55 protein-coding genes, 1 pseudogene and 2 riboswitches are annotated in these 50,806 nt (G+C 44.1%); of the genes and pseudogenes, 31 read left to right on the top strand and 25 right to left on the bottom strand.

The window, feature by feature from the left end:
* The 5 genes from HMPREF0083_RS25565 to HMPREF0083_RS25550 all read left to right on the top strand — a co-directional run.
* Positions 1 to 206, top strand: a 206-nt coding sequence (locus tag HMPREF0083_RS25565) for a hypothetical protein (protein ID WP_021624894.1), incomplete at its 5' end; no start/stop codon positions are given.
* 137 nt (positions 207 to 343) lie between these two features.
* Positions 344 to 517, top strand: a complete 174-nt coding sequence (locus HMPREF0083_RS28570) for a hypothetical protein (protein ID WP_021624893.1) — start codon at positions 344 to 346, stop codon at positions 515 to 517.
* Between the two features lie 216 nt (positions 518 to 733).
* The gene (locus tag HMPREF0083_RS25560; protein WP_021624892.1) at positions 734 to 913 is read left to right on the top strand and encodes a hypothetical protein; all 180 of its coding nucleotides are present in this window, start codon (positions 734 to 736) and stop codon (positions 911 to 913) included.
* Between the two features lie 190 nt (positions 914 to 1,103).
* On the top strand, positions 1,104 to 1,307 hold the full coding sequence (locus tag HMPREF0083_RS25555) for a hypothetical protein (RefSeq protein WP_040305123.1): 204 nt from the start codon (positions 1,104 to 1,106) through the stop codon (positions 1,305 to 1,307).
* An 18-nt stretch (positions 1,308 to 1,325) separates the two neighbouring features.
* Positions 1,326 to 1,871 (top strand): hypothetical protein, encoded by a 546-nt coding sequence (locus tag HMPREF0083_RS25550; RefSeq protein WP_021624890.1) that lies wholly within the window; start codon positions 1,326 to 1,328, stop codon positions 1,869 to 1,871.
* A gap of 73 nt (positions 1,872 to 1,944) precedes the next feature.
* Here the strand turns inward: HMPREF0083_RS25550 and HMPREF0083_RS25545 are convergent, their stop codons facing one another.
* The 5 genes from HMPREF0083_RS25545 to gabT all read right to left on the bottom strand — a co-directional run bounded on the left by HMPREF0083_RS25545 (position 1,945) and on the right by gabT (position 7,597).
* Positions 1,945 to 2,613, bottom strand: a complete 669-nt coding sequence (locus HMPREF0083_RS25545) for a hypothetical protein (protein WP_040305120.1) — start codon at positions 2,611 to 2,613, stop codon at positions 1,945 to 1,947.
* Positions 2,614 to 2,828: 215 nt separating this feature from the next.
* A complete protein-coding gene (locus HMPREF0083_RS25540) occupies positions 2,829 to 3,086 on the bottom strand; it encodes a hypothetical protein (protein WP_021624887.1) in 258 nt (85 codons plus the stop codon).
* Between the two features lies 1 nt (position 3,087).
* Entirely contained in the window at positions 3,088 to 4,743 is a 1,656-nt protein-coding gene (locus HMPREF0083_RS25535; protein WP_021624886.1) for a sigma-54 interaction domain-containing protein, read from the bottom strand.
* Positions 4,744 to 4,781: 38 nt separating this feature from the next.
* The gene (locus HMPREF0083_RS25530) at positions 4,782 to 6,218 is read right to left on the bottom strand and encodes an aldehyde dehydrogenase family protein (RefSeq protein ID WP_021624885.1); all 1,437 of its coding nucleotides are present in this window, start codon (positions 6,216 to 6,218) and stop codon (positions 4,782 to 4,784) included.
* 23 nt (positions 6,219 to 6,241) lie between these two features.
* Positions 6,242 to 7,597, bottom strand: a complete 1,356-nt coding sequence (gene gabT / locus HMPREF0083_RS25525) for a 4-aminobutyrate--2-oxoglutarate transaminase (protein WP_021624884.1) — start codon at positions 7,595 to 7,597, stop codon at positions 6,242 to 6,244.
* Between the two features lie 300 nt (positions 7,598 to 7,897).
* Positions 7,898 to 7,995: riboswitch (SAM riboswitch) on the top strand.
* Positions 7,996 to 8,123: 128 nt separating this feature from the next.
* Between gabT and cobA the strand changes: the two genes are divergently transcribed.
* The 7 genes from cobA to cysC all read left to right on the top strand — a co-directional run bounded on the left by cobA (position 8,124) and on the right by cysC (position 14,443).
* Positions 8,124 to 8,894, top strand: a complete 771-nt coding sequence (gene cobA, locus HMPREF0083_RS25520) for a uroporphyrinogen-III C-methyltransferase (RefSeq protein ID WP_021624883.1) — start codon at positions 8,124 to 8,126, stop codon at positions 8,892 to 8,894.
* Positions 8,895 to 8,925: 31 nt separating this feature from the next.
* Positions 8,926 to 10,539, top strand: a complete 1,614-nt coding sequence (locus HMPREF0083_RS25515; RefSeq protein WP_021624882.1) for a nitrite/sulfite reductase — start codon at positions 8,926 to 8,928, stop codon at positions 10,537 to 10,539.
* A gap of 21 nt (positions 10,540 to 10,560) precedes the next feature.
* A complete protein-coding gene (locus tag HMPREF0083_RS25510) occupies positions 10,561 to 10,764 on the top strand; it encodes a DUF3906 family protein (protein WP_021624881.1) in 204 nt (67 codons plus the stop codon).
* Positions 10,761 to 11,843 (top strand): inorganic phosphate transporter, encoded by a 1,083-nt coding sequence (locus HMPREF0083_RS25505; RefSeq protein WP_021624880.1) that lies wholly within the window; start codon positions 10,761 to 10,763, stop codon positions 11,841 to 11,843. Before HMPREF0083_RS25510 ends, HMPREF0083_RS25505 begins: the two co-directional genes overlap by 4 nt.
* A gap of 12 nt (positions 11,844 to 11,855) precedes the next feature.
* Positions 11,856 to 12,560, top strand: coding sequence for a phosphoadenylyl-sulfate reductase (locus HMPREF0083_RS25500; RefSeq protein ID WP_378431931.1), 705 nt, complete (start codon positions 11,856 to 11,858; stop codon positions 12,558 to 12,560).
* 56 nt (positions 12,561 to 12,616) lie between these two features.
* Complete coding sequence (gene sat / locus HMPREF0083_RS25495; RefSeq protein ID WP_021624878.1) at positions 12,617 to 13,765, top strand: sulfate adenylyltransferase; 1,149 nt, start codon at positions 12,617 to 12,619, stop codon at positions 13,763 to 13,765.
* A gap of 72 nt (positions 13,766 to 13,837) precedes the next feature.
* Positions 13,838 to 14,443: an adenylyl-sulfate kinase gene (gene cysC, locus HMPREF0083_RS25490; protein ID WP_021624877.1), complete on the top strand. Its 606-nt coding sequence runs from the start codon at positions 13,838 to 13,840 to the stop codon at positions 14,441 to 14,443.
* 243 nt (positions 14,444 to 14,686) lie between these two features.
* Here cysC and HMPREF0083_RS25485 read toward each other — a convergent pair whose 3' ends face one another.
* From HMPREF0083_RS25485 to HMPREF0083_RS25470, 4 genes are all read right to left on the bottom strand, one after another.
* A complete protein-coding gene (locus tag HMPREF0083_RS25485; RefSeq protein ID WP_021624875.1) occupies positions 14,687 to 15,001 on the bottom strand; it encodes a DMT family transporter in 315 nt (104 codons plus the stop codon).
* Complete coding sequence (locus tag HMPREF0083_RS25480) at positions 15,001 to 15,339, bottom strand: DMT family transporter (protein WP_021624874.1); 339 nt, start codon at positions 15,337 to 15,339, stop codon at positions 15,001 to 15,003. The genes HMPREF0083_RS25485 and HMPREF0083_RS25480 overlap by 1 nt, the downstream gene beginning before the upstream one ends.
* A gap of 52 nt (positions 15,340 to 15,391) precedes the next feature.
* On the bottom strand, positions 15,392 to 15,976 hold the full coding sequence (locus HMPREF0083_RS25475; protein ID WP_021624873.1) for a TetR/AcrR family transcriptional regulator: 585 nt from the start codon (positions 15,974 to 15,976) through the stop codon (positions 15,392 to 15,394).
* Between the two features lie 143 nt (positions 15,977 to 16,119).
* Positions 16,120 to 16,887 (bottom strand): LamB/YcsF family protein, encoded by a 768-nt coding sequence (locus tag HMPREF0083_RS25470; RefSeq protein WP_021624872.1) that lies wholly within the window; start codon positions 16,885 to 16,887, stop codon positions 16,120 to 16,122.
* A 301-nt stretch (positions 16,888 to 17,188) separates the two neighbouring features.
* Between HMPREF0083_RS25470 and HMPREF0083_RS25465 the strand changes: the two genes are divergently transcribed.
* Complete coding sequence (locus HMPREF0083_RS25465; RefSeq protein WP_021624871.1) at positions 17,189 to 17,854, top strand: protease complex subunit PrcB family protein; 666 nt, start codon at positions 17,189 to 17,191, stop codon at positions 17,852 to 17,854.
* A 104-nt stretch (positions 17,855 to 17,958) separates the two neighbouring features.
* Here the strand turns inward: HMPREF0083_RS25465 and HMPREF0083_RS25460 are convergent, their stop codons facing one another.
* From HMPREF0083_RS25460 to HMPREF0083_RS25445, 4 genes are all read right to left on the bottom strand, one after another.
* Positions 17,959 to 18,831, bottom strand: coding sequence for an ABC transporter permease (locus HMPREF0083_RS25460; RefSeq protein ID WP_021624870.1), 873 nt, complete (start codon positions 18,829 to 18,831; stop codon positions 17,959 to 17,961).
* The gene (locus HMPREF0083_RS25455) at positions 18,815 to 19,768 is read right to left on the bottom strand and encodes an ABC transporter ATP-binding protein (RefSeq protein ID WP_040305118.1); all 954 of its coding nucleotides are present in this window, start codon (positions 19,766 to 19,768) and stop codon (positions 18,815 to 18,817) included. The genes HMPREF0083_RS25460 and HMPREF0083_RS25455 overlap by 17 nt, the downstream gene beginning before the upstream one ends.
* Before the next feature lie 67 nt (positions 19,769 to 19,835).
* Positions 19,836 to 21,008 carry an anti-sigma factor family protein gene (locus HMPREF0083_RS25450; protein ID WP_021624868.1) on the bottom strand — a complete coding sequence of 391 codons (1,173 nt, stop codon included), beginning with the start codon at positions 21,006 to 21,008 and terminating at the stop codon, positions 19,836 to 19,838.
* A complete protein-coding gene (locus tag HMPREF0083_RS25445; protein WP_051354804.1) occupies positions 21,005 to 21,553 on the bottom strand; it encodes an RNA polymerase sigma factor SigX in 549 nt (182 codons plus the stop codon). Before HMPREF0083_RS25445 ends, HMPREF0083_RS25450 begins: the two co-directional genes overlap by 4 nt.
* Positions 21,554 to 21,788: 235 nt before the next feature.
* Between HMPREF0083_RS25445 and HMPREF0083_RS25440 the strand changes: the two genes are divergently transcribed.
* The 4 genes from HMPREF0083_RS25440 (at position 21,789) to HMPREF0083_RS25425 (ending at position 25,614) form a co-directional block, all read left to right on the top strand.
* On the top strand, positions 21,789 to 23,132 hold the full coding sequence (locus HMPREF0083_RS25440; RefSeq protein ID WP_021624866.1) for an MATE family efflux transporter: 1,344 nt from the start codon (positions 21,789 to 21,791) through the stop codon (positions 23,130 to 23,132).
* Positions 23,133 to 23,290: 158 nt separating this feature from the next.
* Positions 23,291 to 23,938, top strand: a complete 648-nt coding sequence (locus tag HMPREF0083_RS25435; protein WP_021624865.1) for an FMN-dependent NADH-azoreductase — start codon at positions 23,291 to 23,293, stop codon at positions 23,936 to 23,938.
* Positions 23,939 to 24,080: 142 nt separating this feature from the next.
* Positions 24,081 to 25,304 (top strand): CAP domain-containing protein, encoded by a 1,224-nt coding sequence (locus HMPREF0083_RS25430; protein ID WP_021624864.1) that lies wholly within the window; start codon positions 24,081 to 24,083, stop codon positions 25,302 to 25,304.
* Between the two features lie 88 nt (positions 25,305 to 25,392).
* Positions 25,393 to 25,614, top strand: coding sequence for a YneF family protein (locus HMPREF0083_RS25425; RefSeq protein ID WP_021624863.1), 222 nt, complete (start codon positions 25,393 to 25,395; stop codon positions 25,612 to 25,614).
* A 119-nt stretch (positions 25,615 to 25,733) separates the two neighbouring features.
* On the opposite strand, the gene HMPREF0083_RS25420 is transcribed toward HMPREF0083_RS25425, so the two are convergent.
* Positions 25,734 to 26,723, bottom strand: a complete 990-nt coding sequence (locus tag HMPREF0083_RS25420; RefSeq protein ID WP_040305116.1) for a metal-dependent hydrolase — start codon at positions 26,721 to 26,723, stop codon at positions 25,734 to 25,736.
* Positions 26,724 to 26,934: 211 nt separating this feature from the next.
* Here HMPREF0083_RS25420 and HMPREF0083_RS26805 point away from each other — a divergent pair, with 211 nt between their 5' ends.
* The 3 genes from HMPREF0083_RS26805 to HMPREF0083_RS26800 all read left to right on the top strand — a co-directional run bounded on the left by HMPREF0083_RS26805 (position 26,935) and on the right by HMPREF0083_RS26800 (position 28,921).
* Positions 26,935 to 27,267, top strand: coding sequence for an MFS transporter (locus HMPREF0083_RS26805; RefSeq protein ID WP_021624861.1), 333 nt, complete (start codon positions 26,935 to 26,937; stop codon positions 27,265 to 27,267).
* Between the two features lie 3 nt (positions 27,268 to 27,270).
* Entirely contained in the window at positions 27,271 to 28,425 is a 1,155-nt protein-coding gene (gene mutY, locus HMPREF0083_RS25410) for an A/G-specific adenine glycosylase (RefSeq protein ID WP_021624860.1), read from the top strand.
* A 115-nt stretch (positions 28,426 to 28,540) separates the two neighbouring features.
* Positions 28,541 to 28,921 carry a PilZ domain-containing protein gene (locus tag HMPREF0083_RS26800; RefSeq protein ID WP_021624859.1) on the top strand — a complete coding sequence of 127 codons (381 nt, stop codon included), beginning with the start codon at positions 28,541 to 28,543 and terminating at the stop codon, positions 28,919 to 28,921.
* 53 nt (positions 28,922 to 28,974) lie between these two features.
* On the opposite strand, the gene HMPREF0083_RS25400 is transcribed toward HMPREF0083_RS26800, so the two are convergent.
* The 3 genes from HMPREF0083_RS25400 to HMPREF0083_RS25390 form a co-directional block, all read right to left on the bottom strand.
* The gene (locus tag HMPREF0083_RS25400; protein WP_040305114.1) at positions 28,975 to 29,655 is read right to left on the bottom strand and encodes a Bax inhibitor-1/YccA family protein; all 681 of its coding nucleotides are present in this window, start codon (positions 29,653 to 29,655) and stop codon (positions 28,975 to 28,977) included.
* A 95-nt stretch (positions 29,656 to 29,750) separates the two neighbouring features.
* Entirely contained in the window at positions 29,751 to 30,362 is a 612-nt protein-coding gene (locus tag HMPREF0083_RS25395; protein WP_021624857.1) for a superoxide dismutase, read from the bottom strand.
* 135 nt (positions 30,363 to 30,497) lie between these two features.
* Complete coding sequence (locus tag HMPREF0083_RS25390; RefSeq protein ID WP_021624856.1) at positions 30,498 to 30,722, bottom strand: hypothetical protein; 225 nt, start codon at positions 30,720 to 30,722, stop codon at positions 30,498 to 30,500.
* A 291-nt stretch (positions 30,723 to 31,013) separates the two neighbouring features.
* Here HMPREF0083_RS25390 and HMPREF0083_RS25385 point away from each other — a divergent pair, with 291 nt between their 5' ends.
* The 5 genes from HMPREF0083_RS25385 (at position 31,014) to HMPREF0083_RS25370 (ending at position 34,320) form a co-directional block, all read left to right on the top strand.
* Entirely contained in the window at positions 31,014 to 31,298 is a 285-nt protein-coding gene (locus HMPREF0083_RS25385; RefSeq protein ID WP_021624855.1) for a hypothetical protein, read from the top strand.
* A gap of 132 nt (positions 31,299 to 31,430) precedes the next feature.
* Entirely contained in the window at positions 31,431 to 31,640 is a 210-nt protein-coding gene (locus HMPREF0083_RS29595; protein ID WP_245191379.1) for a GNAT family N-acetyltransferase, read from the top strand.
* Positions 31,641 to 31,643: 3 nt separating this feature from the next.
* Positions 31,644 to 31,859, top strand: coding sequence for a GNAT family N-acetyltransferase (locus tag HMPREF0083_RS29590; RefSeq protein WP_021624853.1), 216 nt, complete (start codon positions 31,644 to 31,646; stop codon positions 31,857 to 31,859).
* 84 nt (positions 31,860 to 31,943) lie between these two features.
* On the top strand, positions 31,944 to 32,474 hold the full coding sequence (locus HMPREF0083_RS25375; RefSeq protein WP_148316070.1) for a DUF402 domain-containing protein: 531 nt from the start codon (positions 31,944 to 31,946) through the stop codon (positions 32,472 to 32,474).
* Between the two features lie 67 nt (positions 32,475 to 32,541).
* Positions 32,542 to 34,320 (top strand): ABC transporter ATP-binding protein, encoded by a 1,779-nt coding sequence (locus HMPREF0083_RS25370; RefSeq protein WP_021624851.1) that lies wholly within the window; start codon positions 32,542 to 32,544, stop codon positions 34,318 to 34,320.
* 96 nt (positions 34,321 to 34,416) lie between these two features.
* Here the strand turns inward: HMPREF0083_RS25370 and HMPREF0083_RS25365 are convergent, their stop codons facing one another.
* The 7 genes from HMPREF0083_RS25365 to HMPREF0083_RS25335 all read right to left on the bottom strand — a co-directional run bounded on the left by HMPREF0083_RS25365 (position 34,417) and on the right by HMPREF0083_RS25335 (position 45,328).
* On the bottom strand, positions 34,417 to 34,953 hold the full coding sequence (locus HMPREF0083_RS25365; RefSeq protein ID WP_021624850.1) for a 1,2-dihydroxy-3-keto-5-methylthiopentene dioxygenase: 537 nt from the start codon (positions 34,951 to 34,953) through the stop codon (positions 34,417 to 34,419).
* Positions 34,954 to 34,997: 44 nt separating this feature from the next.
* The gene (locus tag HMPREF0083_RS25360; protein ID WP_021624849.1) at positions 34,998 to 35,690 is read right to left on the bottom strand and encodes a methylthioribulose 1-phosphate dehydratase; all 693 of its coding nucleotides are present in this window, start codon (positions 35,688 to 35,690) and stop codon (positions 34,998 to 35,000) included.
* Positions 35,687 to 36,367 (bottom strand): MtnX-like HAD-IB family phosphatase, encoded by a 681-nt coding sequence (locus tag HMPREF0083_RS25355; protein ID WP_021624848.1) that lies wholly within the window; start codon positions 36,365 to 36,367, stop codon positions 35,687 to 35,689. Before HMPREF0083_RS25355 ends, HMPREF0083_RS25360 begins: the two co-directional genes overlap by 4 nt.
* Before the next feature lies 1 nt (position 36,368).
* A complete protein-coding gene (locus tag HMPREF0083_RS25350) occupies positions 36,369 to 37,562 on the bottom strand; it encodes a 2,3-diketo-5-methylthiopentyl-1-phosphate enolase (RefSeq protein WP_021624847.1) in 1,194 nt (397 codons plus the stop codon).
* Between the two features lie 83 nt (positions 37,563 to 37,645).
* A riboswitch (SAM riboswitch) is annotated at positions 37,646 to 37,768 on the bottom strand.
* A gap of 57 nt (positions 37,769 to 37,825) precedes the next feature.
* On the bottom strand, positions 37,826 to 38,893 hold the full coding sequence (locus tag HMPREF0083_RS25345) for an FUSC family protein (protein WP_021624846.1): 1,068 nt from the start codon (positions 38,891 to 38,893) through the stop codon (positions 37,826 to 37,828).
* 160 nt (positions 38,894 to 39,053) lie between these two features.
* The gene (locus HMPREF0083_RS25340) at positions 39,054 to 43,538 is read right to left on the bottom strand and encodes a glutamate synthase-related protein (RefSeq protein ID WP_021624844.1); all 4,485 of its coding nucleotides are present in this window, start codon (positions 43,536 to 43,538) and stop codon (positions 39,054 to 39,056) included.
* Positions 43,539 to 44,032: 494 nt separating this feature from the next.
* Entirely contained in the window at positions 44,033 to 45,328 is a 1,296-nt protein-coding gene (locus tag HMPREF0083_RS25335; RefSeq protein WP_021624843.1) for a glutamate-1-semialdehyde 2,1-aminomutase, read from the bottom strand.
* A gap of 229 nt (positions 45,329 to 45,557) precedes the next feature.
* Between HMPREF0083_RS25335 and HMPREF0083_RS25330 the strand changes: the two genes are divergently transcribed.
* A complete protein-coding gene (locus tag HMPREF0083_RS25330) occupies positions 45,558 to 46,565 on the top strand; it encodes an ABC transporter ATP-binding protein (RefSeq protein ID WP_040305110.1) in 1,008 nt (335 codons plus the stop codon).
* Positions 46,558 to 47,352: an ABC transporter permease gene (locus tag HMPREF0083_RS25325; protein ID WP_021624841.1), complete on the top strand. Its 795-nt coding sequence runs from the start codon at positions 46,558 to 46,560 to the stop codon at positions 47,350 to 47,352. Before HMPREF0083_RS25330 ends, HMPREF0083_RS25325 begins: the two co-directional genes overlap by 8 nt.
* A gap of 475 nt (positions 47,353 to 47,827) precedes the next feature.
* Here HMPREF0083_RS25325 and HMPREF0083_RS29985 read toward each other — a convergent pair.
* A pseudogene (locus tag HMPREF0083_RS29985) lies at positions 47,828 to 47,950 on the bottom strand (Arm DNA-binding domain-containing protein); the annotation flags it as partial.
* Between the two features lie 446 nt (positions 47,951 to 48,396).
* Between HMPREF0083_RS29985 and HMPREF0083_RS25315 the strand changes: the two are divergent.
* The 4 genes from HMPREF0083_RS25315 to HMPREF0083_RS25305 form a co-directional block, all read left to right on the top strand.
* A complete protein-coding gene (locus tag HMPREF0083_RS25315; protein ID WP_021624839.1) occupies positions 48,397 to 48,837 on the top strand; it encodes a GIY-YIG nuclease family protein in 441 nt (146 codons plus the stop codon).
* A gap of 51 nt (positions 48,838 to 48,888) precedes the next feature.
* Positions 48,889 to 49,128, top strand: coding sequence for an HNH endonuclease (locus HMPREF0083_RS28565; protein ID WP_021624838.1), 240 nt, complete (start codon positions 48,889 to 48,891; stop codon positions 49,126 to 49,128).
* A gap of 59 nt (positions 49,129 to 49,187) precedes the next feature.
* Positions 49,188 to 50,270, top strand: a complete 1,083-nt coding sequence (locus HMPREF0083_RS25310; protein WP_021624837.1) for an endonuclease NucS domain-containing protein — start codon at positions 49,188 to 49,190, stop codon at positions 50,268 to 50,270.
* 157 nt (positions 50,271 to 50,427) lie between these two features.
* The coding region (locus HMPREF0083_RS25305; protein ID WP_021624836.1) for a hypothetical protein at positions 50,428 to 50,806 on the top strand (379 nt) is incomplete at its 3' end.

Here is a 50,806-nt window from a genome sequence, read left to right as displayed (position 1 = left end):
ATGAAGAAGGTGAACAGCTAATGAAAGAGCGATTGAAAGACCCGTTCCTATGGGCTGGCTTTGGTGGATTGCTGTATCAGGTTTTGAATGTAAGAGGAATTATTGTTCCCCAAGGTTTATGGGATTTAGGATTAGACCTCATTAGTTATGCTTGCATTGGAGTCGGTGTAGTATCCGGGTATACAGGAAAAACAAAAGAAAGATAATCAGACTTCCCACCGTCCATTTGGATAGTGGGATTTTTTTTCTTGAATCTATATTTCTATATTTACAAAAATACATAATTATGTTATATTATATGTAGGGGATGAAATAAGCCCTGCCCCGGAAAGGGGGTATACAGTTGGATAAGGAAGAGCTTGCTTTATGGACGGGCGTTGCATCACTCGCCCTAACAGCGGCAAACATCGTTATTGCACTTCTTGTTTTGGAAGAGAAAATCGACCAAAGAAAAGAACGTCGCAAGAAGAAAAAAGCCGCTAAACGTAAAAAGGCTCCTAAGCGCCGGACACGCTAGAAGCCAGTAGCAAGGCAGGCCGAGTGCAATACTCGGTCTGTACTTCCCTATTCATCTTATACGCTTATTTTACATCCCCTATACCTAAAAGTAAAGCGAGGTATCCCTATGGACGTGTATTGGTTCGCTTTCATCTCAGCTATACTCGCTCTTGGTTCTTCACTTGTTGTTTTGTTTCTTCTTCTCAGTAAGCGCAAAAGAAAGGAACGTAAATAAATGGCGAAGAAAACACGCACATACAGACTTCATGAGGAAACTATCGAACTTTTAAAAGCTTGGTCATTCATTACCGAGAAAGATCAACAGGATATTTTGGAAGAAGCGTTTTTGGAGTATGCAAAACAACGCCCAGACCTTCATGAAAAAGCAAAGAAGGTTATTGAGGCCGTGAAGTAGTAGTGTTTTTTTCTGAGAAAGGGATTGAGCCGTTTTTCTTTTGCTACTAGAACATATGGATAATAAACGAAAAACGAGTGAGGCCCGGTAATTATGCCGGGTTTTTGTCTGGCAATGAAAAACACTCTGAGTGATAAGAGAAATCGGGTATAATAATAAAAAATGAATCATAGAAGAGGAGAGGTTACTTTTGGTCATGTTCTCTAGTCCCGGAATGATTATGCTTTTCATTACCGGAGTCATTATTCTAATTGTTTTCTTCGGCGGGATTATTACTGCCATTGTACAGACGGTGCGCGGTAATTTGAAGGTTGATTATGATGCTATTGCAGCACGTAATGCAGTAGAGGATGAAGAACGGCGCAGAATGAAAAAACTAAGTAAACAGCGATAAAGAATAGGAGAAACATTCGTGTTCGATCCGACTATTTTCGATAATATTAAAGTGGCGCTTGAAGGTGCGGTATATGACCTGGACTTTGCTGGCGAAGTTACAGTTACGTCCCGCAGCGATCAGATTGAGCTTGCGGCCATGGCCCGTGAATATATGATCGGATGTAGAAATGCCGCCAGGAAGGATGGCAATCCGCGAGTCACTGCTCTGTTTATATTATCCGCAGGGGCAGCTGATTTAGCAGGAGAAATTCTGGATCTTGCAGAGAGTGAGGAGCGGACATTCGGCTGTACACTACACGTAAATTTCCTGTTGAATATCGAGCGTCCGGAACGCTGTGCAGAGATAGAGAGGATACTTAATACGATTTGGTCATATCGGCCCCGTATTATTCAAGAATTATCGTTTGTTTATAGTGGACTTACCTTGGAGCGTCCGGTAACATACCGTAATACGGTAACGCTTGATTTTGGAAGAAAAATCAATGAAGACAATATTGAAGATTTGTTTACGATTGTTGAGCATGCTGTACAGTCATTGCGTCAACTGGAAAAGAACATATAAAAAACTCTTCGCACCAATTATCGGGCGAAGAGCTTTTTTGTTTAGGAAGTGATTGCGCCAGACGGCGTACGTGTCAGCCTGCCTGTGGCGTATTCACAGGAAGCGCAGTAGGCTTGGCTGCAAGCGAGTATCCATAGAAAATGAGTGTAATACCAACGCTGTTGGCAATAGGCAAAATATCTGTTAGGCCAAAACGGGTGAGTGTGCCCCCCATAGCGATAATAAGCGATCCGATACCAATCCAGAGTCCGGCTTTGGAATGACGTCGAAAGAAGGTATAAAAAGAACCAATAATAAGTGCAAAGCTTCCCGGAATGGTCAGTATTGGAGAATACAGGCGTGCATCGCGCGGCAATGCAGTTCCTCCGATTTCTTCGCCATTTAGTGCTAATTGTTCTGGATTTAGCGGTGAATTGAATACTTTTACAAACATGGCCACTGTAATGATAGCTACGAGAACGAGAAATACATGTGCCACCTTTGGTTTTACCGTAAAGTACAGTTGACCTGCGCCGAGAAATGCTACCAGTGAAGCGGCTGCCACATACCAGATGCGATATATGGAGGGCTCCCAGCCGATAAAATAGGACACCGTACTGCCGAGTGCGCTGAAGAAATAAAAGAAGAAGCCAATAAACCAGGCCAGATGGCTAGGCTTGCGTTTGGTCAGCCATTGGCGAAGAATGCTGTATGCAAAGTACCCCGACAATGCAGTAGCAAAACCCCAGAGAATAATATTCATGTTCATCCCCCGTTATCTAAAAATTTTCCACAGAGAAATACCCCTGTCTCTTGCAAAACAGGGGATGCCTACCGTTTCACTGTATGCGAAATACCGACGCCCGCCAATATGATACGGAAGAACAGTATTCTGGTCAAGGTGTTATACACTGTTTGAGCGGAATACCTATACCAGGAAAGTTCCAACATATCCATTCACTTCCTTTTGAGACTTTCTTATATCATATCATGAAAGTGAATTTCAAGGTTCGTCTCATTTGTGACAGTATCGTCGATGGCAAGAGGGGTATTGGCAGTCGTACGGATTGACAATACTGTCTCGAGTGTAGATTGGTCCCGTTCAGGCGGCAGCGCTTGAAAGAACCAGGGATGAATGGTTAGCAAAATCTCAAGAATGGCGCCAACGGTATGCGGGCGGTCGAGATGAACATCCATTGTCTCTGCGGCTTGCGTCCCGTATATCGTTATCTGCATATTACAATTCCTTTACATATTTATTGACTTTACGCATGGCACTGGATTGACTGATACCAAGCATCTCTGCAAGTTTGTACGTGCTACCGCACTCTTCGTATGCCTGGCGAATGATTTGACCCTCGTATCGGTCCAATTGCTCCTTCAATCCAAGACCTGTCTGAGGTATCAGTGGTGCGGTTTTTTCTTCATCGTACAGTGCGCTTGTTACGTGCTTTGCGGTAATTATGTCTTCATCGGCTGTTACGACAATCCGTTCCAGAAAGTTACGCAGCTCCCGAATGTTGCCTGGCCATTCCGCACGCCGCAATTCTTCTGCGGCAGTATAGCTGAGTTTTTTCTCGATGCCGTATGTTTCCTGGAATTCTTCCAGAAAGCGGATGGCCAACGGTACGATATCTTCCCGTCTTTCTCTGAGTGAAGGAACCGTAATTGGAATGACGTTCAACCGGTAATACAAATCATTGCGAAATGATTTTTCTTCAACTTTCTTTTTTAAATCCTGGTTAGTGGCTGCAATAATGCGTACATCCACATGAATCGGAGTCGTACTACCAATACGAAAAAATTGTTTCTCCTGTAGGACATTCAGCAGTTTGGCTTGCATAGACAACGGTAGTTCTCCAATTTCATCGAGGAATAATGTGCCTCCGTTCGCAGCTTCAAACAATCCTTTTTTCCCTTTTTCGTGTGCGCCGGAGAACGCGCCCCGTTCATACCCGAATAATTCCGACTCAATAAGTGACTCGGGAAAGGCGCTACAGTTGACGGAGAGAAAAGGAGCCTGCTTGCGTGGGCTTGTGTTGTGCAGATAGCGTGCCAGGTATGTTTTTCCTACGCCCGATTCTCCAAGCAGCAGTACCGTGCTATCTACCTTCGCTACTTTTTCGATTTTCGAAAGTACCTGAAGCATTATCGGACTGCGTACGGTCAGCTTCATACCGGATTGCTCTTCTCGAAGCTGCAAGGTTTCTTCATACGTCTCCACTCGCTCCTGCAACTGGTCAAGCTGCTCGCGCAGGTTTAAAAGTTCCGTAATGTCACGTGAGTTACTAACGACACGAATAAGGCGTCCATCCTGCGTGAAGACAGGAGTAGCTGTCACTAATAGTCTGCGCCCATTTTGGGTCTGCTGGACGAGGTTAATCTGTTTGTGGTGCGCGATAACATCAAGTGTAGCGGAAGGGGAGAAAATACCCGCTGAGACGAGTTCATTTACATGTTTTCCCACCATCTGCTCGGCCTTTAGGCCATAATTGCGCTCGCAGGCCCCGTTTACTCTAACCGTATAGCCTTCTCCATCCGTAACGAAAATTTCATCGTATGCCGCAGCAAACACACTCTTTAATTCTGCATATAAATGCTCGTATTCGGTAGCAACGTGACTCTCCCTCGTCTCCCAGGGGAAAATCAACCAGACGAATCCGTGCGGCTCGGCTAATAGCCTTCCCTCCCAGAGAAAGCGATCCGCCCGCTGAAAAAAATCGCCGTCCGCCGCCCACTTGCGTAGGCGATCGGACAGCTCGGCAGGAGTCCAACCCTGCTCGAAGAACCATTTCTCGATCAGGCTATTGTATTCGAATGTGTCCTGGTTAAGGTAGCAAAAACCGATCGAGAAGGTATCCAAAAGTGATGCAATATGGATATCCGCTTGCATGAGGCGCCTCCTTATGGTAAGGCGCGGTTTAACGGCCGTTACTTGTTACGGTTGAAGCAGACAAGCTTCATTTCCGTCATTTCTTCAGTTGCATACTTGATACCCTCGCGTCCAACACCGCTTTCTTTTACACCACCATACGGCATTTGGTCGACGCGGAATGTCGGGAAGTCGTTAATCATGACCCCCCCTACATCCAGACGCTCAGCTGCATGGAGTGCGCGCTCAATATTTTCAGTGTATATGCCCGCTTGCAAGCCGTAACGTGAATCGTTCACTGCATCGATCGCTTCATCCAATGTATCGAACGGACTGATAACAACGACGGGTGCGAACGTTTCTTGGCAGCTTACTTTCGCATGTGACGGTACATTGACAATAACTGTCGGTTTGACAACATTGTTGTCTGTACCGCCTGTCAGCACGCTAGCACCGAGCGACTCGGCCTCTTTTACCCAGGAAGCGATACGTTCCACGTCTTTTTGCGAGATAAGAGCTGCAATATCGGTCGTTTCATCCAGTGGATCGCCAATGCGCAGGTTTTTCGTTTCCGCCACGAATTTCTCTACAAACTTATCGTACATCGATTGGTGTACGTAAATGCGTTGCAGGGAAATACATACCTGACCCATGAACGTAAATGCACCTGTTACCGTGCGCTTGATGATCCGGTCAATATCGAAGCCTTCGTCGATGATAAGTCCAGAGTTAGAACCTAATTCCAGAACTACACGTTTCAGGCCTGCTTTTGAACGAATCGTTTTACCTACTTCCGGGCTACCGGTGAACGTAATCATCTTCACACGGTCATCGATAACCATTTCATCTCCTACTTCACTTCCAGGACCAGGGATGACTTGCAAGGCACCCGCTGGCAGGCCCGCTTCCGCGAACAAATCAGCGATAAAGTAAGAGGATAATGGAGTTTGGTCCGCAGGTTTCAGTATGACCGCATTACCGGCTGCAAATGCAGGACCGAGCTTATGGGCCACCAGATTGAATGGAAAGTTGAACGGCGTAATGGCTCCAACAATGCCGAGTGGCTGACGTACCGTATAGGCGATACGATTCTCCCCCATAGCAGATGCATCCATCGGAATGGTTTCACCATGCAGACGGCGTGCTTCATCAGCCGCAAATTGATAAGTCTCAACTGTACGAGCTATCTCTCCACGGGCAACCGTAATTGGTTTGGCTGCTTCAAGTGCCAGAATGCGTGCAGCCTCTTCCTTGCGTTCATTCAAAAGAAGAGAAACTTTCTGCAGAATAGCCGCCCGCTTGTGGGCAGGTAGCTTGGCCATCGTTCTTGCCGCTTCCTCTGCATGATCAATCGCAGCTTTTACATCTTCTCGTGTGCCGATAGCGACTTCTGCAATCACTTCTCCGGAATGAGGGGAGCGAAGCTCCTTATATGAAGCTGCTTCTTTTGTGCTGCCAGCAATATAGAGTGGCTTTTTTGGTATTGTTTGGTTCATAGCTGAAACCCCTTTCTTCCTAATTAGTGTACTTGCAGAGCCGAAGTTGCGGCTTCCATAGCTTCCTCGATAATGTCGAGACCTTCTTCGAGTTGTTCGTCAGTAATTACGAGAGGCATCAGTACGCGAAGCACGTTTCCGAATAAACCAGCGCTTAATGTAATTAAGCCGCGTTTATTAGCTTCATTTACAATTGTGCCCACAATTTCTTTATTTGGTTCTTTTGTTTGTCTGTCTTTAACAAACTCAATGGCACACATAGCACCTAAACCGCGTACATCTCCAATTATATCGTATTTATCTGCAAGACGGTTGAATCGGTCCATGACTTTCTCGCCGATGATACGTCCTTTTTCATTCAAGTCATGTTTCTCAATCATGTCAAGGACTGCAAGTGCAGCACGGCATCCAAGCGGACTTCCTGCATACGTACCACCCAGTTCGCCAGGGTTGGCGGCTTCCATAATTTCTTTGCGTCCGATAACACCGCTAATCGGAAGACCTGCGCCCATGGATTTGGAAACGGTCATTAAATCAGGAACAACATCGAAATGCTCGATAGCGAAAAGCTTACCAGTACGGCTGAAACCGGTTTGAATTTCATCGGCAACGAATACGATACCGTGTTGTTTACAAATCTCTGCTACGCCTTGTACGAATGTTTTGGATGGAACGACGAATCCGCCTTCGCCCTGTACAGGCTCCATTACTACCGCAGCAACATTTTCTGGAGCCACATCGCCTTGCAGGAATGTTTTGAATTCATTCAGAATATATTGATCATATTGTTCCGCAGACATGCCTTCTGGACGGCGATATTCATAATGATAAGGTGCTTTATATACTTCCGGTGCGAATGGACCGAATTCGAATTTGTATGGTTTTACTTTACTTGTCATTGTCATGGTGAGCAGTGTACGTCCATGGAAGCCGCGTGAGAAAACTACAACACCTTGACGTTTTGTATATTTGCGTGCGATTTTAACCGCATTTTCTACAGCCTCTGCACCGCTGTTGAGGAACAGAACCTGTTTTTCGTGATCGCCAGGCGCAAGCTTAGCCAGACGCTCAGCCAGTTCAATGTACGGTTCGTACATCATAACGTTGAAGCCGGTATGAATGTATTTGTCCACTTGATCATGCAAAGCCTCGACGACTTCTGGTGCGCAGTGCCCAGCGTTAATCGTACCGATAGCACCGGCAAAGTCGATGAATGTATTGCCGTCTACATCTGTTAAAATAGCGCCTTGCGCTTTTTCCACGAATGTCGGAATGCCATTGCTAACGCCTTTTGGTACATATTGTTTGCGGCGTTCAAGAAGTTCTTTAGCTTTCGGTCCTGGTAGTTCAGTTTTAACATTAGCGAATTTATAGCTCATAGGGCTACCTCCTTAATAATGGAACAAAGTTTATGATATACAAAAGTAAGGTGTTTCACTTTACTTTTTAATCCAAGCAATAAGTATGCCAATCTTAAAAAATATAAAAATAAGTAGGAAATAAGCATATACAAAGTAAATAGAGTATAAAACAAGTCTTATTTGACTTGGTTTTAAGTCTTATTTGGTTTGGTGAAAATGCGAAAAAATTTGCTGAAAGTTATTGCCATTAAGAAAAAAGCAAGTTATAATCAAAACCAACAAAAATAATAAATACAATAAGTTTAATAAGAATACTCTTTCTTATCTAGAGAGATGGAGGGGCTGGCCCAATGAAGTCTCGGCAACCTAATTCGGTTAGGTGCCAATTCCAGAGAGCAGAGGCTCGAAGATGAGTAGGAGGGGTCGATAAACATACACTACGCCCTTCTTCTTCGAAGACAGGGCGTTTTTTGTATCATTAAACCAACTAAATAAATTAGATATATATATTTAATTAAAAAAGTAGAGGAAAGGAGAGAGTAGAATGGTACAAGGCAAGGTGTTCCTTGTAGGCGCGGGTCCTGGCGACCCGAAGTTGATTACGGTACGTGGCATGGAGCTAATACAACAGGCAGATGTCATCGTATACGATCGGCTTGCCAGCCCTAAGCTGTTGAATTACACAAGGAAGGGGACAGAGCGCATCTACTGTGGAAAGCAGGCGGACCATCATTCGCTTCCCCAGCAGGAAATCAATCGTGTAATTGTTGAGAGGGCATTGGAGGGCAAGAAGGTTGTGCGTTTAAAAGGAGGCGATCCTTTTATGTTTGGACGTGGCGGGGAGGAGGCAGAAGCCTGTATTGCTGCTGGTCTTTCCTATGAAATTGTGCCCGGCATTACTTCCGGCATTGCTGCCCCCGCCTATGCGGGAATTCCGGTGACGCATCGCGATTATTCTTCTTCTGTCGCATTTGTGACAGGGCACAAGGCGTCTGGCAAAGAGAGCGAAATTGATTGGGAACGACTGTCATCCGCTGTGGATACATTAGTGTTTTATATGGGTGTCAGCAATCTTCCTGATATCGTAAAGCGTTTGTGCCAGTATGGTCGTGCGAAGGAGACGCCAGTGGCGCTTGTACGCTGGGGAACATGTGAGAATCAGGAAACGCTCACAGGAACATTAGAGACAATCGTTGAGCAGGTGCAGCAAGCACGTTTCCAGGCTCCGGCGATTATTGTCGTCGGCGAGGTAGTGCGCTTGCGGGAGCAGCTGGCCTGGTATGAGCAGCGGCTTCCGCATGTAGTTACTGCGTAATTCCCATACAAAATGAGAGGAGCGAGACTGAATGGGGTATACAGCAATTTGGGCAAATAACAAGGAAAAGCTAAACAAAAACGAATTGGCAAAGCTTGAAAAAGATGGACTTGATGTTATCGAGGATATTTATGATTACGCGAAAACAGGATTTGATTCCATCACACCGGATGATATGGATCGTTTCAAATGGGCAGGTGTTTATCAGCAGCGGCCGAAAGACGGTCACTTCATGATGCGGGTACGAATTCCGTCTGGCAATCTGTCGACAGATCAGGCACGGGTGCTGGCAGGCATTGCAAATGATTATGGGAGGGACCTAGTCGATATTACAACCCGTCAAGCTATACAATTTCACTGGCTGCGTGTCGAGCAGTTACCGGATATTTTTGAACGGTTAGCTTCTGTCGGGTTATCGTCATTTGAGGCATGCGGCGATTGTCCTCGTACAATTGTTGGCAACCCATTGGCAGGGCTGGATCGGGATGAGTTAATGGATACAACACCGCTTGTCCAAGCTTTGTCCGATACATTTTTGATGAATCGAGACTTCTCTAATCTGCCGAGGAAATATAAGATTTCAATTTCCTCCAACATTTATAACGCCGGGCATGCAGAGATTAATGATCTTGCATTTACACCAGCGACAAAAGTAATTAATGGAGAAGAAGTCATCGGGTTTCACGTATGGGTAGGTGGTGGTTTATCAGCCCGTCCATTTCTTGCCCAGCAATTGGACGCATTTGTCCGACCGGAGGAAGTTGTGAAGGTAGCGATAGGCGTCACAACTATTTTCCGGGATTATGGATACCGTCAGAAACGAAATCATGCACGGCTTAAGTTCCTTGTTGCTGACTGGGGTGCAGAGAAGTTTCTTGGGAAGCTGAAGGAGCAAATTGGGGAGCTTGAAACGCGTGGCCAGGATAGAACGATAGGTTGGAACGCAGGTTATTTCACTGGTGTGCACAAACAGCGTCAAGAAGGGCTTAATTATATCGGTCTTTCTGTTCCTGTCGGGAGAATGTCGGCCCAGGAGCTGGAAGAGCTGGCGCGACTCGCGGATGAATACGGCAATGGCTCACTTCGCACGTGCAACTCACAGAATATTGTGATTACTAGCGTGTCGGATGAGAAGGTCGAAGCGCTGCTACAGGAAAATGTATTGAAGCGTCTAACACCATTCCCGCAGCATTTTAGCGCATTTGCTGTATCCTGTACCGGAATCGAGTTTTGCAACCTGGCGATCGTAGAGACGAAAGAAAGAATGCGTCAACTGGCGGGATACCTGGATGAGCATGTGGAGTTGGATGAACCGATTCGAATGCATATGGTCGGCTGTCCAAACGCATGTGGACAGCGTCAAATCGCTGATATCGGTTTCCAGGGGGCGCTTATTAAAACAGAAACCGGGATGAAGGACGCATTTGACATTTATATTGGCGGAACGCTAGGTGAGAATGCACAGTTCAATCAAAAACTGAAAGGACGAGTGTTAGGCGATCAATTGCATCGCGTTTTGCTCCCGCTGCTGGCTTATTATAAGGAAGAAAAGCAAACCGGAGAGAGCTTTTTCCAATTTGTACAGCGCGTTGGCACGGAACCGTTCCAGGAACGTATAAATGCGGCGTTGGAACAATTGGCGTAAAAGAAAGAAGGGATAAAGGCTATGTTTATTTACCGACTTGAAGTAACTTTCGAAGATGAATCGGCAGCAGCCGTTGTTGTTATCCATGACAGCGAGGAGAAAGCGTTCCGTAGCGCACAGAACCAGATCGAGAGGCATTTTATTCCGGTTAAGCCCATCAAGGAATTAGCCATTGTAGAAAAAAAGCCGGCTGAAGCAGGCCGGAGCTATGTGATTGAGTCATGATGCTAAGTTATGTAGCTATTGCCGTGGCGCTGTTTTTTGCTATGAATATTGGAGCAAGCGGAACGGCAGCTTCAATGGGTGCGGCATATGGCGCCGGCGCTATTCATAAAAAACGGGCGGCTATGCTAATTGTTGCCATCGCAGCTTTACTAGGTGCGGTGTTGGGTGGCGGCGAAGTGGTGAAAACAATCGGTAATGGAATTATTCCTTCCTCCGTGTTGAATGTGGAAACAGTCATTGTAATCTTATTTTCTGCCACGTTCACTTTATTTCTTGCCAATCTGATGGGAATTCCTTTATCGACGAGTGAAGTAACGGTTGGAGCGATTGTCGGAGTTGGTCTTGCGTATAAATCGTTATTTGCTAATAAATTGATGGTTATACTTTCCTTCTGGATTATCGTGCCGCTCGTATCGTTTGGCGTAGCCTATGCGCTTGGTTTGGTCATTAAGCGGGCGGAAAAGAAGTGGGTATTCTTGACCGGAGATGGGAAATGGAGACGCTGGCTGGGTCTCTTGCTTGTGGCAGGAGGTACGTTCGAAGCCTTTTCGGCTGGGATGAATAATGTGGCCAATGCAGTAGGTCCTCTCGTAGGAGCGGGCATTATGTCCGCTTCCTCCGGTGTTTGGATTGGAGGGACATTTGTAGCGCTTGGTGCGGTCTTTTTGGGTGGCAAAGTGCTTGAGACAAATGGAAAGAAAATCACCAGATTATCGTTATTGCAAGGAAGCGCGGTTTCATTTACAGGAGGTACCTTGGTAGTTATAGCTTCACTGCTAGGTATTCCCGTGCCGCTAGTTCAAGCCACTACCTGTGCCATTGTAGGTGTTGGAACCGCAGAGACCGGATTCCGGCTTTGGCAAAAGGGTGTAATCCGTCAAATTGCCCAGGTATGGATTGTATCCCCTGTATCTTCTCTTGTTGTAGCGTATGCTGTGATGAATTTTTGGCTTATGCCGAATCCGTATGTTCTTATCGTCATCCTAAGCGTATTTGTTGCCACAGTCGGATCGATTAGCTTATCCCGTACTATTCGTAAAGAGAAAAGCACCATTCATGATCAGGGAGGAGGCATTTAGATGCCTGATATTATGTTTTCTTATGAAACGCTCACCATTGAGCGTTTGGATGCGATAAATAAAGAACTGGAAAACAAAGATGCACTGGATATTTTGAAATGGGCATACGGCCAGTTCGGGGAAAGCCTGATATATGCTTGTAGCTTCGGTGCTGAAGGTATAGTGCTGGTTGATTTAATCAGCAAAGTATGTCCTGATGCACGCATTGTGTTTCTGGATACACATGTTCACTTTAAAGAAACGTATGAGTTAATCAAACGTGTTAAAGCGAAATATCCTAAGCTGCGCATCGAATTGAAGGAACCGCATTTATCTTTGGAACAGCAAGCGGAGCAGTATGGTATTGAGCTATGGAAGAGCAATCCCGATTTGTGTTGTAAATTGCGGAAGCTTAATCCCCTCGGGGAGGCATTGCAGGGGGCTGTGGCCTGGTTATCTGGACTGCGGCGCGAACAGTCTCCAACAAGATCAAGTACCCAATTCGTTAATATTGATCGGCGTTTTCAGTCCATTAAAGTGTGTCCGCTTATTCATTGGACATGGGATGACGTATGGACATATATCAAGCTATACCGACTTCCATACAATGAGCTGCATGATAAAGGATATCCGAGCATTGGCTGTGAGCATTGTACCGTGCCGGTGGAAGAAGATGGGGACTCCCGTGCCGGACGCTGGAGCGGCATAGGCAAGACTGAATGCGGTCTGCATCAGTAATGGACAGTCATAATTGCATGTAAATACCATAAAGTGAAGAAACGGAGTGATTTTGCATGGGCACAAGCCAGCCACATGGTGGTACATTGGTAAACCGTATCAATTTTTCGTATGATGTAACCGGAACTGATAAAGTAATTGAACTTGATGCATTTGCGCTTTCTGATTTGGAGTTGTTGGCGATTGGTGCTTTCAGTCCGTTAACCGGATTTCTTAGCCAGCGGGATTACAATAGCGTTGTTCACTCCATGCGGTTAGCCGACGGAACAGTCTGGAGTATTCCCATTACGTTGCCAGTAACAGAGGAAGCGGCTTTACAGCTTGTACCTGGCGATACAGCCAAGCTCATGTATGAAGGAGACATATATGGCATTATCGAGGTTAGGGAACTGTACGTGCCAGATAAAGAAGTAGAAGCCCAGAACGTATATGGTACAACGGAGTTAGCTCATCCAGGCGTGAAAAAGCTATGGGAGCGTCCCGAGGTTTATGTAGCAGGACCGATTACGCTCATAAAACGTCCTGAAAAAAATCGCTTTAAAGAGTTTTACCTTGACCCGGCACAGACACGTGCCGAGTTTGAAAACCGGGATTGGAAAACGGTAGTTGGTTTTCAAACGCGCAACCCGGTCCATCGCGCGCATGAATACATTCAGAAAACAGCGCTCGAAATCGTAGATGGTCTGTTTCTTAATCCATTGGTCGGCGAGACGAAAGCAGATGACATTCCGGCCGATATCCGAATGGAGAGCTATCAAGTACTGCTCAAAAATTATTATCCGCCTGAGCGTGTATTTCTAGCCGTGTTCCCGGCCGCGATGAGGTATGCGGGACCACGCGAAGCGATTTTCCATGCGCTGGTGCGTAAGAATTATGGGTGTACCCACTTTATCGTCGGGCGTGACCATGCGGGTGTTGGTAACTACTATGGTACGTATGACGCCCAACTGATTTTCGCTAATTTTACGCTTGAAGAGCTTGGCATTACGCCGCTCTTCTTTGAACACAGCTTCTATTGCACAAAATGCGGGAACATGGCTTCTGCTAAGACTTGTCCACACGGTCCGGAAGACCATCTCCATCTGTCCGGCACGAAAGTAAGAGAGATGCTTAGTAATGGTGAAGCGCCACCGCTGGAATTCAGCCGTCCGGAAGTAGTGGAAGTATTGATTCGTGGGATGAAGGTTGCGGTAGGTGGATTATAAGGTAAAACTTCACTCAGTGGGCGGTTCATCCCTACTACTGTTAGACCTGGATAAAACGGAGGAGGAAGAGAAATGGCATTGCATGACGCCAATATCGTCTGGCATCAGGCGACGATAACGAAAGCTGATCGTCAGAGGAAAAGCCGCCATAAGAGCGTAGTACTTTGGTTCACCGGTTTATCTGGCGCGGGTAAATCAACACTTGCTAATGAAGTGGAACGCAGACTGTACGAAAAAGGAGTACGTACGTATCTGCTAGACGGGGATAATATTCGTCATGGCATTAATAAAGATCTTGGTTTCAGCGCGGAGGATCGGACCGAGAATATTCGTCGAATAGGAGAAGTGTCCAAACTATTCGTCGACGCGGGTGTAGTCGTGCTTACGGCATTCATCTCACCATATCGTGCAGACCGGGAATTGGCACGGAGCCTGGTGGAAGCCGACGAATTTATTGAAGTGTATGTCAAGTGTGCTATTGAAGAGTGTGAGAGCCGGGATCCGAAAGGGCTGTACAAGAAAGCAAAAGCTGGAGAAATTCCTGAATTCACGGGGATTTCGGCTCCCTATGAAGAACCGGAAAGCCCGGAGCTGATTATTACTACAGATGCTCAATCTCTGGATGTATGTGCTGAACAGGTTATTGCGTATTTGGAAAAGAAAATAATTTTTGGATAATATAGACACGCCTATGGATACAAGGGTGTTGATTGTTCAGAGAAGAAAAGACAACTACAATAGGGCGCGAAGGGGATTTTCGTCTCCCTTACAAGCAGTTGGCCAGAACAGGCAGCAACCGATATACGCTTCTCTGCGGGAGACGAACCTATCGCCCGTTTGGAATTTGTTGTTGTGGCTATTTAATGTGGATAATGTTGGATAATCAACACCCTTTTCATTTGTATAACGATTGGAAAAGAATTAAACCGTTAGCTTCAAACCGATAATTCCTATGATGAGAAGTCCTAAAGATATAAATTGTGGAAGTTCGTATTTTTCTTTAAACCACAATAGCCCTGCAAGCGTAATGCCGACCGTTCCTATGCCTGCCCAGACTGCATATGCCACGCCGGGTGGCAGTGTCTGCATTGCTTGCGACAAACAGAAGAACGAGAAGGCGAACCCAACTACCATAATGGTAATAGGGACAGCTTTTTTTCCTTTACCAATGTATTTCATAGCCATAACAGCAACAACTTCCTCCAGCCCTGCAAAAATAAGATAAAGCCAGGCCATTATTGATCACCTTCCTGAAGATGTTTTTTCTTTGTTTCAGTAGTCAGCTTCATGCCTGCAATACCTGACAGGATCATGATTAAAAATGCAATTTGATAAATCGAGAACGGCTCACCCAGGAATATGCCGACCAGATACGTACCGACTGTTCCGAGACCGACAAATATCGCGTAAGCCACAGCTACAGGTATGGTTTTATACGCTCGGATTAGCAACAAAAAGCTTACGGCAATTAGTGTGATAACAAGTAACCAGTCAAGAAGTGAGTCCGCATATTTTAGAGAAGAAGCCCAGACGATTTCAAGCAATGCGGCTATTCCTATCAATAGCCAATTCATGATAAAACCTCCTATAATGATTGACTGTCATTCATTTTTATTGCAAAAAAAATTAGGTTAATGCTCTTTTAATAAAAACATATACGTCTTTTTTAATTTGTTCTGTGCTGTATTTTCTTTCTTTATCATTGGAGAAATACAGACCTTCCGCCGCTTGCTCGATGACATTCACAATCATGCGGATGTTCGTTTCAGTAGGAATATCCTTTATAACCTCGCCCTTTTCAATCGCTTTTTTTAGTTCAAATTCAAACCATTCGTAATAAGGGAGGTAGATGCTTTCCCACTTTTCAAATGAGTGGTAAAAAGCCAGTCCTGAATAGCAAAGAATAAGTACTTCCTTGTATGCTTCAGTCACCTCGAAAGTTACATCAATGACGGATTGAAGAGTATTCCAAAAACTTCCGCTCACTCTCGTTCTTTCTGTTATCTTATCGAATAGTTGCTGCAAAAGGTGTTCGGCGATGGCTGGTATTAATGCATTTTTGGAAGAGAAGTATAGATAAAACGTTCCCTGGGCAATCCCTGCCCGCTTAACAATGTCGGAAATAGAGGTTTTATCTAGCCCTTTTGCGGCGATAATTTCAATGGATGCTTCAATAATCCGCCGATATTTTTCCTCTTGTTTACTATTCATCTATTCACCTCAACCAATGAATGATTATCATTCATTTTCTCTTTGATTTGATTATACACCTCTAAGTCCTGCTTCGTCAAGGGATTTTAATGTAAAAAGCTCGCGATCGTTTGATGGCGAGCTTTTCTGAGTCAATAAAGGGGCTATGCTTGCTGTGTAATAAAGTCTGCTGTAATCTCAATTGCTTCGTCTTTTAGATGTGTGACAATAGCCTGTGCTAATTTTGGTGCATCCCGGTGATCGCCATGAATGCAGACTGTTTCCGCCTTCAGAGAAATATCTTTACCGTCATGGGTGATGACTTTTCCTTCCTTTATCATTCGCACTACACGACGTGCCTGTTCGTCCAAATCCGTATAATCGGTACCTTTGCGCGTCATCACAATGCTACCTGTCTCGTCGTGCTCACGGTCGGCATATACTTCGAATACGATTGTGAAACCTTGCTCCTGGCCGAGACGTGCCAGGGCTGAGTTGTTTAGTGCGAATAGCGGTAGATGTCTGTCGATTTTTTCGGTTGCATTGAGAACCGCTTGAGCAAGATCATTGTTTTCCATAGCCATCATGAACATTGCGCCATGCGGCTTGATATGTGACAATTTCATATCATGTGCATGGAGAAATGCCTGAAGTGCTCCGACCTGGTATAGAATATAATTTTCCACTTCTTCAGCTGTTGCGGTCATTCGTCGACGTCCGAAGCCCATCAAATCGGGAAAGCCTGGATGAGCTCCAACATTAATGCCGTATTGCTTTGCGAGTTCTACTGTGCGTCGCATGACCAGCGGATCGCCGGCATGATAACCGCAGGCGACGTTAATCGTGCTGACATATTTCATCATCTCTTCGTCATTGCCTAATTCGTACATACCGAAGCTTTCGCCCATGTCACAATTAATGTCAATCTTCATACTCGTCACGCTCCTTTGCCAACTCTTTATACTGATAGTTAAAATTGCAAATTGTATGCCATATAAAATGCATGAGAAAGCGTACAAGTCAGTATGTATATTTTCAATAATGAAATTGATTTTTCAGTGATGAAATTTGCAAATGCCAAAAAGAAAACGTGTCCAGTCAATACAAGCTTTACCTTTGCAAAATGTATGCCTACAGAGTAAGATAAGGTTCCTGATAGTTTTTTGCATGCTGTAGCGGTGGTTTATCCGTCTATATGTAAGAAAGAATAAATAAATAGAAGAGGTGACCATCATGAAAAAACGTACAACGAAAACGTTTATCGCCGGAATATGTACAGGTGTAGCATTGATGAGCGCAGTAGGCTTTTCTTATGCCGCATTGACAAAAATAGATGTAAGTACAAAACCTGTGTCATTTACAATAGAAGGAAAAGAAATAAAGCCAAGCGATAAGGAACAACAATATTTTAATGGTAAACAGTATGTTCCGGCTTCATTCATCCATCAGGATACGACTTATGTGCCACTGCGTTTTATTGCCGAGCGGCTTGGATTTCAGGTCGGATATGATGCTGCCGGCAACACTATCTCTTTAAAGGAGAAGAATATGGCAGAAAAAGAAATGAAATTCCAGGTGCTCTATCCTTTGCAGGATGCACAGTCCGTTATTGCTTCCCCTATCCAACAATGGTTTGACAGCCATAAAAAGCAAGAGTTTACAGGCACCATGAAAGGAGAGGATGGCCTGTATGCAGCAATCACCCGTGGCCAAAAGCCAAATGGCGGTTATGGTGTTGAAGTAGTTGGTGTGACGGAACAAGCGAATAAAGTCATCGTAAAAGTGAAGTATACAAATCCGCAACCGGGGAAAATGTATACACAGGTTATTACGTATCCGGCAACACTGGTCAAAATCCCGCACACTGATAAAGAAGTGCATTTTGAAGCAGTTAACTAATATGAAGAATATAGGTATTAAAAAAGGAGCAGTCCAAGGGCTGCTCCTTTTTTTTTGAGCGTTATGCTTCCTATATTCCGATTCAGTTTCGCGGTCAACATATTCTATACATCCCGACTTGAGAAACGACGAATCGAGAGCCAGAGAGCGGTAATGCCGTATAAGGCAGCATATACGAGCATGGCGTTGCTCGGTGTTGATAGGCTTCCGAATAGCCCTTGTGTAGCAAAGGATATTGGATCTCCTGCTGTGTCGAATAAATACACCGTCATTTTACGAAATAGCGAATCAAGTGGGAACAGCAGACTGGAGATTATCCCGATATTAATCATGGACGTCTTATTCATTAGAACCCCCATTTGTTCTACGAATCCGCCAATAAAGCTAATTCCGTACAAAATGATAAGAATGATACCACCGTTTATCGTTGTTGTTATACTGCTAAAAAGCAAGGCTACAGCGATAAGCAATAGGGGAGGTAATACAAATACCGCAAGTGCTTTTATAACTTGGAGGGCAGACATTTCGAAGCGCAAAATCTCTCCCCCTAACCATTGATTAATTGCCAGTACGCCTAAAAATAAACAAATGGAATAGAGAATCAGCAGGGAGCCAAGACCTGCGAACTTGCCAAGAACGATCGTACGTCGATGCAGCGGGCGCGCTAATAGTGTATCAATCTGATGGCTCTCGATTTCACCGGCGATGCTTCCGACACTGCTTAAAATAGCCAATAGCGCCGTGACGAAAGCCGCAAAGTAGAGACCGACACCGAGAATTTGCGTTGCAAAAAACGTTTGCGCCAAAAAGAAATCGGATGAGACTGCTTGTCCACCTGTTTGCTCTGTGGCTTCCTGGGCCGCGATATAGGTAGCGATCGCATAAAAAAGCAGGAAAGCAAAAGACATAAAAAGAGTGATATGAAAAATACGCTTGGATAGAATTTCACGCCATGTAAGTTTAGCGATGGTCCACATGAGACTGCTGTGCCTCCTCTCGGTTAACCCAATACATAAATACGTCTTCGAGCCGGGGAATACGCGGAACAATACGATATAGGGAAATTCCCAGATCGCTTAGATGACGCACAAGAATAGCGATGTCGTCCTCTTCGTTAAGCGTGATAAGCCAATGCGTTTTTCCCTCTTCCTGTTGAAGTAACTCAGCCTCTGTAACTATGGTGCTAAGGCTTTTCCATAGTCCATCGGGAACAGAGGAGGTGGTGATTTCTGTCTGTGGGTTAACGGATGAAAGGCTGCGCCACTCTCCCTGAACAATCAAATCACTTCGATGGATGATAGCGATATGATCGCATATCGTCTCCACTTCGCTAAGTAGATGGCTATTTAGAAATATCGTTTTTCCTTCGTCCCGCAACTCTGCCATCAATTCGCGTACTTCACGCCTCCCAATTGGATCGAGTGCAGAAGTAGGCTCATCAAGAAAGATGATTTCAGGATCGGAAAGAAGAGCACATGCTAATCCGATACGCTGCTGCATTCCTTTGGAATAACCACGTATTTTCTCATTACCGCGTCCAGAAAGGCCCACCCGCTCAAGCAGGGAGGCAATGCGTTTTTTGCGTTCACTGCGTGGAATTTTACATAAATCTGCATGCGACTCAAGCAATTGCTGTCCTGTTAGCCAATCTGGATAGCGGAAAAGCTCAGGAAGATAACCGATTTTTTGTCTTGATTCAACACTCCCGATCGGCTGCCCTAGAATATGTCCACTACCTCCTGTCGGAACCAACAGACCGAGCAGCGTTCGGACGAATGTGCTTTTACCGGCACCATTCGGACCAAGAAAGCCGAAGACGACACCTTTGGGCACGGACAGTGTGATGTTGCGGCATCCTGCTTTGCCGTCGTATTGTTTCGTAAGCTGATGTGTTTCGATTACGTAATCGCTCATTAGGTGACCTCCTGCATAAGCCAAAGAGAGCCCCTCCCACATAGGGGAGCCGCTCTTTGGCTTTTCTCTATTTTATCTGATTAGCGAGTGCGATAAGCGTATCGGTATGCTTTGCAGCCTTGTTATCATACGCTTCAAGATGGTGTATCTTTCCGTCTTTTTGCCAGACAAGGAACGACCCGTTTTCCGTTTCGTACGCGAATCCCTTTACGCCCTGTACCGTTATCTTGCGCACTTTGTTTTTGTCATCTGCTACATACGGAATCGGCAGGGTACGTTGCCAATCTTCAATGCCCGCGAGCTGCTGCTTTACATTTTGTGGGATGAATGGCAGCGAGAGAACTGTCTGGCGAACCTCATTTAAATCGACGTTTTCCGGAACCTGGATTTCCGGTGTTCCTGTTACTGTATAGAAAATTCTATCGGAAGAACGTTCGCCCTCATTGGCTTTAGCTGTAAACTGATAATGCTTCATATCAGGAACTTTGATGGAGAACGGTTTGTTGTTCAAATTCTCATTGAAGTGTGTTTCTGCTTTAACTTGCTTGAGCAGTGCATTGGCTTTATCAGTATTAAGCTGGGCATGCATTGTAAATCCAGAAGAGATATTAGCATCTACAAAACGATAATCTTCCGGTGCCGAAGGAATCTCATATCCGGCTTTTTGTGCTTCCTCCGCTGTTTGGAAGTATTGGTGCTCTTTGTTTAAATCCTTGTCCTCTACCCATACTTTACCGATACCTTTGATCTCCTTCATCCCGTCTTCACCGTTAGCAAGCCAGCTCTCAATCTCCTGTAGATCCGATTGAGTAAGCTTGACCATCTCTACTTGATCGACACGGAAGATAGATAGGAAGCTATTCGCTGCAGCCTGTACCTGCGGAATGGCGAGTGAACCGAGCAGAACGGCTGCTGCGGCTGTGCCTGTAATCCACTTTTTATAAGGTTTTTTCATTGTTTTCCCTGCTTTCTTATTAATGAATGTGACGTTATTCGTATGCAACCGTTGCTCGAATCGTTTCCAGGCTGCTTCTGTATTAATCTCTGCATCCGTCAAGGGCGGTTCCGGAAATGATTCCGCAAGTGCAAGTTCAGTCCATTGCTCCAGTTTTTTTGCTCTTTCCATCCTTGCGCAGCATTCCGCACAATGCTCGAGATGGGAGGCAATGCTTTTTCTGGTTTCGCGGTTTATTTCTCCATCCAGATATGCTTGCAGAAATTCTTCGTTTAGACAGTTCATTCTTGATACCCCCTCATTTGTTTATACATGTTGCGGAATTTTGTTTTGGCACGGGATAAGAGTGTCCCTACGGACGAACTTTCCACCTGAGCTGCATGCGCCAATTCCTTATAATCAAAACCGGAGTATTTCATCATCAGCAGCGTGCGATCTCTTTCATTCATTTCGGTCAGTATTTGACGTACCGCCTGTATGTCTTCCTGCCTGAGCCAATTTTCTTCAGAAGAAGGGCTGTAGACAGGCTGCTCTTCGCCCGCCTTTTCATCACGGATGAGCCGACGGTTGGTGGAGCGTATATGATTATAAGCGGCATGAATCGAAGCCTTTGAGAGCCATGCAGGAATGTTTTGGATTGCATTTCGGTTAGAATTATATAGTTTTAGGAAAACTTCCTGGGCGATATCTTCAGCAGCCGATTTTTCTCGCACAATGCGCATGATTTGACGAACTACATAAGGATAATACGTTTTGAAAAGTTCCTGAAAGTTATCTGCATGCGTAAAAACCAGTTTTTTTTCTTCATTCAAAGCGATCTGGACCTCCATTTCCTCTCTCCCCCTCTCCAGGTCATGCATATCGTTCACAAAAATGTATCTGGATGTCCTTCTGTCTATATAGACACCATGCCCCAAGGTTTTGTGACAAAAAGCGAATATAAAGTTTATTTGTTTTTTAATTTCGTGCAACAGGTTTACCAATATAATATAGTGCATTGAGGCCCTCCTTATAAAGCAATATTAATGGTATGATGGATACCTGAAGGGAGAGAGAAGGGAATCCATGGCCTCACAAAATGTTGATTTTACGGAAGGGAATATTATGCGACAGATGATCGCCTTTTCTCTGCCGATTTTTTTAACCAACGTGCTTCAAACATCATATCAGTTCATCGATAGTCTGTGGGTGGGGAACTTACTCGGTTCTGATGCTCTGGCTTCTGTATCGGTATCGGCGACCATCGTCTTCACGATGCTTTCTTTTATCATTGGAATGAATGGAGCGACGCTGACGATTCTGGCACAGCGCAGGGGAGCGCGCGATGAAGAGGGTATGAAGGAATCGCTCAATGCATTTGTTGTCGTATTTGCTTTGTTATCTGTCGGTATTGGTATTGTAGGCTATTTTCTTTCACCATATATTTTAATGTTGATTCAAACACCTGCAGCTATTTACGAACTGGCTACACAATATCTGCAAATTAATTTCATAGGGATTGTCTTCCTGTTCGGCTATAACTTCATCGGAACGGTGTTAAGGGCACTTGGAGATAGCCGGACGCCGATTCGCTTTGTGTTTATGGCTGTCATCCTGAATGCTATACTCGATCCGCTGTTTATCGCTTATTTTGATATGGGGGTAGCCGGGGCTGCAATTGCGACGATCCTATCCCAAGGCTTTTCCTTTATATATGCGCTTATATATACGAAGCGGACAGGAAAAATTCCATTTATGCGCCCGCATATTCCTTCAAAAATGTATGCGGCAGCGATCTTTAAGCTGGGAATACCGGCGGGATTGCAGATGATGGTAATTTCAGGCGGAATGATGGCCATTATGAGTGTTGTGAATGCATTCGGCGAAGATGTTGTGGCTGGTTTTGGGGCCTCGCAACGTATGGATAACTTGATCATGCTGCCGATTGTTACACTTGGTTCTGCCATTAACAGCATGGCTGGCCAAAATATAGGAGCCGGCAAATGGGAGCGGGTTAGTGGCATCGCGCGTAGCGGCATCACGCTTATTGTTAGTTTATCGCTTGCGATTGCGGTGCTGGTGTACATATCGGCACCATGGTTGCTAGGCTTGTTCGTGGATAATCCGAATTCGATTGCTTTTGGTACGATGTACCTTACTACAGTTTGCTTTTTTTATCCATTTTTAGGGATTAACTTTGTGCTGAATGGCATTATTCGGGGAGCTGGAGGAATGATGCAGATTCTGATATTGAACTTTATCTCATTCTGGGTGCTGCGCTATCCATTGACTGCTTTGTTCTCCGAATGGACGGGGGAGCAGGGCATCGCATATGGTATGGGAACGAGCTTTATTATTAGTGCACTATTTGCAGGAGCTTATTATCGTTTCGGCCGCTGGCGTGAAATCCGGGTACTGCAGAGAAGATAAATGCAGTTCATTGAGCTTCAAACAAAACGGGTAACATATAAGGGAAGGCGGATTAGGGAGGCTGGTCAGAACGTTTATAAAAAATACTTTACTTACTAAAAATAATAAAGTATAATTTGTTTAGTGAAAATAACTCAGCAAATAAAGGAGAGAATATAATGGCAAAAATTCTGTATGTAACTGCAAACCCGAAACCGATAGAAACTTCGTTCAGCTTGCAACTTGGCGAAAGCTTTCTAAAAGAGTACCAACAACATAGCCCGAATGATACGATTGAACGTTTGGATCTGTACAAAGAAGATATCCCATTTATTGATGCTCTTGTTCTCGGTGCATGGGGCAAAGTTGCACAAAACGAAAACCTTAATGAGGAAGAGTTGCGCGTTCTTGGACGTATGACAGAATTGCTTGATCAGTTCATATCCGCAGATAAAATTGTTTTTGTGACTCCGATGTGGAATCTTAGCTATCCACCGATGCTAAAAGCATACATTGACAATATTGTTATTGCCGGTAAAACATTCAAGTATACTGAGCAAGGTCCAGTGGGACTGCTGTCAGGCAAACGTGTGATGCATGTTCAAGGGCGTGGTGGCATTTACTCTGAAGGCCCGGCAACCGCTTTCGAATTTACAGATAAATATTTGCGCAGCATCATGGCCTTCATTGGCATTAATGATTATGAGCATATTTATGTAGAAGGTATAGCTGCAGCGCCAGATAAATCCAAAGAAATTTTTACTGCTGCTGAAGAAAGAGCAAAAAAAGCAGCAGTTGATTTTGCAAGAGACCATCAACGTGCATAATATAGACAAATTTATGTTCATTAGATTATAGACAATAAAAAGGGCGAATGGTACCATCTTATTGAGGATGAGCGTTCACTAACCAAAAGACATGGTTAGGAGCGCTTTTTTCTCAATCAAAACTTCGAGGAGTTGTTGCCAGGTGAAAACAGCGGGCAAATTTGCATCTTTGGCATTGGCGCTGTTGGCTGCATTTACAATAGGAATGTGGACAGGAGCGGGCGAAGGTGATGACTTTGAGGAGACCATCTCAGCCTATTTTTATCCGATTACGTACTATTTCGATGGCAAGAAGGATACAAGCGATCCGGAAGTGTATAAAAACACCGGTACTTCTGTTCCGAAGTCCATTACATATGAAGGAACGACTTATGTTCCGTTACGTTATATAGGGGAAAAGCTTGGCAAACAGGTGGGATACGATCATGAAACACGCTCTGTTTGGCTTGGACAAAAGCCAACTCTAAGCACGACGCAATCCCCACCCTCCACTAAAACGGGTAGTATAGTCGATAGTTTTAAGGTCAGTATTGGCGATAGCTTGGACACTGTAAAGACTAAGCTTGGTACTGCCAAGTCTTCCTATATAGGCACAAATCAAACTACATGGTGGGTGTATGACAAGCAGTGGGTTGGATTTCGTAATGGACAGGTTATCGAACTGTTTTCAAGCGACCCCGCAGCACAGTATGCAGGAGCCAAAGTCGGCATGACGCGTAGCGAAGTGGAGAAAACGCTAAAATATACAGCAAAGCCGCAGTGGAAGCTGTTTGATGCGACATTCATCTTCCAGAATGATAGTGCGGAAAAAGTGCTCTATAAGTCTGGGTCACAGGCAGTTATCGCCTATTATGATACGCTTGATAACAAGAAATTGTTGGGATTGCGTATTGTCAATCCAACGGAAATTGTTCATAAGAAATATTTTGGCTATACGTATCAATATATAAGAAAACCAACCATTCCTACCTATCCAACACAGGCAGCCACTGTCAATCAGCATGCTGCCAAACAGGTGCTATGGCTTACTAATGTCGAGCGGGCTAAGAAAAAGGCACCGGCACTTGTCTGGAGCGATCAGGCAGCTGCCTCGGCGTACAAGCATAGCAAGGATATGAACGATCACAACTATTTCTCACATACGACCCATAGCGGCAAATCACCGTTTGATTTGATGGCAGAGCAGAAAATCAAGTATACGCTGGCGGCTGAGAACATTGCTATGGGGTATCCTGATCCGATTGAGGCTGTATTCGGCTGGATGAACAGTGCCGGCCATAGAAAGAGTATGCTTAATCCCGCGTTTAAAAAATTAGGTGTTGGGGTATACGAAACGTACTATACCCAGCATTTCTTCACTCCGTAAAAAGGCAACAATACTTTGACAAGATGAATTAAGCAAAGTAAAATATCATGTGATTGCCTGAAAATTAAGAGTGGAAGGGACGAGCATTATGTGGAATTATATTATCCCAATCCTGACGCTGATTCTCGGATTGGTCGGCGGTTTCGCCATCGGTGTATGGTATCTGAAAAACCAGATGTCCAATATGCAGATGGATGAGAAGCAACTGCAACAAATCGCACGCTCGATGGGGATGAACCTGAACCAGAAGCAGCTAAATCAAATGAGCCGGAGAATGCAAAGTGCGAAACCGGGCAAGAAGAAAAAATAATACCAAGGGATATATCTCCTGTAATAAAAGCTGTGAACAGACTGACTGGACACAGCTTTTTTGCTTGCATATAAAAGAAGCCGAATGGTCAATTCAACCATCCGGCTCTCTTTATTTGCCTATGACTTCTCCAGCACCAGTTCTGGTACCAGAACCTTACTTTCCATCTTATGCTCGCGGTATTCCCAACCTGTATAGGAGTCAATTACGTTTAACTGCTCATCCAGATGGACAATCGCGACGAATGCGTAATGGGTTTTGGTACGGTAGCGCAGGTCGATCCAGCGTACTTCATGTCCAAATTCCCGCTTTTTCGTATATACGTGCGGATACCGGGTGAAAGAAAGGAATGCCCGCACATTAGCATCCTGCTTCGCTCTTTCGATGATTTTATTATGCTCCTTCTTGTAAAAAGTATCATGCCAGATGATATGCTTATTGCGCAATTCACCAACATAAGAAGCATCCGAAGTCTCTGCAACGATACCCCAGCGCGTCCAGCGAATCGTTGGAAGCAAAATATAATGGCCTTCTTCTCCCAAATCGGCTTTCACCATATTGACCAGTTTGTTGTATGCTATCACTCGCTGGATGATGTATGTTATCATCACGGCATAGACAGCGCTAAATACATGGCCAGGAGAGAACCCAGCGGCCCAGAATAAAAAGCCGATAATATGAATGCCCATAATAAATGGGTCAAAAATGTTAATCACATTAAGCGAAATCCATCGCTTCGAGAAGGGACGGGCCGCCTGTGTACCATACGAGTTAAACAGGTCGATGGACACATGGACGACTACGGCAAGCAGTGTCCACAACAACAAATGCAAGTAGGAGACACCTGGGAAGAAAGCATAAACCCCTCCGCTGACAAGTGCCGTCCAGATAAAAATCGCCGGAATGGAGTGGGACCTCCCACGGTGATTACGAATGTACGTAGCATTGCCCCGAAGCTTCAGCACCGTATCGAAGTCGGGAGCCTGAGAGCCTATCAGTGTGCCAAGCAGTACGGCACTGGCGAGCTCAGGATGAGCGGACACAGCCGGATCCAAATACGCAAGACCTGCAAGACCAAAACCCATAGCAATGTGGGTACCTGTATCCAAGAATGAATTCCTCCAATTCCTATAGTTGACCGAAACGGCCTTTTTTTATGCATTGCTTTCCATCATATGGTAGTAAATGGTGCAATGCAAGTCGATATGCTTTATTATAAAGGAAAACCCGTGAGATGTTTAGCTATTTTACATAAAATCCACTTTTTTTTATCAAAGGTTCAAAGTTTTGCCCCAACTATTACAAAGGGAGGGACGAGCAATGCACAGCATTCAGGTGTTCGTTGAATACAAAGTGAAACCCGATATGCGGGAAGAGTATCTGCACAAAATTAAAGATGTAGCCACAGCTATGAATTATATCGGTGTTGATGATTTTATCGTACATGAAGGGGTAGATCAACCGGGATTATTTGTTGAAATGTTTCATGTTCCGACAATACAAGCCTATCGAAAAATAAAACGGAAACGTTGTGAAGAAAAGGCAGCGACAGGAGAATTCTGGCAGAGCGTCAATCATTGCATTCAGGGCGGTACAGAGAAATTGCATATGTGGGCGTTCTCACCAATCGATATGAACGGGAGTGAAGAATAATTCATGACAAGAAAGCAACAGGAACAGCAGAACGATATTATCGGCTCTTTTGCCATTGAAACATTTCAAGATGATTTGCTGTACTGGTTTGAGCGGCAGCAGCGGGATTTGCCATGGCGGCAGAGTCGGGATGCATACCGGATATGGGTTTCTGAGATTATGCTTCAGCAGACAAGAGTAGATACTGTAATTCCATATTATGAACGATTTATGGAACGGTTCCCGACAGTCGAAAAGTTGGCTGATGCAGAACTAGAGGAGGTTTATAAATATTGGGAAGGATTAGGGTACTATTCTCGTGCCCGTAATTTACATAGTGCCGTAAAAGAAGTAAAGGAGAGGTACGGAGGAACTGTGCCAGATACACCGGAAGATGTACACGCATTGAAAGGTGTTGGCCCCTATACTGCAGGAGCGATTTTGAGCATTGCATATGGCCTGCCGGAACCTGCGGTGGATGGTAACGTAATGCGAGTACTGTCACGCATTTTCTTAATCGAAGAAGATATTGCGAAAGTAAGCACAAGAAAAGTGTTTGAGGCGGTTGTGCGACGCATTATTGCCCATCGTAATCCTTCTTTTTTTAATCAGGCATTAATGGAATTGGGAGCGCTTATTTGTATTCCGCGTTCTCCGCGTTGCGGCTCCTGTCCGGTTGCTTCACATTGCCGTGCCCGCGAGCAGGGTGTTCAGGAAGCGCTACCTGTTAAGAAAAAAGCTAAACAGGGAAGAGTAGAGGAACGTGGAGTGGCGCTCGTACGGCGTGAAGACGGACGCTGGCTTATCCATAAACGACCGGAGAGCGGACTTTTGGCTAATCTGTGGGAATTTCCGAATGTAGAATGTCAGGGAGAGGCCGAAGCAAGGGAAAAGATTAGCATGCATATGTACGGAGCGTTTGGTGTTAAATGCACACCACAGGACTTGGTAATGGAACATAGTCACGTATTCTCACATTTACAGTGGAATCTGCACACCTATATATGCAGATATGAAGGACAGGACGGAGAACAAGGAGAAGCAGCAGTGAAAGACAGGATGTTATGGGTTACCATAGATGAGATGGAGAACTATCCATTTTCTGTCTCCCATAAGAAAATCGTTGAGGCACTGCATGAAGGTTTCCAACAAAGTTTATCCTGGTCCAGTGGGCAGTAAGACCCCGATAAGTAAAACTCACCATCAGCAGGAGATGAAGACAGCCTCTATTGTTATAGAAAGTTTCGCTTTATAGCAGCCAGTTAGAAAAGCTGAGGAAAAGGAGAGGGCGGGAGTGGAATATAAACGAAAAGAAGGCTTTCGTCTTGAATTTCCGGAGGGGCTTCCGGGGACATTCAACATTATTAAAGTTGGGGAGCAATACGTGAGCAGTAAGCCAGGTGCGGTTATGATTCACGATATTAGTCTGCGTGGGGCCAAAGTGTCTACGCCGCTTGCCCTTCCGTTTCAAAAAGAGCGCATGCAGATTGAACTTCACTTTAGCATTAATGCTCAGCCGTTTGCGGTATGTGGCAGTATGGTGTGGAAGCGCGAGGAAGGTTCCCGTTATTTTTATGGGGTCTTTTTCGATGAAGAAAGTTATTCGAGTGCTGATTTGTTTGAAGAATTAAAGCGTTATGCAAGAAAAAGAAATGAGCGAAAAAAAGAACAGTAGAAAAAAAGAGGAGACGCCCGAAAGCTCTCCTCTTTTTTTCGTTTAAAGAGGCACTAGTCCCGGTTGCCGAAAATGCGTAAAAGATAGAGGAATAAATTAATAAAATCAAGGTAGAGGATAAGTGCGCCGATGATGGCTTCTTTTGTTTCCTCGCCTGTTCCCTCGTTTCCTATAGTGTTCGCTTCTTTAATTTTTTGGATATCGTATGCGGTCAAGCCGGAGAATACGATAACACCTGCATAGGTGGTAATCCAGTATAGTGTGCTGCTATGAAGGAAGAAATTGACCAGTGTAGCCAGGATGAGGCCAATGAGCGCCATGAACAAAATAGAGCCCATTCGCGATAAATCCCGTTTTGTTACATAACCGTATACAGCTAATGTGCCAAACATGCCTGCTGTAATAAGAAAGGTAAGTACGATAGAGCTTGAGGTGTACAGGGCAAAGAGAAGTGAAAACGTAATCCCATTTAATGCCGCGTAAATGAAAAATAACAGCGTTGCACTTGTAATTGACAGCTTGTGTATGCGGGCTGATAGGTAAAATACCATCACTAGCTCTGCGATAAGAATTCCGAAGAATACGTAAGGATGTGCGCTGAAATAAGTAAGTACATTCTCATTGCGGCTAAGCAGGTATGCTACGACTGCTGTCATTAACAATCCTACAAACATCCAGGAGAATACGCGTTGTATATACCGCCTCTGCTCAGCAGCAACCGCCGCGATGTTCATGTATATCCGTCTCCTTTCAACATCTGTTTTCCTATATGCTAAAAAGCCGACTTTCGTCATGGAAAGCCGACTTTATAAAGATGTTTATTCGCCTATTATTTTGCTTCGTTGAAGCGTTTGTTTACTGCATCCCAGTTTACTGTGTTCCACCAAGCAGAGATGTAATCCGGGCGTTTGTTTTGATATTTCAGGTAGTAAGCATGCTCCCATACATCAAGGCCGAGAATTGGAGTTTTACCTTCCATCAATGGATTGTCTTGATTCGGTGTGCTGGTAATTGCCAGTTTGCCGTTGTCAACGATAACCCAAGCCCAGCCGCTTCCGAAACGGGTAGCAGCTGCTTTGGCAAATTCTTCTTTCAGTTTGTCGAAGCTGCCAAATGATTCATTAATAGCAGTCGCAACATCGCCTGTCGGTTCTCCGCCACCGTTCGGGCTCATGATTTCCCAGAACAAGCTGTGGTTGTAGTGACCGCCACCATTGTTGCGTACAGCTGTACGGATGTTTTCCGGTACGCTGTTGATGTTGCGCATTAAGTCTTCAATGTTTTTGTCAGCAAGCTCAGCTTGGCCTTCAAGCGCTGCATTCAAGTTGTTTACGTATGTTGCATGGTGTCTGTCATGATGGATTTCCATAGTTTGTGCATCGATGTGCGGTTCGAGAGCATCGAAAGAATAAGGTAGGGCTGGTAATTCAAATTTTGCCATAATGTAACTCCTCCTTTATGGTTGTACACGGATATACTTCCAAAATTAATTATATCTTACTGAGGGCATAATTCAATACAAAACAGATAAAAAAGTATAGTAATTAGGTTTTTCAGGAGAGTTATTATTAAATTATTAATCATAGATAATGCGAGAACTATGATCCCATGCCCCCTGATCACCTGGTATTCCGCCTCGTTTTTCCACCTCCCCGATAATTTTTTGGTGGTAGCTTACACCCTGAGTATTCAAAAAAGGTGCCATCTCGCTCATCATATTGTGATGGTATAACAACTCCTTCATCTCCCACTGCGCCATTGGTGTATCGCTCAACTCGTCTAGCCTACGGCCTACATACATATGTATTCTTCACCTCATTTCTTCTGGTGATATTGCTTGAGAAACGCACGGGTGGCGTGTTAAAACGGGCGAAAAAATCGAGCGAAGGCTCTCGCGGGCTTTTCTTACTTTTACCGCAATGAATGTTTTTTAAACGTATGCGTAGAAAAGATAAGGAATGGTGTATAAGCTGTGTTGTCAAGTACGTTTTGTCATAATAAATTCATAAAATTGGGAAAAGTATGGAGGATTGGTTTGGAAAAAAATGAATATAAATAGTAGATAAAATTAAAAAGGAAGGGGCAATCAGTTATGTATCCTCTTGAAGAAGTATTGATTTGGGAAGCGGAAATGGACGATAGCCTGCAGCAGGAACGCCAGATTCTCGCCGCGTATCAGTTGATGAAAATGGATTTAACTGACCGTCGGACCGTCCTTCTTCAGGGAGATACCATCGATACTTTTTCTCTTGATACTGTAGACCAGGCAATTCTTCGGGTAGAAGAACTTATTTCAGAGCAAAACGTTATTATCGGAGAGAAGGAAAAAGCTGTTCAGACGATGTATGAGCAGTGGAAACAATTGCTAAAGGACTGATAATCACGCTTGAAACCTGCCTGATACAGGTAGGTTTTTCTTTTCTGCACGTTTCGTTTTCTGATTAATAGCGACATTTACCATTGTGTAGTGTAAAATAAAAAGTAGACGAAAAGCAGGGAGGACGTTGGCGTGTTAATACGGTCGTTTCGTTTGGGAGATTATGTACACATCACACGCATCTGGCAGGAAACGGGATTGGAACAGACAGAAACCGAGACACTTGACGCACTGGCTAAACAACTGGCCTGGGATAGTGATCTCGTTATGATTGCGGAACATGAGGGAGAAGTAGCCGGTGTTATTGTAGGAACCATTGACGGAACACGTGGTTACTTTTAGCGGTTGGCAGTTAATCCGGCGCTGCAGGGCCTGGGCATCGGCCGTAAGCTGGTAGAAGCGCTTGAGAAGCGTTTTAAAGAAAGAGGCGTAACAAGAGTATTTATTATGGTAAATCAAGATAATAAGAAGGTCCTTCCTTTTTATAGCTTACTTGGATATGAAGTGAAGGAATATATTACATTATCTAAGAAGTTAACACCTAATACGGATATAGAATAAGAAGCGCTGGCTTCTTTTGCGCTAAAAAGGGGAAAATAAGCGTGAAGGAGTGTTCGTATACATTATATGAGAAGGAAGGAGAGCGTGATGACGTCACCCGGAACCCCATTTCGCATCGAAAGTTATAAGCATGATCAATTGTTTCACCGCTCATGGGACAAAACGCTGATGCTTCATTTGAGCGATGCAGTTCTCATCGGTGGAAACGATAACGTCCGAGTTACCGAATCGGACGGACGGGAGTGGCGAACGCGCGAACCAGCAATATGTACGTTTGGCCGCGGACAGTGGTTTAATACGATTGCAATGATTCGAACAGATGGAATTTATTACTACTGCAATATCGGCTCGCCGTTTTCTTTGCGCAATGATGTGGTCACGTACATAGACTACGACCTTGATGTGAAGGTCTATCCAGATATGAGCTACACTATCCTGGATAAAGAAGAGTTCGCGCTGCATAGCCGGCGAATGCAATATCCCCAAGAGGTAATCGATATGGTATATAAGGGAGTGCAGGAAGTGGTCACCTGGATTCAAGAGAGAAGAGGACCCTTCCATCCCGGTTTTGTCGATCGTTGGTACGAGCGGTATTTGCATTTACGAAATCCATGAGACTCCTTTTCGTGATGAAAGGGAGTTTTTTATTCAGCCGCGAGAGGCATAGAAAGGGGCTGAGCGATTGGACAGCATACGAAGATATCTTATCTTTGTCAAGCCGTATTGGAAGAAGATTGCTCTTACAATCGTTATAGGCATTTTCAAATTTGGTATTCCATTGATTATGCCATTGTTGTTGAAGTACGTAGTGGACGATATTTTATTGGAACCGAACGCAACAGCAGATGAGAAGATACACAGTTTGCTGTATGTTATGGGTGGTGTCCTTCTCTTATTTACAGTCGTACGCTGGCCTATTGAGTATTGGCGGCAGTATCTGGCACAATCGGTGTCTAATACCGTACTGTATGATATACGGAACCGGGCTTTCGATCATATCCAAAGGCTATCGCTTCGTTATTTTCATAACCATCGCGCAGGGGAAGTTATCTCGCGAGTAATCAATGATGTTGAGCAGACAAAGAGTTTTGTAGATACTGGACTCATGAATATATGGCTTGATTTAGTGACACTTTTGATTGCGCTTGGCATTATGTTTTCGATGGATGGATGGCTGACGCTGGTGTCCATCTGTATGTTCCCATTATACGGGTTTTCGGTGAAGTACTTCTATTCCAGGTTGCGCCATTTGACGCGGGTACGTTCCCAGGCACTGGCGACGCTTCAGGCACACCTTCATGAGCGGGTTCAGGGTGTTCCTGTTATCAAGAGTTTTGCGCTTGAAGAGCACGAACAGAACCAGTTTGATGAGCGTAACAGGAATTTTCTGTCACGTGCGCTAGAGCATACAAGCTGGAATGCTAAAACATTCGCTGCTGTTAACACGATTACAGACATAGCACCGCTATTAGTGATTGCAGTGGCTGGTTATCAGGTTATTCAAGGAAGTTTGTCGGTCGGTTCTTTGGTTGCGTTCTATGCGTATCTGGATCGGTTGTATGCACCCTTGCGTCGTCTGGTTAATTCATCTACTACTCTTACTCAGGCGTTCGCTTCGATGGACCGCGTATTTGAGTTTATGGACGAGAAATACGATGTTACTGACAAGCCGGGCGCGCGTGAATTGTCACCGATTGCAGGCCGAGTAACATTTGAAGATGTACATTTCCGCTATCTTACTAAGGGAGACGATGTATTGAAGGGAATTACGCTCATTGTCGAACCGGGTAAAACAGTTGCGCTGGTCGGAGCTAGCGGTGGTGGGAAATCCTCATTAATTAGCCTAATTCCGCGCTTTTATGATGTACATAAAGGCAGGATTTGTATTGATGGGTACGATGTGCGTGATGTAACGATGAAAAGCCTACGCAATCAGATTGGCATGGTGCTCCAAGATAATATTCTGTTTAGTGACTCCATTAGGGAAAACATCCTTATGGGAAATCCAGAGGCGAGTCAGGAAGAAGTAATTGAAGCGGCGAAAGCAGCTAATGCTCATGATTTTATTATGGAATTAACGGATGGCTATGACACGGAAATCGGTGAACGGGGAGTAAAATTATCCGGTGGACAGAAGCAGCGAATTGCGATTGCCCGTGTGTTCCTGAAAAATCCAAGCATTCTGATACTTGATGAGGCAACATCGGCGCTTGATTTAGAATCTGAGCATTTAATTCAACAGTCTCTTGAGCGCCTGGCACATAATCGAACGACGTTTATTGTCGCGCATCGGCTCTCTACTATCACGCATGCGGATAAAATTGTGCTAATCGAAGATGGGCGGATTAAAGAAGAAGGTACACATCATGAGCTGATGAATAAGCACGGGGCATACTATAAGCTGTTTACTGTACAAAATTTGGATGATGTTGAATTGTCGGAAAGCGGATTGAATATATGAAATTAGAACCGCTGCGAAAATGCTGACGGAACTAGTAGGATGCAGAATAAAAAGGAACGGTGCTTCGAGCGCCGTTCCTTTTTACGTATACAACGATTAGTTCGCTTGTTCGGCATTCTCCTCGTAAATCGCTTCCCATCCAGCTGGTGTCACGAAGATACGGATGCATTTGATTTTGCGATCTTCGCACAATGTAAACCAATGACGAGTGTAGGCAGGTACAGAAATCAAATCACCTGGCTCCATTACGACATCAAAATAGCGTCCATCGTTCCCCTTTAAGGTGAAGATGCCATGACCGTCTACACAGAAGCGAACTTCGTCATCCGTATGATGGTGCTCTTCCTTGAATTTATCGAGCAGAGTATCGAGATTGGGTGTGGCATCGGACAATACGATAATGTCTTCTGTCTCGTAGCCACGGCGCGCGCTTAGTTCGTTTATTTCGGTACGGAAGGAATCAATGATTTGCTGTTTTTCTGCATCGGACAAAGAATAGTTTTCTTTTAGATTACCTTCGAGCCGTTCAACGCCCCATTTTTCATAAATAACGTCTTGACCGCTTAAGAAATCTTTTACTTCGTTGCCCTTAACAATTTGTTGTTTTGTATCCAAAAAAGTAATGTAAGCCATCTTTTTTCCCTCTCTTTCGAATATTCGTTCTATATTTATTGTAATTATAGCTGACCTGTAGCCCGATATGTTAGCGTTGGTTGCTGTCCCACAATATGTCCGGCAAATTGTTGAACCTGCAGCCATTGCAGATGGTAGCCGAACAGGAATTCAAATGCTTCAAGGTGGCGCTTGGCCTCAAAGTCGTTACGTCCCCATGCATAAATGCCATGATTGCGGATTAACACACCTGGGATACGGGCATCTAGCACGCTCTCAACTGCTTGTGCCAGTCGGGAAATGTCCGCAAAATTCTCAACAATAGGTATCCGAATTTCCGCGTCTTCTTCCCAGATACCAAGACCTTTGATTAATTCCTGATTGCGCAGTGCTACATATCCCTGGTTACCATACAATTCGGATACAATATTGTTCGGAATTGTATGAACGTGAAACACTGCTCCCGTTTCCGGAATATTGCGATAGATGGCCGTATGAATTTGTGTTTCTGCCGAAGGTTTTAGTGATGTCGATTCATATGGACGACTGTTCTCGTCTACTACCAGATAGTCATAAGGTGTGCAAACGGTTTTGTCCTTGCCGCTTGCCGTTACTGCGACAAGCAAAGGCTTGGAACTGATTTTAATGGAAAGGTTGCCGCTTGTGCCAGGGAACCAATCCCTGGCTGCAAATGCTAACTTCACCTGATCGAGCTGCTGAAAGACTTGCTGACGGACTTCGTGAGTGTATGCGTTCATTGGGGTACCTCCGTTTGAGTGATAAAGGTGGTTAATGCTTGAATGCAATCATGGAAATTTGAAAAAGCCTGATAGTCAATACCAAGTTCTTTGCATGTATTTGCAAGATAGTCACGGGCGATGACTGCATCGGCAATTTTTGCGCCTTCAAGATCAGTGATGCTGTCACCAATAACGACTTTGAAATAGCGGTTGCTGTCATAACTGCGTATGATGGTTGTTTTACACATTCCGCAGTCTACATTACAATGCTTATCGCACGGATGCGGGTAGATAATCTCAACATTCTTACCAGAAAAGTCGCTCTGGTTGCAGTAAATTTTGTTGATTTTTTCAGCGTACGGTGCAAGAATCGGTTCGATGAAAAAGTCAATACCGTTGCTTGTTATAAGCAGTTGAATATTTTGCTCATAGCAGTAGTTGACGAAATCAACAAATCCCTCACGGACACGGGCCTGATTCAATACAAAGTCCGTGACTTCTTTTCGTTGTACGCTTGGTACGAGCTGAAACAGAGCGTATACGCCTGCTCGCAGACTCGTTTTCTTGGCGAAAATATCATCTACAATCGGTTTCCATTGTTCTTCAGGTACAAATGTACGCATGATGTCGATGATATTGTCTTTCTCGGTAATCGTGCCATCGAAGTCACAAAAGATAACAATTTGTTTACTCATATTATGCGTTTCCCCATTTCTCAAGTGCCAGAGCCAGCGGCTTGCTTGTTTGTGCACCTTCAGCAAGCGTTTGACCATTTACTACAGCATCAATGGCGGCCCGGAATGCTCGTGCACCATCTGCGGCACCGCTCGGATGACCGTGCACTCCGCCGCCGGCATTTACGATGACATCCATGCCGAAGTCGTTATACAGTTTGGTGACCAACCCGGGATGAATCCCGGCGGAAGGCACTGGAAAAGCCGATTTATGCGCACTGTTGGGTATGCGGGCGTGTTCGGCAACTGTCAGTGCTTCTGTATGGTTCAGCGCTACTGAACCATATGGCGATGGATATAAAATCATATCTGCACCCGCCAGGCGCATCAGTTTGCCGAGCAAAAGCGGAGAGGAAATGCCATATTCATCTGCCGCGTAGAAAGCTCCTGCCATTGCCGGATGTGCCATCAACGGTACAGTAATATCGGGATCGGCAGCCAATCGATGCAGAATATCAAAACCGTATGGCAGGACATTCAGCAACAGGCAAGTTGCTCCCCGATCAATCGCATATTTAGCCTTATCGACCAGTTGATGTACTGGCCCGGTCAAATTGGCTGCGTATAATACAGGTCGGCCGGACGCCTGGATGATACGATTATAAGCGCCGAGCCGTTCCGTTAGCGGAGCTTTGTCGTCCACGAAGAAAATTTCATCGTCTTTTACTAAATCTACGCCGCCTTCCACTTGCGCTGCGAATTGGGTTTCCAGTTCATCCAGCGGGAGTCCAAGGCAGGATTTGAAGATGCTCATAAGCAGTGGTCGATCATAAACCCCAAGTTGTTCCCTGATACCGGCAATACCGAACTTCGGTCCGGGAAACTGTGCCAGCAGGGAAGGAGGGAAGTCGATATCTACTAGTTTGATTTTTCCATCCATCGACAGTTTACCGAATACCGTAGTGAGCAGAGAAGGAATATCGGGGGTGATATTTCCGACAGGGTACTGGATTGAGATAATGCCCTGCTGCAAGTAGTCTTTTTCTTCGGTGATGGTTACGTTACCGACCCTGCCTAGATATGGCGCCAGCATTTCCTGCCGTGCGAGTGGCAGATCGGTCCAGCTTCCTACGGTCATGCCTACAGCGATGCTTTCGGCTTTTTTATATAAATCTTTTGCAGTCGTTAGATAACTGACAGTAATAAATTCATGCATTGTCCCTTCATCCTTTCCTGGAAAACAAAAAGCTCCCTTTCTGAAAGAAAGAGAGCGGTACGTTCGCAAACAGGAACTTCACGATCTTATCTTTCAGAATGAAATAACCATTCTGCAGGAATTAGCACCTTTCTTTCCGTAGTAGACGGTAAAAGCAGGTTGCCGGGCTTCATCGGGCCAGTCCCTCAGCCTTCTCGCGATAAGAAGAAATAAAATTGTCTGTGTTTAATGATAGTTTGGAATCGATAGTATGTCAATAGGCTTTATTCATCTTCACCTTGATGAGTATGAAATGTATGCACCAGTTTGCTTAGGCGCTCCAGCTGATTGGCGTACTCGAGAATTTCCGCTACAACCGGGAAGAGGTGGCGCCATTGTCCATCATCTTCTTCCTGAGGCGTATTTTTTACTTCAGGATATAAGGTTAAAAATTCGTGCAATAGCCGATTATTCTCCTGCAAGACCTCTTCTGGAAGATGCCAATCTTCCCTTGTTTTCAGGATTCCATTATATGTGAGCAGGATATTTTTATGGTACTCCGTTAAAGCCTCCAATTGGCTTTGAATTAAAGGGAAAAGATAGTGTCCGGGCTTGAATGAAGAATAGATATGGCGCTCAAAGGTGCGCAGCATATCCATTTCTTTGTATAGCACGGAAATCATCTGCTTGAAAAGCACCAGCTTTTTTTGGCTGGAATAAGTGACTTTACGTAGCTTTGTTATCTCTTCCGTATACAAATCGTATAACTGTTCGATTGCCTTGAATTTGGATTTGATTTTTTCTTTCTCTTCACGGAAAACTTTCTCCTCCATTTCGTTATGGATAAGTGTGCGCATAAGCACAGAGAATTTTTCTCCCGTTTTTGAAATCTCATCAAACAGCTTGTGTTCATAGCGTGGTGGGATAAATAAGGCATTAACTAATGCAGCCGAGAATACCCCGATAACGGTTAGCAGGAAACGATTACCTGCAAAATATAAATAATTGCCTGTTGATGTCTCCATAACGGCAATAACCGTTACTAAGCTCAAGACAAGGCTGTTCTCAAGTTTAAGGCGAAGATTAATCATGATTACCAGCATAACGACTACACCGACGATTATCGGATCAGCACCGAGAAAATACGTTGCGGTTACACCCAGGGCTGCACCGATAAAATTGGCCTCCATCTGTTCTCGCAGATGCTTGAGCGTACGGTACACTGTAGGCTGGATGCTTAGTGTCGCAGCAATTGCCGCGAAAAGCGGCGGCTGAAGATTGAACCAATGACAGACAAGCAACGCTAGGATAAGGGCGATTCCTGTCTTTAAAATACGTGCTCCAACGCGCATAATTCCTCCAAACAGTACTATTGCTTACTGTATAATACCATGGTTCCCAGAAAAAGCAACCATAATAAAGCAGCCGTCCCTGGGAGGAAGACGGCTGCCGATATAGGTGGTAATCACACTGCAAGTTTGGGAGCTGCAGGTGAAAATTATACACGAAAAATTATTCTGTAGCGATAGACGGGTCTGCCTGTTCCTTCATTGGTGATACCATTATGAAGTGCCGTTCGGCGTTAGCAAGCAGTTCCTGAATATGAAGGGCCTTTTCAGATTGACCGCTTGCTTCAAGTTCAGTGATATATTCACCGAGCAGGTAGGCGATGTCTTCTTTTCCTTTGCTGTTTAGCGGCTCAAGTGTAATTTTTGCTGCTTTGGCAATCCGGCGTTTCAGTGCCTCCTCGTCAAGCCCCATCTCCGGCTGGAGGCGTAAATATATTGTTCCTCCGGTCATGCCGGAACAAATCCATGGACCTGGATCGCCTAGTACAAGAGCACGACCATTTGTCATATATTCAAAAGCGAAGCCTTTAATATTAGCACGTGCACCGATGCCGCCTAACGCATCATTTACCGGTTGCTGCAGTTCGCCTCCAATAATAACGTCAGCTCCTGACAAGCGGATGCAGGCGCGTGCGTCCGCATTGCCCTGTACGATATACAGACCCTTCTGGGCACCATAGCAGAAGCTTTTACCTACGGAGCCGTTAATGAACTCCCGATGCGCATTCGGAGATTTCATAATGGTTACACGTCCCCCAAAGCCGGTTTTTCCGACACCGTCCTGTGCGCCGCCGTGTACACGAATGGCAACACCCTCAGCATTGAAGGCTGCAAGTCCGTTGCCAGGTACACAGCCGTTTTTGAACGTCAATGAGACTTCCGGCAGTTTAACGTAGCTACCGTCCAGATGAGGTTTAACACGTGCGCCCGAATAACGGCTACCCAGCACACGCTGATCGCCAAGTATATTAGTGAACGTCTCGTGAATTGGTGTATGTGGTGAAGAATAATTATCGTTCGCTTCGTAGCCTTCAGCCCCTACAGCTACAAGTACCTTAGATTCAAGTTCGGCCAGCGGGAGGGATGCGTTTGCTAGAAGAGGCGTCAAATCCATTTGCTTTTGTCCACGCACCTGTACAAGCAAGTCGGAACGTCCCACTATATCTTGCATCCGTTCAAATCCAAGTTCGCCGGTGATGCGTTTTGCTTCTTCGCCTAACTGGGTGAACAGACGTTTCAAATTATCTACCGCAGTATTAAATACACGAGGAACAAAACGGCGGAGACCATGTTCTTTTGCTTCTTCGACCGATTCGATTTGCGTTGCGATACCTACATGGCAGGTGTCAAGGTGGCAGCCGCGGCAGGTTGTACAGCCGACTGCCAGCATAGCAAGTGTACCGAAGCCGATTCGGTTGGCGCCGAGCAGCATGATTTTTACTACATCGTGTCCGCTCTTAATTCCTCCATCAGCCCATAACTCTACTTTATCACGAAGTCCAGCTTCAATAAGGGCAGTATGCGCAGCTTTTACGCCAATCTCAACCGGAAGGCCGACATGTTGCAATGCATGAACACGTGCTGCTCCTGTTCCGCCATCAAATCCGCTCAATGTAATAAAGTCTGCGCCTGCCTTAGCAATACCGACAGCGATAGTACCGATGTTCGGTACAATTGGTACTTTAACACATACTTTTGCTTCGTTATTGGCTGTCTTTAATTCCGTAATGATTTGAGCTAAATCTTCAATTGAATAAATATCGTGGTTGTTCGACGGAGAAATCAAATCGGAACCAAGCGTGGCATTTCTGGCTGCCGCCACTTTTGCTGTTACTTTTTTGCCAGGCAGGTGACCGCCCTCACCCGGTTTGGCACCCTGACCGATCTTAATCTCGAGCAAGTTCGATGAATTCGCCAGTTCCACATTGACTCCGAAGCGGCCGGAAGCGATTTGCTGTCCGCGTGTTCTCGGATATTTGCCAAGCATATCCTTAATCTCTCCGCCTTCGCCATTAAAGCTCAGCATATTTAGTTGATCCGCCGCTTCGGCATAAGCACGGAATGCAATCTCATTCTGTGATCCGAATGACATAGATGAAATCATAAACGGCAAACTGTGCTCGCCGATGGAGATATCTACCTGCTCTGATGCGAGCGTTTTATTCGTTTTAGTTGTATCAAAGTCTGTCAAATGGCGAATGGATAGCGGATTTTGCTGTTCTTGTTCCAGCAGTTTTTGTGCAAAATCGGCATAGGGTAGGCTTCCTGATGCCACTTCGCCAATAGATTTCCAGATGCGCGGCCACATATGGAAGACTTTTGCCGGACGGGACTGCTCATCTGCAAAATCTTCATACCGTTTCCTGCTATCTGCTTCAAGATCGGCGAATGATGTACCGGCTTTGTTGCTGCCGCAGAAATTAACGATATCGAGTACTTCAGCGACTTCTTCCCGCAGACCGATGGAGGAGAAGAGCCTTGCATACCCACGAAGTTCATGAATACCAATGGTAGAAATGACTTTCTCAAGCCCTTTATTCAGTGCGCTGAACAAGTTTTCTACGGAGGAAGCCCCTTCTTTAGAGAAAGCAGTCGCAAACAATAGATACGGTGCTACTGCATCTGCACCTAACCCAAAGGCGATTGCCAAATCATGCAGATTGCGGATCGAGCCGGAACGGATAACAATACTTGCTTGGCGTCGCAGATTGCCGTTTCCTCTTGTTCCTGCCTTTTTTAGTGCACGGTCCACTTTGGAAATAATCAGATGCGGATCGATCCAGTATCGGTTTTTCTGGTGAACTGAGCTATCATCGAATAGAAGGATATGTGCGCCATTGGCTACTGCATCAATTGCATTTTTTGCAATACGGTCAAGTGCAGCGGGCAGCGACTCTTCATCCGTAAAATATATGGGCAGAATATGTGTATTCGGGCCAAAATGCTCCATTAATTGTTCAAGTGAGATAGTATTCAATTTATTGGCTACCTCTTGCAGACTTTTGCCTTCTACCAGTAGTGGAGACGGGAGTTCAAGCGATGGAGTCAGATGACCCGATTGCGGGAAGAGTTCGGGACGGCCACCGAGCACGACGCGAGTAGAGAAATGTTCCATCTCGCGTTCCCGGTCAATCGCCGGATTGGTGACGACAGCAACACTTTCCTTAATAAAATCAGCAATATTTTGTCTTGTATCTGCAATAGCGGCTAACGGAGCATCGTGTCCGAGAGAGCGGATTGGCTCGGCGCCATTGACGGCCATTTGCTCGGCTAACTGGATGTGCTCACGTTCCCAACCATATGCTGCATATTGTTGATTATTTAACGTTTTGATATCTTCGTATAGGGCTTGTGCAGCATTCGTTTCCGTGAAGTGCAGCTGGTTTCGGAAGCCAGCGAAATCGGCTCGTTTGCTGGAGCGTTCTAATACAAGATTCTGTAATTCATGATGTAAAATAACGGTTACTGGCTGTCCGGGGCTCATCTGCACCCCTACTTTTTCACCGGGTGCAAGTGCTTTCGGTTCACTTACCATTTCATATACCGGTATTACACCTTGTTCGGAGGAGAAATATAGTGAGGTTTCGCTTTCAACCATCCATACTGGACGCAGGCCCAGTGCATCTACGCTAAATACGCATTCATTGGCATAACGTGAAACGATACCTGCCGGTCCTTGTGCATAGTGACCCCATGTCTGACGGTAGTACACATATAAATCCTGCAATTCAGGTCGCAGGTTTTTCATCTCATTAATAATTGGAGGGAAGACCATTTCTAAAGCTTCAAATAAGGACATACCATGGCGATGAATAAGTGTTTCGATCGACCGATTCATATTTTGGGAATCGCTTCCGCCATCTACTAAATCAACATTGAGCATGTCGCCTTCGTCTTCCAGTTTGCGGATGGTATTAATTTCTCCATTGTGTCCGAGAATCGTAAAAGGCTGCACGCGGAAGAAGTTGGACAGCGTGTTGGTAGAATATCGATTGTGACCGATCGTAGCGGATGAAGCGAACTCCTCTTCCTGGATGTCCTGAAAATAACCAGGTAGAATGTTTGCGGCTCCCATGACTTTATATGAAGCCGAGTGGTTGCTCAGAGAGGCGACATGAACATGGTGTTTTTTCTCGATAGCAATCAAAAGCTCAAATAAAACATTTTCAATTACACCTTCTCCATTATACTGGCAAGCGAGCTGCCAGAATACAGGTTCATCAGCTCGACCGTTCTTGCCTAGTACTTCGCTATTAACCGCATTCTTCTGCTCTAGTTCGATGGAAAGCTCTACCTGTGAGAACATATGCCGAATATCTTTCATGATACTCTCGACTTCATGTCCACGCGTTGGAATGAAAATGTGTGCGACAGCAAAAGAAGGGGAATACGCCAATTCAGCCGACTTTCCATGATATTCCAACTTTTTGGACCAAAGGTCACGGGGAATGTCGCTTAGAATGCCACATCCGTCGCCTTCGCCATCAATAAAGCCAGAACGGTGCTCCATTTTCACTAGACCATCGATAATTTTAGATATGTTATCACGATGGGGCTTTCCGTTTTTCTCAATGATGGCTATAATGCCACAGCTATCGTGTTCTTCTGCCAGGTGATTACTGAAATTACTGAAATCTGCTCTCTTCATTGCCTCGGTCAGCTAGACTGACCTTCACCTCCTAATAAGACGGTAGTCTCCCACACGAAAAGCGATGGCCACTCTCTTTATATAGGCCGGTTCTTTGTACGAAGATGAACATTTGATGTTCATTCTTCGAACAGTTTGATAAAAAAAATAAAACAGAACTGTCGGAAAAGTAAGTATAGAATATCACGAATCGCTGTTCTCTACAATAAAAAATGATTAATTATTCAAATGAAAGCGTTTTTATTTTTTTCAGGTAAACAATTATAATAATTTAGAATATATAGGTTAATGGTTTTAATGCGAACATTATTTATATTTTTTCAAAAAATATTCGGATGCTAGTGTGCATTTTCTATGATTTTATATAAATGAGGCAGAATTGACATAGATGTTATATTAAGTGACAAACATATTGAAATCTGTTAATATTTGCTTATATAAAAAGGATGCAATTATAAATTGCACCCTCTATGCGAAAATAAATTGTATATTTATTATTTTTTCTGCATTTTTATGAAAGATTTTCTTGCTGCTTCAATGGTGTAAATAACATCTTCCTCTGTATGAGCTGTAGTAATAAACCAGGCTTCATATTTGGAAGGAGCAAGACATATTCCTTCTTCCAGGATAGCGCGGAAGAAGTGGGCAAACTGTTCGCTATTAGCAGTATTGGCGTCATCATAGTTTTTTACCGGCTTATCGGTAAAGTACATGGCTAATGCACCGACTACACGATTAATGGTAACAGGAACGCCTGCTTCATCTGCTGCTTGCTTAAGTCCGTCGCCAAGAATTTTGCCTAATCGGTGCAATTCTTCATAAACGCCGGGCTGTTCCAGTACTTCTAGGCATGCGATGCCCGCCTGCATGGATAGCGGATTTCCGGCATGTGTTCCGGCCTGATATGCTGGCCCGAGCGGTGCAACTTCTTCCATAATATTCTTGCGTCCACCATAGGCGCCGATTGGAAGGCCCCCGCCTATGATTTTGCCGAGTGCCGTCAAATCCGGTTCGATACCGAGCAGGTTTTGAGCTCCGCCATATGTAAATCGAAAGCCCGTAATGACTTCATCGTAAATAACCAATGCCCCGGCCTCATGGGTAATGCGATTGACTTCTTCCAGAAAACCTTCTTCCGGTGCTACAATACCGAAGTTACCTACAATTGGCTCTACCAGTACACCAGCCACTTGATCTCCCCATTTTTCCATTGCCTGAGCGAATGCGTTGATATCGTTGTATGGTACAGTGATTACCTCATCAGCGATAGATTGCGGGATACCTGCGCTGTCCGGAATTCCGAGAGTAGAAGGACCAGAGCCCGCAGCAACAAGGACAAGGTCGGAATGACCGTGATAGCAACCGGCGAATTTCATAATTTTGTTTCGGCCTGTATAAGCGCGTGCGACACGGATGGTACTCATGACGGCTTCTGTACCTGAGTTATTGAAGCGGATTTTTTCCATGGAAGGAATCGCTTCACGAATTTTGCGGGCGAATATAGTTTCCCATGGTGTTGGTGTACCATATAATACGCCATTTTTAGCTGCGTTGATGATGGCTTCCGTGACATGAGGATGTGCATGACCAGTAATAATCGGTCCATATGCCGCCAGATAGTCTATGTACTTGTTGCCATCCACATCCCAGAAATACGCGCCTTCCGCTTTTGCCATCGTCACAGGTGCACCGCCACCTACTGCTTTAAATGCACGGGATGGACTATTTACTCCTCCGACGATAACATCCAATGCCTCTTTGTACAACTCTTCAGAACGTGTAAAATACAAGATTCATTCCTCCTATATCAATTATGCCTGACCTTTTGCTACATTAAAATTTTACTGTTTAGCAAAAGTGATTACAAGGAAAAGGAAGATTTGCAGGGGATGTTGGAACATTCACACGGTAAAGGTTTCCTTCTGTTTATGGAGACATAGGTTTCCTATACGAAAGTAATGAAAACTGATTGCAAAAGATGTATGATAGCTAGTGGAACAAAAACGGAGGGAAGGTAAGATGCTACGAATTGAAGCGAAAGGACTTACGAAAGAATTCAAGTCATATATTAGCCGTCCGGGACTTACCGGTGCGTTTCGTGATTTATTCAATCGACAGTATCGAACGATGCGTGCTGTTAACGGAATCGATCTTGAAATTGCTCCTGGTGAAATCGTGGGCTATATAGGTGAGAATGGGGCAGGCAAATCAACTACCATTAAAATGCTAACAGGCATTCTTATGCCTACGTCCGGTTATCTTCGTGTAAATGGTATGGACCCACACCGTGAACGAGAAAAATTCGTGCGTACGATTGGAGTTGTATTCGGACAGCGAAGCCAGCTCTGGTGGGACATTGCAGTACAGGAATCGTTTGCGCTTTTGAAAAAAGTATATCGGCTCTCAGATGAAGAGTATAAAAGTCACATGGGTCACGTAATTGAGGTGCTCGAAATCGAAGAGTTGCTGAACAAACCGGTGCGTAAACTTAGCCTTGGACAGCGGATGCGCTGTGAATTGGCAGCCGCACTTATTCACAATCCGCCGTTATTGTTTCTTGATGAACCGACGATTGGTCTTGATGTGTTGGTAAAATTGAAAATCCGCGAGTTTCTGAAAGAGATTAATCGTAAGTATGGTACAACGATTCTGCTGACCACGCACGATTTGTCGGATATTGAAGCGCTATCGTCGCGCGTTGTTATGCTTGATAGCGGCAACATTATTTATGATGGCGGGCTGAATGAGCTGCGCACTACATGGGGAAATGAAAAGCGTGTCATGATTGAATTTACGAGCCCTGCTGAACTAGAGGAACTGGAACGTCTAACCGATACGTTGCCCGTCATATGGCAGAAAGAGAACGAAGTGCGGTTCCGGGCGGTATTCGAAGAAGAGGACGCCGCTGTATCCGATTTATTATCCCGTATTATTTCTCGTTATGAAGTAAAGGATATTTCCATTGAAGCGGTAAGTACGGAAGAGATTGTGCGCAACATTTATCAAGAGGGGATTACGCATGTTTAGTATGTATGCGGAAATTATCCGCATCCGTTTTTTGACGATGCTCGCGTATCGTGTGAACTACTACAGTGGCATTATTGTCTATAGCATTAATATTGGTGCGTATTATTTTTTGTGGAATGCGATTTACGGCGGGCAATCCAGCATGGGTGGATTAACCGCGCAGCAGATGGTTACGTATGTAGCTATCAGCTGGATGGCTCGTGCATTTTATTTTAATAATATCGACCAGGAGATGGCGATGGATATTAAAGAAGGAAAAGTCGCCATTGAGATGATACGGCCATATAACTATGTAACGGTTAAGCTTATGCAGGGATTCGGCGAAGGGATTTTTCGGCTGATATTTTTTTCTGTACCGGGCATGTTTATTGTCAGTTTTATTTTTCCCATTCATTATCCGGATAGTGCTGTAACCTGGAGTTGGTATTTGCTTAGCCTTATGATTAGCTTTGTCATTAATACGCAGATTAACTTGATTACAGGTTTATTAACGTTCTTCTTTTATAATAACGAAGGGATTATGAGGGCAAAGCGGGTAATTGTTGACTTGTTTTCAGGGTTAATCTTGCCGATTAGCTTTTATCCTGAGTGGGCTCAGGAGATACTAAAGTACTTACCCTTTCAGGCGATTAGTTACTTGCCAGGTATGATTTTTACTGGAGGAATGGCAGGAGAGAAGATTTACACGGCACTGTTTGTACAATTTGTATGGGTTATGATATTGCTATTGCCGATATGGTTTATGTGGTGGCGTGCTCGTAAAAGTGTCGTTATTCAGGGAGGATAAGGAACCATTATTTTTTAGAGAGAGGAAACGCTTGATATATAAGGGTTTCCTCTTTTTTTCTTCTGGAATCAAGCGATTGACCACATTTTGACCACCTTTAGTCTACTAAAGCAGATTTGGTATTCTTTTTGATTCGGTTTTTCATCGCGTTGTCAAAGTTTTGAGCAAGATTTTTTTGCATATCAGGCAGATAAATCATGATCGTTATATGCGCTGCCTAATCTAAGCTTGATTTCATTCTGTTCAGCTTTATGTTTGCGTAAGCAAGCGATAGCATAATCAGGAAGAGAGAGTACTCTTTTTGAACCTTTTGTTTTCGGCTCTTGAAATTGAAGTTTACTGGTGCCTGAGCGATAAAGTGTTTGTCGGATACTGATCTTCTTTTCTTCTAAATTGCAATCTTGCTAACGAAGCGCAAGTGCTTCCCCTCGTCGCATCCCTGTATAAATAGCCAAGACATACATAATAAAGTTACGGCTTCCTTTTTTGTTTTAAATCCACTAACTGTTTTTTGCTTTCGTTTGCCGGTTCCTGGATCACGGCCAATGTCAATTGAAAAGGACCATTTGCTACCTCTTTTACGAAAATATCCTTTCATAATCGATAAGCTTCTCCGTTCTTTCTCTCATCATAAATGAATAAAAAGAACAGAAGAGTGTAAAACAACACTTGTCACTGCTCATAGCCATTCTTTTTTAAAGTGTCCCATTAACATGATAAATGGTAACATAATCATCCAATGTGGCACTGTCTACGAAGGATGTCATATTGTTGGTATAGCTCTTCAATTTGTTGTTCCAAAAGTCCCGGTTGGTAATACACCAACATGTCTACTATCTCTTTTTTAGGAATGTATGTTCGATTATCGAATAAAAAGAAAATATTGTAAAATAAATAATATCGTTGCTATGCCAGGCTGATATAAACAATTAAATGTGTTGTCTTTTATTAACTGTATATATATGCTAAATATATTAGGTTCCTAGAAATGGGTCTAAAGGTAATGGGTGTTAATTTTCAGAACAGAAATTATAAGAGGTGACTATGAGAAAAAGTATACAGGAATTTCTTATCTCGAAGAGTTTCTTACCATTAGATGATGTGAATTGGAACAGTTTTCGAATTATGCATAATCAGCCGAAAGATGAAGAGGAAAAGTCAAAAATGAGAAAACGGATTTGTGATAATACGAGTAATGGGAACGGATTGTATGTGTATGAAAACGATAGAGGAGAGATACTTTACGTTGGCAAAGGGAAGCCAATAAAAAGTCGGTTATTGAGACATTACGAGAAGTTATATAGGGAAACTGGAGAAGCGGTACGTAATGAATTTTTCCTAGCCAACCAAGGTAAGCTGAAAATTTATTGGAAGGAGCTTGAACAGGAGGAAGATCGAAGAATAGTTGAGCAGATGCTAGATTTTGTCTTAAAATCGAAGTTTAATGAGTGGCGAAAGAGAGCACAAATGGGGAAACGACCATGATCACGTAAGCAAGGGATTATAATTTTTGATAACGTAATCATACAGGTCATTATGACAACATTTAGACGTGATTCGAATGTCATAGCTAAAGTATTAGAGCGAGCAAATGGTTATTGTGAAGGTTGCGAAAATCCAGCTCCATTTATTCGCGCCTCGGATGGTACACCCTATTTGGAAGTACACCATATTGTTCTATTAGCCGAGGATGGAGAGGATACAGTAGAAAATGCAGTTGTTTTATACCTAATTGTCACTGTGAAGTTCACTTTGGTTCGAAGAAGGAACAATTAAGAACGAAGCTGTTACAGAATGATATAAGGAAGTATAAATGAAGATGGAGCTGAGAACATATGCCGATTGAAACAGGGATTTGGAGAATTGATAACGGGGTTTCCAGAGTTAATGCAGTACGTATGGATAATGAGGCGAAACTAGAAGAAGTTCTGTTACAGGATATCGATATTCTAGGTTTAGATTTGATGGTAATTGGGAGACAAGTAACTACTGCATTCGGGAAGCGAATCGACTTATTGGCTATTAATGAGGAAGGTAATTTATATGTGGTAGAGGTTAAACGGGATAGAACACCTAGAGAAGTCGTAGCACAGCTTCTTGATTATGGTTCTTGGGTGAAAAAATTAACGTACCAGGAAATTGTAAATATATACGAAGCACATAAAACGATTATTGGATTTAACAAAAAGTTTGAAGAAGAATTTTATGATAGATTTGGACAAAATCCTCCTGAATCACTAAATGAAAGTCACCAACTTATTATTGTCGCTTCACAGTTAGATAGTAGCTCGGAGCGTATTGTCTCTTATCTTTCTGAAGACTATAACGTACCGATTAATGCTGTGTTTTTTTCGTATTTTAAGGATGGGACAGCGGAATATTTGACTCGCACATGGTTAATGAATCCAAATGAAGTAGCTATTAATACTCCGAGTCGTAGTAAGGAAGAGAAATGGAATGGTCAAGATTTTTATGTAGCAATAGGTGAGGATAACGGTCACCGAAATTGGGATGAATGCGCAAAGTACGGCTATGTTTCCGGCGGCCAAGGAAAATGGTACAGCAAAACATTACATCAATTGTTCCCCGGAGCCCGAATCTTTGCCTATCTTCCTAACAAAGGGTATGTAGGAGTGGGGATCGTAGAAGAGACAGCGGTGATGATTAAAGATTTTACGATAGAGATAGATGGGAAGCAGCAACCACTTTTATCTGTTTTAGAAGCTCCACGAGCTGGAGAGAATAGCGATAATCCGGAGCTTTCAGAGTATGCAGTAAAAGTGAAGTGGATTAAGACACTTTCACGAGAAGAAGCAATTAGGGAAAAAGGGATGTTTGCCAATCAAAATACAGCTTGCAAATTAAAAAATAAGTTTACATTAGAGATTTTAACAAAAGCCTTTGCGTTGGAAGATTAAATACATTTTACAAAAATAAAGTGATGCGACACTTTAAGTGTAAGGTTAGGTAAGAGTTTTATATTACACCTGAAACATTATCCTATAGATTATTATTTATATTTTTTACACAGAGAATAAGAAATAGTTCAATATTAATCGGAAGGTGTATTGTTTGGTGAAAAAATATAATAAAGAAAAATTAAATGATACATTGTTAAAAGAAATTTATAAAATCAATTTTATTAATAAACCTATTATATCTTTAAATACAGAGTTTAATACTAAGAATTTAGAGGCGTATAAAGAATTACAAGATCAGGGATTTATAAATATAGAAGCAACTTCTGAAGGATATATAATAAAAATCGCGAGTGAAGGGGTACAATATTTCGAAAAAAAGTTTCCTTTTTCCAAAGAATACAATAAGCCACTTATTAATTGGATGATCATAATTCTATTTTCTATTTCCTCCTTTGCATGGGTTTTTACAAGTTTGAAAGGAATGCTATTTACAGAATGCTATTTAACTTCCCTCCGAAAGAAGTCTCCCACTT

Origin of the sequence: Aneurinibacillus aneurinilyticus ATCC 12856 (genome assembly GCF_000466385.1) — a bacterium.
Taxonomy (GTDB): domain Bacteria; phylum Bacillota; class Bacilli; order Aneurinibacillales; family Aneurinibacillaceae; genus Aneurinibacillus; species Aneurinibacillus aneurinilyticus.
This window is presented reverse-complemented; position numbering and strand designations above follow the sequence as displayed.

What these genes read in the sequence shown, in the direction of transcription:
- HMPREF0083_RS25560 (WP_021624892.1), top strand. Translation starts at nt 734, where the DNA reads ATGGCGAAGAAAACACGCACATACAGACTTCATGAGGAAACTATCGAA.
- HMPREF0083_RS25545 (WP_040305120.1), bottom strand. Translation starts at nt 2,613, where the DNA reads ATGAATATTATTCTCTGGGGTTTTGCTACTGCATTGTCGGGGTACTTT.
- HMPREF0083_RS25540 (WP_021624887.1), bottom strand. Translation starts at nt 3,086, where the DNA reads ATGCAGATAACGATATACGGGACGCAAGCCGCAGAGACAATGGATGTT.
- HMPREF0083_RS25535 (WP_021624886.1), bottom strand. Translation starts at nt 4,743, where the DNA reads ATGCAAGCGGATATCCATATTGCATCACTTTTGGATACCTTCTCGATC.
- HMPREF0083_RS25530 (WP_021624885.1), bottom strand. Translation starts at nt 6,218, where the DNA reads ATGAACCAAACAATACCAAAAAAGCCACTCTATATTGCTGGCAGCACA.
- gabT (WP_021624884.1), bottom strand. Translation starts at nt 7,597, where the DNA reads ATGAGCTATAAATTCGCTAATGTTAAAACTGAACTACCAGGACCGAAA.
- cobA (WP_021624883.1), top strand. Translation starts at nt 8,124, where the DNA reads ATGGTACAAGGCAAGGTGTTCCTTGTAGGCGCGGGTCCTGGCGACCCG.
- HMPREF0083_RS25515 (WP_021624882.1), top strand. Translation starts at nt 8,926, where the DNA reads ATGGGGTATACAGCAATTTGGGCAAATAACAAGGAAAAGCTAAACAAA.
- HMPREF0083_RS25510 (WP_021624881.1), top strand. Translation starts at nt 10,561, where the DNA reads ATGTTTATTTACCGACTTGAAGTAACTTTCGAAGATGAATCGGCAGCA.
- HMPREF0083_RS25505 (WP_021624880.1), top strand. Translation starts at nt 10,761, where the DNA reads ATGATGCTAAGTTATGTAGCTATTGCCGTGGCGCTGTTTTTTGCTATG.
- HMPREF0083_RS25500 (WP_378431931.1), top strand. Translation starts at nt 11,856, where the DNA reads ATGTTTTCTTATGAAACGCTCACCATTGAGCGTTTGGATGCGATAAAT.
- sat (WP_021624878.1), top strand. Translation starts at nt 12,617, where the DNA reads ATGGGCACAAGCCAGCCACATGGTGGTACATTGGTAAACCGTATCAAT.
- cysC (WP_021624877.1), top strand. Translation starts at nt 13,838, where the DNA reads ATGGCATTGCATGACGCCAATATCGTCTGGCATCAGGCGACGATAACG.
- HMPREF0083_RS25485 (WP_021624875.1), bottom strand. Translation starts at nt 15,001, where the DNA reads ATGGCCTGGCTTTATCTTATTTTTGCAGGGCTGGAGGAAGTTGTTGCT.
- HMPREF0083_RS25480 (WP_021624874.1), bottom strand. Translation starts at nt 15,339, where the DNA reads ATGAATTGGCTATTGATAGGAATAGCCGCATTGCTTGAAATCGTCTGG.
- HMPREF0083_RS25475 (WP_021624873.1), bottom strand. Translation starts at nt 15,976, where the DNA reads ATGAATAGTAAACAAGAGGAAAAATATCGGCGGATTATTGAAGCATCC.
- HMPREF0083_RS25470 (WP_021624872.1), bottom strand. Translation starts at nt 16,887, where the DNA reads ATGAAGATTGACATTAATTGTGACATGGGCGAAAGCTTCGGTATGTAC.
- HMPREF0083_RS25465 (WP_021624871.1), top strand. Translation starts at nt 17,189, where the DNA reads ATGAAAAAACGTACAACGAAAACGTTTATCGCCGGAATATGTACAGGT.
- HMPREF0083_RS25460 (WP_021624870.1), bottom strand. Translation starts at nt 18,831, where the DNA reads ATGTGGACCATCGCTAAACTTACATGGCGTGAAATTCTATCCAAGCGT.
- HMPREF0083_RS25455 (WP_040305118.1), bottom strand. Translation starts at nt 19,768, where the DNA reads ATGAGCGATTACGTAATCGAAACACATCAGCTTACGAAACAATACGAC.
- HMPREF0083_RS25450 (WP_021624868.1), bottom strand. Translation starts at nt 21,008, where the DNA reads ATGAACTGTCTAAACGAAGAATTTCTGCAAGCATATCTGGATGGAGAA.
- HMPREF0083_RS25445 (WP_051354804.1), bottom strand. Translation starts at nt 21,553, where the DNA reads ATGGAGGTCCAGATCGCTTTGAATGAAGAAAAAAAACTGGTTTTTACG.
- HMPREF0083_RS25440 (WP_021624866.1), top strand. Translation starts at nt 21,789, where the DNA reads ATGGCCTCACAAAATGTTGATTTTACGGAAGGGAATATTATGCGACAG.
- HMPREF0083_RS25435 (WP_021624865.1), top strand. Translation starts at nt 23,291, where the DNA reads ATGGCAAAAATTCTGTATGTAACTGCAAACCCGAAACCGATAGAAACT.
- HMPREF0083_RS25425 (WP_021624863.1), top strand. Translation starts at nt 25,393, where the DNA reads ATGTGGAATTATATTATCCCAATCCTGACGCTGATTCTCGGATTGGTC.
- HMPREF0083_RS26805 (WP_021624861.1), top strand. Translation starts at nt 26,935, where the DNA reads ATGCACAGCATTCAGGTGTTCGTTGAATACAAAGTGAAACCCGATATG.
- mutY (WP_021624860.1), top strand. Translation starts at nt 27,271, where the DNA reads ATGACAAGAAAGCAACAGGAACAGCAGAACGATATTATCGGCTCTTTT.
- HMPREF0083_RS25400 (WP_040305114.1), bottom strand. Translation starts at nt 29,655, where the DNA reads ATGAACATCGCGGCGGTTGCTGCTGAGCAGAGGCGGTATATACAACGC.
- HMPREF0083_RS25395 (WP_021624857.1), bottom strand. Translation starts at nt 30,362, where the DNA reads ATGGCAAAATTTGAATTACCAGCCCTACCTTATTCTTTCGATGCTCTC.
- HMPREF0083_RS25390 (WP_021624856.1), bottom strand. Translation starts at nt 30,722, where the DNA reads ATGTATGTAGGCCGTAGGCTAGACGAGTTGAGCGATACACCAATGGCG.
- HMPREF0083_RS25385 (WP_021624855.1), top strand. Translation starts at nt 31,014, where the DNA reads ATGTATCCTCTTGAAGAAGTATTGATTTGGGAAGCGGAAATGGACGAT.
- HMPREF0083_RS25365 (WP_021624850.1), bottom strand. Translation starts at nt 34,953, where the DNA reads ATGGCTTACATTACTTTTTTGGATACAAAACAACAAATTGTTAAGGGC.
- HMPREF0083_RS25360 (WP_021624849.1), bottom strand. Translation starts at nt 35,690, where the DNA reads ATGAACGCATACACTCACGAAGTCCGTCAGCAAGTCTTTCAGCAGCTC.
- HMPREF0083_RS25355 (WP_021624848.1), bottom strand. Translation starts at nt 36,367, where the DNA reads ATGAGTAAACAAATTGTTATCTTTTGTGACTTCGATGGCACGATTACC.
- HMPREF0083_RS25350 (WP_021624847.1), bottom strand. Translation starts at nt 37,562, where the DNA reads ATGCATGAATTTATTACTGTCAGTTATCTAACGACTGCAAAAGATTTA.
- HMPREF0083_RS25345 (WP_021624846.1), bottom strand. Translation starts at nt 38,893, where the DNA reads ATGCGCGTTGGAGCACGTATTTTAAAGACAGGAATCGCCCTTATCCTA.
- HMPREF0083_RS25340 (WP_021624844.1), bottom strand. Translation starts at nt 43,538, where the DNA reads ATGAAGAGAGCAGATTTCAGTAATTTCAGTAATCACCTGGCAGAAGAA.
- HMPREF0083_RS25330 (WP_040305110.1), top strand. Translation starts at nt 45,558, where the DNA reads ATGCTACGAATTGAAGCGAAAGGACTTACGAAAGAATTCAAGTCATAT.
- HMPREF0083_RS25325 (WP_021624841.1), top strand. Translation starts at nt 46,558, where the DNA reads ATGTTTAGTATGTATGCGGAAATTATCCGCATCCGTTTTTTGACGATG.
- HMPREF0083_RS25315 (WP_021624839.1), top strand. Translation starts at nt 48,397, where the DNA reads ATGAGAAAAAGTATACAGGAATTTCTTATCTCGAAGAGTTTCTTACCA.
- HMPREF0083_RS28565 (WP_021624838.1), top strand. Translation starts at nt 48,889, where the DNA reads ATGACAACATTTAGACGTGATTCGAATGTCATAGCTAAAGTATTAGAG.
- HMPREF0083_RS25310 (WP_021624837.1), top strand. Translation starts at nt 49,188, where the DNA reads ATGCCGATTGAAACAGGGATTTGGAGAATTGATAACGGGGTTTCCAGA.